Below are 56360 nucleotides of genomic sequence, written 5' to 3' on the forward strand. Positions count from 1 at the left end.
CCTCGGAACGGCGCGGAATCGGTCGGCCACGGAAGTGACGGCGTTGACGCGCCAACCGCTGCGGGCGGACACCCCCCGACCCGCCCCCTTCCCGCCGTACCCGGCTCTCCCGCCGTAGCTGCCTGGCTGCGGACAGCCCGTGCCGCGTAGCGCGTAGCTGCGGGCAGTCGTGCCTCCCCCAGTGCCTGAACGGCCTGGGAGGTACCCCAGGGCGGCACGGGTGGGCGGTGGGGGTCCCCCCGCTCGAGCGAAGCCGAGAGTGGGGGAGAAGCCGAGAGTGGGGGAGGCACCCCGTAGCGCCGGGCCACGCGACCCACCCCCCGCAGCCCACGCCCACCTCGCGCGCGCCGGGCTGCGCAACGCACCCACTCCGCAGCCCACGCCCACCTCACCGGCGCCGGACCGCGCAACCCCGTGCACCGCCGGTCCACCCCGTCGCCGCCCGTAGAATCGCCGGGTGAACGCCCCCGCCGACCCCACCGACACCCTGCGCGCAGCCCTCGCCGACCTTCTCGACGGCCTCCCGCCCCGGCAGGCCGCCCAGGCCGTGGAGCGGCTGATCGCCAACTACCGCGGGGACACCCCGACCGACGCCCCGATCCTGCGCGACCGCGCGGACGTCGTCGCCTACGCCGCCTACCGCATGCCCGCGACCTTCGCGGCGGTGCGGTCGGCGCTGGCCGCGTTCGCGGAGGCCGTGCCCGGATGGGCCCCGGGGAGCCACGTCGACGTGGGCGGCGGGACCGGCGCCGCGACCTGGGCCGTCAGTGCCACCTGGGACGGCGGCCGTCCGGTGACCGTGCTGGACTGGGCCGAACCGGCGCTCACCCTGGGCCGGGAGATCGCCGCCGCCAACCCGGCCCTGCGCGACGTCCGCTGGCAGCGCTCCCGGATCGGCGCGGCGCTCACCGTCGAGAGCACCGACCTCGTCACCGTCTCCTACGTCCTCAACGAGCTGACCGGCCCCGACCGCGCCGCCCTCGTCGACGCCGCCGCAGCCGCCGCGCAGGCCGTCGTGATCGTCGAGGCCGGCACCCCCGACGGCTACGCCCGTGTCATCGAGGCCCGGCAGCGGCTGATCGCCGCCGGGTTCCAGGTCGCCGCCCCCTGTCCGCACAGCGCCGCCTGCCCCATCGTGCCCGGCACGGACTGGTGCCACTTCGCGGCCCGGGTCAGCCGCTCGTCCCTGCACCGGCAGGTCAAGAGCGGGTCCCTCGCCTACGAGGACGAGAAGTTCAGCTACGTCGCAGCCGCCCGCTTCCCGGTCGCTCCGGCCCCCTCCCGGGTGGTCCGGCGACCGCAGATCCGCAAGGGTCAGGTCCTGCTCGACCTGTGCGAGCCGGACGAGCAGCTCCGCCGCCGGACGGTCACCAAGCGCCACGGCGACCTGTACAAGGAGGCCCGCGACGCGGCCTGGGGCGACCCGTGGCCCTCCCCGGAGGCGTGACGGACACCGCCCGCCCCCGCGTACGTCGAGCAGTCCTCACGACTCCTCGTCGTCGGCGTTCGCCTTTCGCTGCTGTTCCTGCTGTTCCTGCTGTTCCTGCAGTTTGCGCAGCAGCTCGCGCTTCTGGGCCTGTGGGTCCAGTCCGCCGCCGACCCGGCCGTTCCGGCCGCCGCCGCGCAGGGCGTTGCGGCCGAGATTCCGGCGCGTGCCGCCGACGCCCAGCATGTTTCCGGCTCCGCCTCGGGACATGAGGTCCTCCCCTCCAGGTACGAGACGTTCCGTCTCGGTTCGGTCGTGCTCCCCACTGTCCGGCGAGACGTACCGTCTTGTCAACCTGATAAATTCGGACCATGGCCGCCCAGAAATCCGCCCACGCCCAGCCGCCCGCCTCCGAGAGGCCGCACCCCGACACCAGCCGTCGCAACCAGCGGTCCCGCCGGGCCATCTACGACGCCGCCCTCGCGCTCGTCGCGGAGGTCGGCTACCCCAAGACCACCATCGAGGGCATCGCCGCCCGCGCCGGCGTCGGCAAGCAGACGATCTACCGCTGGTGGTCCTCGAAGGCGGACGTCCTGCTGGAGGCCTTCCTCGACCTGGGAGCCCAGGCCGCGCAGGCCGCCGGGCAGGAGACGTACGCCATCCCGGACACCGGCGACCTCGCCGCCGACCTCAAGGCGGTGCTGCGCGCCACCGTCGACGAACTGCGCGACCCGACGTTCGAGGCCCCCTCCCGCGCCCTGGCCGCGGAGGGCATCGTCGACGAACAGTTCGGCCGGGAGTTCGTCGCCACACTCCTGGAGCCCTCGCTCCAGCTCTACGTCGACCGGCTGCGCGCCGCGCAGGACGCCGGCCAGGTGCGAGCGGAGGTCGACCCGCGCATCGCGCTGGAGCTCTTCGTCTCCCCGCTCGCCCAGCGCTGGCTGCAGCACACGGCCCCGATCTCCCACGCCTACACCGACACGCTCGTCGACTACGCGCTCCACGGGCTCGCTCCGCGGTGACCGGACAGGCCGGGGAAGTTTGTCCCTTCCCGACCCCGAAGCGCGGAATGGTGCGACCATAGGGCATGCTGGTGCGCACGATGGCGAGGCGAGGGGATAGATGAGCGCGGAGTTCGGCGGTCGGAGCGGTCTGCAGGGCAAACTCTCCTCGTGGCTGCGCGGACGCCGCCCCAAGGAGGCCGCCGGTGACGGTGGCCGGGAGGATCTGCTGCTCGCCGCCGCCGGTGCGGGACTGCCGCTCGCGCCCGCCGCGCACCCGGCCGGATACCGCTGCTCCTGCGACCGCGTAGGCTGCCCCACCCCCGCCCGGCACCCGGTGTCGTTCGCCTGGCAGACGCAGTCCACCACCGACCGCGCGCAGATCGAGCGCTGGGCCCGGCACCAGCCCGAGGCCAACTTCATCACCGCGACCGGCATGGTGCACGACGTCCTCGACGTCCCCCTCCAGGCCGGTCGCGAGGCGCTTCAGCGGCTGCTCGACTCCGGCATCGAGGTCGGCCCGGTCGCCGAGAGCGACGACGGCCGCATGCTGCTGTTCACCCTCACCCGCGGCACGCCCGAGGACGAGGACGAGTGGTGGCCCTGCGAGCTGGACTGCCATCCCGAGACGATGGACGAGCATCCGGGCCTGCGCTGGCACTGCCGAGGCTCCTACGTCCTCGTACCGCCCGCCCGGCTGCCCGGCGAGCACCGGACGGTGCACTGGGTACGCGGCCCCGAGCACCCGCTGCCGGACCCGCTGACCCTGCTGGAGACCCTCACCGACGCCTGCGCCCGGCACACCGGCGAGGAGACCGACCCCGCCGGCACCGCCTGGCCCCTGCGCCGCTGACCGCAGGCCACGGCGCCACGCCCGGGCCCCCGCCTACTCGCCCTTGCCCGACGTCAGACCCTGGACCCGCCCCAGCACCGACACCTGCCCGTCCGCCGGGTCGAGAGCGACCTGGTTGGAGATGAACTCCATCGTCAGCGACTGCTTGATCTCGCCGTCCGTCAGCGCCAGCACGGCCTTGTTCGGCGTCGGCACCGACGCGCCCTGCGCGGCCGTCTGCTTCTCGTAGTGCCGCGAGGTGAAGAACACCAGCGCCCCGCCGTCCTTCGTGCGCAGCGCCAGCGGCGCGTAGTCGCCGTTGTTCAGCGGCTCGTCGATGTACTGGGTGACCAGCCCGGGACGGACCGCGCGCTCCTCGCGCAACTGCCGCCAGGCACTGGTGTGGGCGCCGTCCGCGAAGGTCTTGCCGCCGCCCTTGAGATACGCCGTGTAGTCCTTGCTCAGGTCGGCCGGCGGGACGGCCGGATCGGTGGAGTTCGCGGGCACGGCCTCGGCCCAGCCGTCACCGTCGGTCTTGAACTCGGGCACCTTGCCGGGGGCGACCAGCGTCAGGTACGCCGCCTGCCAGGTCTCCTCCAGGCCGTGGCGGGTGAACACCAGCAACCAGCGTGTCTCGCCGCCCTTGTTGGCCTTGGCGTCCGCGACGAACCAGCGCGGCCAGCCCGCCTTCTTCGGGATCGTGAACTTCGCGTCCGTCAGCTTCAGCGGCGTGTGCGCCGGGTTGCCGTCCGGGCTGTTGGTGCGGCCCGCCTTCAGCCGCGCCGAGTCGATGGCGGCGAGGGCGCCGGTGGTGTGCTCGGCGTCCAGGGAGGCGTCGTACGCCTTGTCCGCCGCGTTGTACGCGGAGGTGAACTGCTGGAGTGCCTTCGCGGCCTCGGCCCGGGTGGTCGCCGGGAGCACCTCGCGCTCGCCGTGCACCACCACGCATCCGCTCGCCGTCAACGACACGACGGTCGCCGAGGCGGTTATGAGCGCGCACTTGCCAAGCCTGCGGGGCCTACGAGGGCCGCGATCCCTGCTCATCAGGTTCCTTCACCTTCCCCTTCCCGGAGGCGAACCCTACCGGCGCCAGGTGGCGTTCGAGCGCCGGGACCGGGTACAGCGGCCACACCGTGACCTCCGGCCGAGGCGGCCTCGCCGCCCGAGCGGTGCTTGAATGCCCCGGTGACTGACTACGACGTACTGCGTGTCTTCTGCGCGCCGAACGGCGGATACGGCAACGAACTCGGCGTCGTCCGGGACGGCTCCGTGCTGCCGGACCCGGCGGGGCGGCAGGAGCTCGCCGCGAAACTCGGCTTCAGCGAGACCGTGTTCGTCGACGACCCCGAGCGCGGCGTCGTCGACATCTACACGCCCACCCTGCGCCTGCCCTTCGCCGGCCACCCCTGCGTCGGCACGGCCTGGCTGCTCGACGTGCCCGAACTCGTCACCCCGGCCGGGGTGGTGGGCGCCCGGCTGGACGGTGAGTTCACCTGGATCGAGGCCCGCCCCGAGTGGGCGCCGCCGCGCACCCTGCGCCAGTACGCCACCGTGGCCGAGGTCGACGACCTGCCGGTGCCGCCGCCGGGGGAGTGGATCTACGCCTGGGCGTGGGAGGACGAGGCGGCGGGCCGGGTGCGGGCCCGCGCCTTCCCCGGCCGCGACGACGGGATCGACGAGGACGAGGCGACCGGGGCCGCGGCACTGCTGCTGACCGAGCGGCTGGGCCGGGCCCTCAACATCACGCAGGGCGTCGGCTCGCAGATCCTCACGGCCCCGCAGCCCGGGGGCTGGGTCGAGATCGGAGGGCGGGTGTGCCTGGAGCGGTGACGGCGCCCGCCACCGCTACGGAAGGGTCAGGATCTCCGCCCCCGCGTCGGTCACCACCAGCGTGTGCTCGAACTGGGCGGTCCGCTTGCGGTCCTTGGTGACGACCGTCCAGCCGTCGTCCCACATGTCGTACTCGTGCGTGCCGAGCGTGAGCATCGGCTCGATGGTGAAGGTCATCCCGGGCTGCATGACGGTCGTCGCGTGCGGGCTGTCGTAGTGCGGGACGATGAGCCCCGAGTGGAACGACGAGTTGATCCCGTGGCCGGTGAAGTCCCGCACCACCCCGTACCCGAACCGCTTCGCGTACGACTCGATGACCCGGCCGATGACGTTGATCTGCCGGCCCGGCCTGACCGCCTTGATCGCGCGGGCCAGGGCCTCCCGGGTGCGCTCGACCAGCAGCCGGCTCTCCTCGTCCACGTCGCCGACCAGGTAGGTCGCGTTGTTGTCGCCGTGCACGCCGCCGATGTACGCCGTCACGTCGAGGTTGACGATGTCACCGTCGCGCAGCACCGTGGAGTCGGGGATGCCGTGGCAGATGACCTCGTTGACCGAGCTGCACAGCGACTTGGGGAAACCCCGGTAACCGAGCGTCGAGGGGTAGGCGCCGTGGTCGCACATGTACGCGTGCGCCACCCGGTCCAGCTCGTCCGTCGTCACGCCGGGCGCGATGAGCTTGGCGGCCTCCTCCATCGCCCGCGCCGCGATCCGCCCGGCCACGCGCATCGCCTCGATCGTCTCGGGCGTCTGCACCTCCGGCCCGGTGTACGGCGCCGGCGCGGGTTTGCCGACGTACTCGGGCCGGCGGATGTTTCCGGGTACGGAACGGGTGGGAGACAGCTCCCCTGGTACGAGCAGCGACTGGCCAGACATGCCAGCGAGTCTAACCAGCGGGCATAGGAGACCATGTCCCTGGCGAAAGGAGCCGCTCATGGCCCTGTTCAAGAAGCGCACGGTCGGAAAGCCGGGCGAGTGGTACTACTGCCTGGAGCACAGGAAGGTCGAGGAGGGCCCGGAGTGCCCGGCCAAGAACCGCTTCGGGCCGTACGCCTCCCGCACGGAGGCCGAGCACGCGATGCAGACGGCCCGCGAGCGGAACCTCGAGTGGGAGAACGACCCCCGGTGGCACGACGCCTCCTCCGCCGGGCGCCCGGACGAGGACTGACCGGTCGCTCCTGCACCGTCGCCGCTGCGGCTGTGCGCTTCTCGCGCAGCCGCACCGGGTGCTCGTCGGTCCGCGCGTCGTACGTCGTCATCGTCGGCAGGCACAGCGCCGGCAACCCCACGGCGCCCGCGCACGGCGGGCCGCCCGACCACACCGACGCCCGCACCCCGGCGAGCGCGGCCGTCCCGCCCGCCCGGACCTGACCGGGCTGCGGGCCCACCGGGTGCGACAGCAGTTCGGCCCCGGCGAGCCGGCCGCACAGCTCGTTCTTCCGGCGCCCGTCACCAGTGCGGCGGGGGTGGCGGGGCCGTCAGGCGGTCGGCCAGGCGGGACAGGCGGTCGCGGAAGCGGTGGCGGCGCCGCGGCGGCACCGCGTTCTCCCCGGCCGCCGCGCTGACCAGGTGCTGCACGGTGTCCAGGTCCAGCTCGGCCCCGTCCGGCACGGTCAGCGTCTCGTGCGCCATCGCCGTCAGCTCCCGCTCGCCGGTGCCCAGCGCCAGCACCGTCGCGCCGGCCTGGCGGGCGTCGTGCACCCGTTCCAGGAGCGGGGCGCCCGGGGCGTCGGGCGTCACCACGAGCAGGGTCTCCCCGCGCCGGGCCGCCGCCAGCCGCCCCAGCCCCACCGCCAGATGCGCGGGGTCCGACGGGCGTGCGTCGTGCCGGACCAGGGTGGGCGCCAGCTCCGGCGTTCCCGACCAGGCGGCCTCGTCCACCAGGTGAGCCGCCAGGTGCCACGGCTCGTGCCCGGCGGTGCCCACCAGCAGCAGCCCGCCCCCGTGCGGCACGACCGACCCCCGCAGCGCGCCCGCGAACCGCCGGGTGGCCCCCAGCCACTCGGTCCCGGCGAGCACGTCCCGCAGCAGCGCGACCCGTACGGCGTCCATGCGCCCGCATCCTGCCGCAACCGGCGACGCGCGGCCCGGCGTTCGCCCCCGATTCGCCCGACCTGGGTACGGCGTCCGGCCCCGACACCCCGACCGGTGGGGCGGCCCGGACGGACGTAGGGTCGGCCCATGACCTCTACCGACAGTGCTGCACAGAAGGCCCCCGCCAAGGACCCCTGGGACCTGCCCGACGTCTCCGGGCTCGTCGTCGGCGTGCTCGGCGGCACCGGCCCCCAGGGCAAGGGCCTGGCGTACCGCCTCGCCAAGGCCGGCCAGAAGGTGATCGTCGGCTCGCGCGCCGCCGAGCGCGCCCGGGCCGCCGCCGAGGAGCTCGGGCACGGCGTCGAGGGCGCCGACAACGCCGAGACCGCCCGCCGCAGCGACGTCGTGATCGTCGCCGTGCCGTGGGAGGGCCACGGCAAGACCCTTCAGTCCCTGCGCGAGGAGCTGGCCGGCAAGCTCGTCGTCGACTGCGTCAACCCGCTCGGCTTCGACAAGAAGGGCGCCTACGCGCTCAAGCCCGAGGAGGGCAGCGCCGCCGAGCAGGCCGCCGCCCTGCTGCCGGACAGCCGGGTCACCGCCGCTTTCCACCACCTCTCGGCGGTCCTCCTCCAGGACCCGGAGATCGACGAGATCGACACCGACGTCATGGTGCTCGGCGAGGTACGCGCCGACGTGGAGATCGTGCAGGCCCTCGCGGGCCGCATCCCCGGCATGCGCGGCGTCTTCGCCGGACGGCTCCGCAATGCCCACCAGGTCGAGTCGCTGGTCGCCAACCTGATCTCCGTCAACCGCCGCTACAAGGCACACGCCGGGCTCCGCGTCACGGACGTATGAGGCGATGGGGGACACTGGTGGGTGCCGGAAAAACCCGCGGTGCCCTCAGCAGCGGCACCCGCACGTGTCCCCCGACAGGAGCCCGCCCCATGCCCCGCCTCGCCCTCTACGCCCTGATCGTCTGCGTACTCGCCGTGGCCGCCGCCGTCGTCTCCTTCGTGCAGGGCAGCGTGCTGATCGGCGTCGTGTGGGTGCTGCTGTCGGGGCTGTCGTCCAACATGTGCTGGTACTACGTCAAGCGTGGCCGGGACGCCCGGCGCGAGACCGTCACCGGCTGAGGGGCGTCAGGAGCCGACCGAGCAGAACTCGTCGGTCTGCCAGAACCGGAACAGCTCGAAGCCGCAGTACGTGTCCAGGTCGCTGATCCCCAGCCCGCGCAGGATCGCGTCGATCACGTCGAAGAACACACCGTTGACCGACGGGATCCACAGCAGCGCGAACACGATCAGCAGCCCGAACGGCGCGAGCGGCTCCACCTGCCGACGCACGTTGTACGACAGCCACGGCTCGATCACCCCGTAGCCGTCCAGTCCCGGCACCGGCAGGAAGTTCAGGATCGCCGCCGTGACCTGGAGCAGCGCGAGGAAGGCCAGCGCGAGCCGGAAGTCGCGCGGCACGCCGTCCAGCGCGTCCAGCCAGAACGGCGCCGTGCACACCGCGGCGAACAGGACGTTCGTCAGCGGGCCCGCGGCCGAGATCAGACTGTGCCGCCAGCGGCCCCGGATGCGCCCCCGCTCGATGAACACCGCACCGCCCGGCAGACCGATGCCACCCATGATCACGAACACCACCGGGAGCACGATGCTCAGCAGGGCGTGCGTGTACTTCAGCGGGTTCAGCGTGAGGTAGCCCTTCGCGCCGACCGAGATGTCGCCGCTGTGCAGCGCGGTGCGCGCGTGCGCGTACTCGTGCAGGCACAGCGACACGATCCACGCGGCCGTCACGAACAGGAACACGGCCACGCCCGGCTGCTCGGCGAAGCCGGTCCAGGTGGCCCAGCCCGTGACCGCGGTGACGGCGGCGATCCCCACGAACACGGGACTGATCCGCCGGTCACTGGGGCGGGCGGTGGCGGTGGTCATGGGACTCCCTGGCTCTCGACACACGGCGGGGCACCGGGGGGACGGCCCGACCGACGGGGGACTGCCCGACCGTACCGGTCTGTGACCCAAACGTCTCGTCACCGGTCGCCGGTTCCCCGGCCCCGGTGCCGCACCGAACAATCCCCGTGACCGGTCCCGGCGGCACCAGGGACAATGGGCCCGTGCGCTATCGCATCCTCGGCACCACACAGGCACTCCGCTCCGACGGCACCGTCGTCCCGGTCGGCGGGGCGCGGCTGCGCGCGCTGCTGACCGTGCTCGCCCTCAGGCCCGGCCGCACCGTGCCCGCCGGGCTGCTGGTGGAGGAGGTGTGGGACGGCGACCCGCCCGCCGACGCACCGGGCGCGCTGCAGGCGCTGATCGGACGGCTGCGCCGGGCGCTCGGCGCGGACGCGGTCGCCTCGGCCGACGGCGGCTACCGGCTCACGGCCGCACCCGACGACGTCGACCTGCACCGCTTCGACCGGCTGGCCGGCGAGGGCACCCGCGCCCTCGCCGACGGCGACCCCGCCAAGGCCGCCGTCGTGCTCGACGACGCCCTCGCCCTGTGGCGTGGCCCCGCCCTCGCCGACCTGCCCGACCGCACCGCCGAGGCGGCCCGCTGGGAGACCCGGCACCTGGACGTCCTGCGCGCCCGCCACACCGCCGCCCTCGACCTCGGGCAGGCCGAGCAGTCCCTGCCCGAGCTGACCGCCCTGTGCGACGCCCACCCCCTGGACGAGCCCCTCCAGGTGCTGCGGCTGCGCGCCCTGCGCGACACCGGCCGCCCCGCCGAGGCGCTGGCCGCCTACGACGCCGTACGACGGCTGCTCGCCGACCGGCTCGGCGTCGATCCGGGGCCGGAACTGCGGGAACTGCACGGGCGGTTGCTCGATCCCGGGCCGCCGACGACTCCCGCGACGCCCGCGCCGACGCCCGTGACGCCCACCGCAGCCGGCGCCCCGGCGGAGCCCGTGACCCCCGCGACGTCCGAGACTCCCGCCGCCGCGGCCTCCCGCCGCCGTGGCAACCTCCGGGCCCGGCTCACCTCCTTCGTCGGCCGCGACGACGACCTGGAGACCCTCCGCGCCGACCTGGCGACCGCACGTCTCGTCACCCTGCTCGGGCCCGGCGGAGCCGGCAAGACCCGGCTGTCGCAGGAGGCCGCCGAGGGCGCCGGCGACACGGCACGGGACGGGGTGTGGCTGGCCGAGCTCGCCCCCGTCGACGACCCCGACGCCGTACCGGAGGCCGTACTGACCGCCGTCGGCGCCCGCGAGACCGTGCTGTACGGCGCCGGCGCCGAGGAGATGCGGGCCGTGTCGGACCGGCAGGCCACCGCCGTCGAGCGCCTCGTCGAACACTGCGGCCGGCGCCGCATGCTGATCGTCCTCGACAACTGCGAGCACGTCGTCGACGCCGCCGCCCGCCTCGCCGAGGAACTCCTCGCCCGCTGCCCCCACCTGACCGTCCTCGCCACCAGTCGCGAACCCCTCGGCGTACCGGGGGAGTCGCTGCGCCCGGTGGAGCCGCTGCCCGAGCCGGCCGCGCTCCGGCTCCTCGCCGACCGGGGCGCCGCCGCCCGCCCCGGCTTCCGCCCCGACGCCGACGGGGCGACCGCGGCCGCCTGCGCCGAGATCTGCCGCCGCCTCGACGGCCTGCCCCTCGCCATCGAACTGGCCGCCGCCCGGCTCCGCATGCTCACCCCGCGCCAGATCGCCGACCGCCTCGACGACCGCTTCCGCCTCCTCACCTCCGGCAGCCGCACCGTCCTGCCCCGCCAGCAGACGCTGCGCGCGGTCGTCGACTGGTCCTGGGACCTGCTCGACGACGACGAGCGGGACGTCCTGCGCCGTCTGTCGGTCTTCGCCGGCGGCTGCGACCTCGCCGCCGCAGAGGCGGTCTGCGGGCCGGCCGCGCTGGAGGTGCTCGGCTCGCTGGTCGACAAGTCCCTGGTCGTCGCCGCCCCGGCGGGCGACGGGGAGATGCGCTACCGGCTCCTGGAGACCGTCGCCGAGTACGCCGCCGAGCGGCTCGACGAGGTGGGCGGGCGCGCCGACGCCGAGCGCGCGCACCTCACGTACTACCGGGAACTCGCCCGCACCACCGACCCGTTGCTGCGCGGCTCGCGGCAGCTCGCCGCCGTCGAGCGGCTGGAACGCGAGTACGAGAACCTGCGTACCGCCGTGCGCCACGCCATCAACGAACGGGACGAGCAGGAGGCCCTGAGCCTGTCGCTGTCGCTGGTCTGGTACTGGCAGATGCGCGACCTGCGGGTGGAGGCCCGGAACTGGCTGAGCGAGGTCATGGCCCTCGGCCCGGACCCCTTCACCGAGCCCGTCCGCCGTGCCGAGCCGGTGTGGGAGCGGTGCACGTCCGTGCCGCCCCCGTTGACCGGCGAGCTCCTCGCCGAGGCCCGGCGCGGCGTCCACCTGGCCCATCTGGCCTGCATGGACACCGAACTGGACGCCTGGCAGGAGCCCCAGGCCCAACGCAAGCTGCGGGTCATCGCCGACACCTACGAGCCCGGTATGCCGCAGACCTGCGTCAGCCCCGGCCTGCTCTGGTTCTTCGCGGTGATGCTGACCGGCGACGTGGGCCGGCTGCGCGAGATCATGGACGCCGCCGTGCGCACCTGCCGTGCGACCCCGGGGTACGAGTGGGAGCTCGCCGGCAGCCTCCAGATGCGTGCCAACGTGCTGGCCAACCGCCCGAAGTGGGCGGGCGACGCGGCCCGCGACGCCGACGAGGCGCTGGAGATCTACCAGCGCCTCGGCGATGCCTGGGGCGTGGCCGAGGCCCTGTCCGCCCGCGCCGAGGCCCGCGAGCGCAAGGGTGAGTTCCGCCTGGCCGCCGCCGACTACGAGACGGCGGCGGAGCACGCCGAACGGCTCGGCGCACACGCTCAGCTGGACATCCTGGACGCCCGCAGGGGCAGCGCGCTGCTGGAGGCCGGTGAGGGCGAGCGCGGTGAGCGCATCCTGCGCGAGGTGGTCGAGCGGACCGAGGGGACGTCCCACAACGGCGCGATGCCCGCCGCCCGGCTCTTCCTGGCCGGCTGGCTCGGGATGACCGACCGGACCGCCGAGGCCGGCGAGCAGTTGCGGCGGCTGCGCGAGGAGTTCAGCCTCGCCCACTTCGTCGTCTTCGACGCCTTCATCCTCGGCGTGGAGGCCTGGATCGACACACTGGAGGGCCGGCACGAGGAGGGCCTGACCAAGGCGCGGCAGGCACTGGAACGGGCCGACGCCCCGCTGTCCGACGCGGTCGCCCCGCACATGCGCCCCTCGTACCTGGTCATCGCCGCGATGGCGCTGGCCCGGGTGGACGGCGGACGCCGGGCCCGGGACGCCGCCCGGTGCATCGGCGCCGCCGACGCGTTGCTGGCGCCGGAGCACGTCCCGAGCGGCCCGGAGCGGGCCGCGCGGGCCCGGGCCGTCGAGCGGGCCCGGCAGGCGCTGGGCGACGAGGCGTACGAGGCCGCGTACGCCGAGGGCGGCGGCCTCTCCGGAGAGGAGGCCACCGCCCTGGTGTGAAGGTGTCCCGGCCGACGGGCTCTTCGCCCGGTCAGGCCTTCGTACGGAACTTGTGGATCGCCACCGGGGCCATCACCGCCGTCAGGGCGACCGACCAGCCGAGGGTCAGCCACAGGTCGTGCGCGACGGGGCCGCCCACCATCAGGCCGCGCGCGGCGTCGGCGAGGCTCGACAGCGGGTTGTAGTCGGTGAAGGCCTGCAGCCAGCCCGGCATGGACCCGGGCGGCGCGAAGATCGACGATCCGAACTGGAGCGGCATCAGCACCAGGAAGCCCATCGCCTGCACGGACTGGGCGTTCTTCATCATCACGCCGAGGGTGAGGAAGATCCACATCAGGGCCGAGCCGAACAGCACCGACAGCCCCACGGCGGCCAGCAGACCACCCCAGTTGGTGATGTCGAAGCCCACGAGGACGCCGACGATCAGCAGGACCGCCGTCGCGAACAGCATCCTCAGCAGCTCCACGGCGATCTTCGCGAACAGCACCGAGCCCCGGCCGATCGGCAGGGACCGGAAGCGGTCCATGACACCGGAGTTGAAGTCCTGGTTGAAGCCGGTGCCGACCCCCTGGGCCATGTTCATGCCCATCATGGCCATCAGGCCGGGGACGACGTACTGCACGTACGCCTGCTGACCGCCGCCCAGCGACTGCCCGATGGAGCCGCCGAAGACGTACACGAACAGCAGGGTGAAGACGACCGGGAAGAGGATGGCGTCGAACATCGACTCCGGGTCCTGTCTGATCCACAGCAGGTTGCGGCGGACCAGCGCGCCGGTGTGCCGCAGATGGGCGCGCGGGGTGATGCGGGCGTCGGGAGTATAGGTGGTGGCGCTCATACGGCGACCTCCTCGCGGGCGTCGGGGGCGGGCGCGGGGTCCTGCGGGGCACTGGCGCGGTGGCCGGTGAGTGACAGGAAGACCTCGTCCAGGCTGGGCAGTTCGGTGGATATGGAGGCGATCGTGATGCCGCGCGCGGTGACCGCGCCGACCACGGCGGTCAGCTGCTCGTCACTGAGGATCGGCACCAGGACGGCGTCCCGCTGGGTGTCCACCGTGGCACTGGCCAGCCCGGTGATGCCCAGCTCGTCCAGGAAGGCGGCGAGCGGGCGCAGTTGCAGCGGGTCGGCGGGGCGGACGCGCAGGGTGCGCCCGCCGACCTTCGCCTTCAGCTCCTCGATCCCGCCGTTCGCGATGACCTTGCCGCGGTCGACGACGGTCAGCTCGGAGGCGAGCTGCTCGGCCTCCTCCATGTACTGGGTGGTGAGCAGCACGGTGACGCCGTCGCCGACCATGCGCTTGACCTCGTCCCACACCTCGTTGCGGGTGCGCGGGTCCAGGCCGGTGGTGGGCTCGTCCAGGTAGAGGACGGCCGGGCGACCGATCATGGAGGCGGCCAGGTCGAGGCGGCGCCGCATGCCGCCGGAGTAGGTGCCCGCGGGCCGCTTGCCGGCCTCGGTGAGCGAGAACCGCTCCAGCAGTTCGTCGGCCCGGTGGCGGGCCTCCTTGCGGGGCAGGTCGAGCAGCCGGCCGATCAGGTAGAGGTTCTCCCAGCCGGGGAGCTTCTCGTCCACGGACGCGTACTGTCCGGTGAGCCCGATCACCCGCCGCAACTGCCGGGGCTGCCGTACGACGTCGTAGCCGGCGACGTGGGCGTGCCCGGCGTCGGGCGTGATGAGGGTGGACAGGATCCGCACCAGGGTGGTCTTGCCGGCGCCGTTGGGCCCGAGCACACCCATCACGGTGCCCTCGCGTACGTCCAGGTCGACGCCGTCCAGCGCCTTGGTCTCGCCGTAGTGCTTGACCAGCCCCCGCACGGTGACCGCGCTGCCCGCGGCCGGGGGGTTGTCGTCGATTCGCTTCATGCCGACGACAGTGTCAGGAACCACCGACAAACCACCGACAGCCCACCGACAGCGCCCCCGGAGCACCGACACCCCCCCCGACAAGCACCGCAACCACCCATTGAGCAACCACGACGGCGAGCAACCAGGTCCGCGAGAGCGGCGCCGGCTCAGGCGCAAAAGGGAGACGAGCAACCAGGTCCGCGAGAGCGGCGCCGGCTCAGGCGCAAAGGGGGGCCCCGCCGACGGGGGACGATCGGCGGGGCCCGGTGGTGCCGTGGTGGCTAGTGGACGGAGTGCTCCTCCTGCGGGAACGTTCCGCCGACGACGTCGTCGGCGAACGCCTTCGCCGCGTCGCCGATGACCTGACGCAGGTCGGCGTACTGCTTGACGAACTTCGGCATCCGGCCGCCGGTCAGCCCGAGCATGTCGGTCCACACCAGTACCTGGGCGTCCGTGTCCGGTCCGGCCCCGATGCCGACCGTCGGGATGTGCAGCGTCCGGGTCACCTCGGCGGCCAGCTCGGCCGGCACCAGCTCCAGGACGACCGCGAAGGCGCCCGCGTCCTGCACGGCCTTGGCGTCGCGCAGCAGCTGCTGGGCCGCCTCCTCGCCCCGGCCCTGCACGCGATAGCCCATGGCGTTGACGGACTGCGGGGTGAGGCCGATGTGCGCCATCACGGGGATGCCGGACTCCACCAGCAGCTCGATCTGCCGGTGCGAGCGCTCGCCGCCCTCCAGCTTGACCGCCCCGACGCCCGCCTCCTTGACCAGCCGGGTCGCCGAGCGCAGCGCCTGCACCGGACCCTCCTGGTACGAGCCGAAGGGCAGGTCGGCGACGATCAGGGCGCGGCGGGTGCCCCGTACGACCGCGGCCGAGAGCATGGTCATCTCGTCCAGCGTGACGGGCACGGTGGTGTCGTAGCCGAGGTGGCAGTTGCCCGCGGAGTCGCCGACGAGCATGACCGGGATGCCGGCCTCGTCGAAGACGGACGCGGTCATCGCGTCGTACGCGGTGAGCATGGGCCACTTCTCGCCGCGCTCCTTGGCGGCGGTGATGTCCCGGACGGTGATGCGACGGTTGCTCTTGCCCCCGTACAGCGCCTTGCTCCCGTCGGAGGGCTTGCGCTGAGGCGTCTGGGCAGCCGAGAGCTGCGTCATGGCAACGGCTCCTTCATGTCATCTCGAGGCACCCTGACGGCGTCCCCGGATCCCTCCCATGGTGGCACCTCGCGCCTGCCGACGGCTAGGGGACCCTCGTCATGAGCCGCCGCACCCGTGGGGGCGCCCGTGCCCCGCACCCAGGGGGCGCGCCCATGAAGAGAATGTGCCCGTTTTGTCACAGAGTGGCGTGCACGGGTGGTGAGCGGAACTCTGCACTCCGAATCGTTCGTCCTCGTGCCCGTACGGCCGTCATGGGACGGCGGGATCGGAACCGATCATCCCCTATGGTGCTGAGTCACGGGGGGCGACGGTATGCACGGCAGGCAGTGAGGCAACGGTATGGCGCAGCAGGCGTACGCGACGGAGACGGACGGCGGCGGCTCGGATCCCGAGCGCCGGGAGACCCGGATTCGGCGCCTGCTCGACCGTGTGGTCACCGGCTGGCGCGGCGACCGGGGGATCTGGCGCCGGGGCGTGATCACCGCCGCGGTAGCCGTCCTCCTGGCCGTGGTCATGGCAGCCCACTCGCGCATCCCGAACGCCGTCGGCAACCTCGGCAGCCTCACGGAGACGTTCCTGCCCTGGTTCGGCCTGCTGATCCCGGTCCTGCTGGTGATCGCGGTCGTCCGCAAGTCGGCGACGGCGCTGATCGCGCTGGTGCTGCCGGTGAGCGTGTGGCTCAACCTCTTCGGCGGCCTGCTCTTCGACAAGACCGGCACCGGCGGCGACCTCACGGTGGTCACGCACAACGTCAACGCGGCCAACGCCGACCCCGCCGGCACCGCCCGTGCCGTGGCCGCGTCCGGCGCGGACGTGCTGGCCCTGGAGGAGCTGAAGGCGGCCGCGGTACCGACGTACGAGAAGGTGCTGGCGGCGAAGTACCCCCATCACGCGGTCGTCGGCACCGTCGGGCTGTGGAGCACGTACCCGATCAGCGACGTGAGGGCCGTCGACATCCGGCTGGGCTGGAAGCGCGCGATGCGCGCCACCGTCGCCACCCCGTCCGGACCGCTCGCGGTCTACGTCGCCCACCTGCCCTCCGTTCGGGTGAAGATGGAGGCCGGGTTCACCGCCCGGCAGCGGGACAAGAGCGCCGACGCCCTCGGCGAGGCGATCGCCGACGAGGAACTGCCCCGCACGATCCTGCTCGGCGACCTCAACGGCACCATGAACGACCGCGCGCTCACCGCCGTCACCTCCCAGATGCGCTCCCCGCAGGGCGCCGTGGGGAGCGGCTTCGGCTTCAGCTGGCCGGCGTCGTTCCCGATGGCCCGCATCGACCAGATCCTGGTCAGGGGCGTCGAACCGATGACCAGCTGGACCCTCCCGGCGACGGGCAGCGACCATCTGCCGATCGCCGCGCGTGTGAGGGTCGACACAACGACCGACTGAGATTCGTCGGCGGAATACTCGCCCTGAGAGGCTTTGTTCCGTACGGGAACATACAGACGCTCCTCCCGTACGCACCCCCGCTCTCGAAAGGCGAGACCCCTTCATGCCCCTGGCCCTGCTCGCCCTTGCCGTGGGCGCCTTCGGCATCGGTACCACCGAGTTCGTGATGATGGGCCTGCTGCCCGACGTCGCGGACGACCTGGACATCTCCATCCCCACCGCCGGCCACCTGGTCTCGGCGTACGCGCTGGGCGTCGTCATCGGCGCCCCGCTGCTCGCGGCGGCGACGGCACGGATGTCCCGCCGCACGGTCCTGATCACCCTGATGGCGTTGTTCGTGGTCGGCAACGCCCTCTCGGCCGTCGCCCCCGGCGAGGCCTCCCTCCTGGCCGCCCGCTTCGTCAGCGGTCTGCCGCACGGCGCCTTCTTCGGCGTCGGCGCGGTGGTCGCCACCGGCATGGTGGCGCCGGAACGCAAGGCCCGCTCCGTCTCCCTGATGTTCCTGGGCCTCACCGTCGCCAACATCGTCGGCGTGCCCGCGGCGACGGCCATGGGCCAGCAACTGGGCTGGCGGGCGACGTTCCTCGGCGTGAGCGCGATCGGCGTCGCGGCGATAGCGGCGCTGGCGGTGCTGATCCCCCGCGACCACGCCCCCGCCCCCGCCACGGGCCTGCGCGGCGAGCTGGCCGCCCTGCGCTCCGTCCCCGTCTGGCTGGCGCTCGGCACGACGGTCGCCGGCTTCGGCGCGCTCTTCGCCGCGTACAGCTACATCACGCCGATGCTCACGGACGCCGCCGGGTTCGCCGAGGCCAGCGTGACACTGCTGCTCGCCCTGTTCGGCGTCGGCGCCACCGCGGGCAACCTGCTGGGCGGGCGGCTGGCCGACCACTCCCTGCGGGGCACCCTCTTCGGCGGGCTCACCTCCCTGGTCGTGGTCCTCGCCCTCTTCCCGCTCCTGATGCGCACGGAGGTCACGGCGGCGGTGGCGGTGGCGCTGCTCGGCATGGCGGCCTTCATCACCGGCTCCCCGCTCCAGCTCATGGTCATGGAGAAGGCCTCCGCGGCCCCCTCCCTGGCCTCTTCGGCCAATCAGGCCGCCTTCAACCTCGCCAACGCCGGCGGCGCCTGGATCGGGGGCCTCGCCCTGGCGGCGGGCTTCGGCGTGACGTCCCCGGCGACGGCGGGCGCGGGGCTGGCCGTCCTCGGCCTGGCGGTCGCGGTCGCGGCGTACGCGGTGGACCGCCGCCGGGCCGCCGCCGCTCCGGCGACCGGGCGGGAACGCGTGGTCGCGGCGCACGTGCCGGAGGCCTCGCAGCCGGCGCGACGGTGACGGCGGCGGGGGCCTGCGGCGCTTCGACCGTCGGGCCCTGGTCCCCGGCCCCGGTCCCTGGTCCCGGCCCTGGCCCCGGTTCAGCCGTTGCCCTGGGCATGAGGGGAGCGGATGTCCCGGCGAAACACCGCGTACGCGGCGTGTCGCCGGGACATCCGCTCCCATCCGTCGTGCCGCCGGACTCGCCGGCACGTTCCCCGGCCCGCCCGGCGGCAGCGCAGAATGCGGCAGCGGAAAATTCCGTGCGCGGCCGACGGCCCGGCCGCCAGGATGCGGTGCATGACCATCCTCGTGTCCGACCCGCTCCGCCTAGGTGAGACCCGCCTGCCGGACGGGCGCCTGCTCGGCTGGGCCGAGTGGGGGCCGCCGGACGGGGTGCCCGTCCTGCTGTGCCCCGGCGCGGCCACGAGCCGTCGGCTCGGCTTCGGCGCGGGCGTCGTGGACCGGCTCGGCGTACGCCTGGTCTCGGTCGACCGCCCGGGACTCGGTGCCTCGACCCCGGCCCCCGGCCGGACCCTCGCCGACTTCGCGGCCGACGTCCGCCGTCTGTGCGCGCGGCGGGGCCTGGGGCGCCCGGCCGTGGTGGGCAACTCGCAGGGCGCGCCCTTCGCCCTCGCCTGCGCCGAGGCGGGCCCGGCCGCCGCGCTGGCGCTGGTGTCCGCGGCCGACGAGATCGCCGCGCCCGAGTTCGCCGACGTCCTGCCGCCGGAACTGCGCGCCCTGACCGACCGGGCCGTGCGCGACCCGGCCGCCGCCGAGGAGTTCTTCGCGGGCTTCGACGCGGACGCGATGGGGGAGCTGGTCATGGGAGGCAGCCCCGACTGCGACCTCGCCGTCTACCGGGACCCGGACTTCTCGGCCGCGTACCGCCGCGCCCTGGCCGAGGGCTTCGCGCAGGGCGCCGCCGCCGGATACGCCCGTGACACGGTCCTGGCCATGGGCCGCTGGCCCTTCGCGCTCGACCGCGTCACCGTCCCGGTCGACATCTGGTACGGCGAGCAGGACACCAGCCACTCACCCGACCACGGCGTCCTCCTCGCCACCCGCCTCCCCGGCGCCCGCCGCCACGTCGTCCCCGGCATCGGCGGCGCCCTGCTGTGGACCCATGCGGAGCAGATCCTGACGACACTGCTCGCACGTCACCCGTAGGCATGCCCGGAATCCCGTTCCCGTCCCCGGGTGCGACCCACCCGCCTACCGTGAGGCACCTCGCGATACGACGCGTACGACGGAGGGGTGCGGATGTCGGTGGACGGCGGGGCGGACGAGGCGGGTTGGGAAGTCGACCCGGATGACGAGTGGGGCGTGGCCGTCATCGCCACGGTGGGACGGCAGCTGAAGCTGCGCCGCGAGGCGGTGGGCATGAGGGCCGCCGACTTCGGGTTGGCGGTCGGGTACGGGGAGGACCTGGTCTACAAGGTCGAGGGCGGCAAGCGGATTCCCCGCCGGGAGTACCTGGAGAAGGCGGACCAGGTGCTGGACGCGGGCGGGCTCCTCGCGGCCACCTGGGAGGACGTGAAGAAGGTCCGGTACCCCAAGCAGGTGCGGGACTTGGCGAAGCTGGAGTCGCGGGCCGTCGAGTCGCTTTCCTACGGCAGCTACAGCCTGCACGGGCTTCTCCAGACGGAGGAGTATGCGCGCGCACTTCTTCGTACGCGTCGGCCGGCTCTCTCGGAGGACGAGGTCGAGAGTGCGCTCGCCGCGCGTATGGGGCGCAAAGCGATCTTCGAGCGTGCCCCGGCCCCGGAACTCAGCTTCGTCCAGGAAGAGGCGACTCTCAGAAGGCCTGTGGGAGGCACGATGGTCCTGCGCGGGCAGCTGGAGCACCTGCTGGAGGTCGCGCAATTGCGGCACGTGGAGATCCAGGTGATGCCGACGTCTCGCGGTGACCATCCGGGAGGAGGTCGGATGCAGGTCCTCAAGTTCGACGACGGCACGGCGGTCGGCCGGGCCGACGACTTGTTCGGCGGTCGGCCCGTCACGGATCCCCGGCAACTGCGCATCCTCGAACTGCGCTATGGCAGTATCCGGGCCGAGGCCCTGCCCGCCCGGGAATCAGTGGCCTTCATCGAACAACTGCTGGGGGAGACATGAGTCGTAAGGGCCCATCCGGACATTTCGCCGACCTGGCCTGGTTCAAGAGCAGCTACAGCGACACCAGCGAGCCCAGTGACTGCGTCGAGGTGGCGGTAACTTCGGCTGCCATCCACGTCCGCGACTCCAAGCACCCCCACGGCCCCCGCCTCGCCGTCACTCGGGCGGCGTGGGCGGGGTTCGTCGCCGGTGCGGGTGGGGGCTGACCCCCCACCCGCACCCGGCGGAGCGCTACAGCAAGTGGCCTCCGGTGGACGCCGTACATGCAGCGTCGACCCAACGGTCGGGTGGTCGGTGTTGGTCGTTCAGCGGACACCGTGGGCCGTCCTCCGGCGGTCCACGGACGGCCCCGCCTTCCGTACTCACATCGGCCAGATGGACGCCTTTGATGCGTGGGCGCCCTGGCACGACTGGCTTGCTCGTGGCCCCGACCTCGTCGACACGCCTGTCACGACTCAAGCATCATCAGGTAACGGGAGAGATGGCCGGATGGTTCGACATGGCTGTTGCTCTCGCGAACCAATTGCACAAACCCCCTGAGGTTAATCAGCGAATGACTGTCGTGAGGGAAGCAGTAGACCGCCGGATCGCGATCAATGAAATGAACGACAGTGAGGTGTGCGATGTCTTTGCCGGTAGAGGCATGCCGATGGCTGAATCCCGTCTGCCGGCCGTCTCAATCCACATGAAGGACTCCAGCAATTCGGACAACTCCCCGATTCGGACGGGCGGAGCAGTTGAATCCCCTAGAGGGTTCAAGTAGCGTGTCTGGCGTGAAAAAGAACCGCCCCGTCAGGGCTAAGGTATTATTCAAGAAGATTGCCGTCACGGCGGCAGTCGCTGCCGGATTTACGGTCGCAATTCCGGCGACACCTGCCGCTGCAGTAAGCTCCGTTGATTGCCGATGGCCCTCGACGATCAACGAGTACGCACGAGTGGAATCGTACGGCTTGCCGACGTGTTTCGCCAATGCCGGTGCGATGAACGTGAATGTTCACGGGGTCTCAATGTTCCATTCGGGCAACAACAAGGTCACGTTCTTCTACACCATAGAAGGCGGAACTTATCAGAACGCCATCACCTTGGAAAAATGGCAGGAGCGCGGCCTGGCGTTCAATGCCACCGCCCACTTGACGTCGCTGGTGATCTGGTGACCTCGTTGCCGTAGAGACTCCGATACCGCCTTTCGGTGAGTGCGCCAAGTCCCCCGTGTCAGCGTCAGCGGGGGACTTGTGACGTTGGTGCGCCTACTCATCATCGGCCCGGCCGCCGGGATATGCCCGTCAGGCCCTTGACCGACAGCAAGGAGCTTTTCTTCCGATGACCGCACAGCCCGTACGCCCTGAGCGCAGTGGTCCCAGGACCGCCTCGGTCATGGATGCCTCGCTGTTCAAGCCCTCTCTCGTCAAAGCGGTGTTCAGGGACGTGACCCCGATGCACGTCTCTCGGTCGGCCGCGTGGGCCGCCGCGTCGGTGACGCGGACAGTGCTGACGGAGATCATCGACGGCGCGAGGAGAGCGGCGGCGGAGGAGGCCCGGAAGAAGCTGGTTCCCGGGGACCTGCTCTCGGCGATCGACCGGAACGTCGAGCTCGAGGTGGGGACCAAGTGGTACGACCACAGCCCGACGTTTCAAGGCCTGACCGGTGCTCTGTACGACGCCGACGGTGTCCTCGTGCCTTCCCGTAAGCGCAGCGGGTCGCGCAAACCGAGTGCTGTGGTCGGCGCCCACAGGTTCGAGGCCGGGGTCAGGAAGCTGCTGCGGAGCCGGGGGGCGACGGCCGTCCCGGCGATGGTCCGCGACCTGGACGGAATCGCGAGCGCGTTCCTGACGGACCTCGCCCGGGACGCGGCCATGGTCGTCCGCGAGGGCGGGGTCAAACGTTTCGGTTCGGTCACCCTGGTGATGTCGGGCGAACCGGCCCCACCCCCGTTCCCCAAGGATTCCGTCGGGGCCCTGTCCGTCCGGAGGGGGGACGGTCGAACCATCGGCAGGGATGACATCCTGGCCGCCACCGCGGTGCAGTTGTTCGGCGGCAACCTCAGGCAGCGAGCCCTCACCGAAGCACGCGAGACGGTACAGAACACGTCGGCCGGAAGACGGCCCGCAGACGGCCCGAGCGGGACCGCCTGACTCCGGGGCCGGAGACCTTTGTCTCCGGCCCCGGGGCACGTCAGGTTGGAAACCTGATCCGACCTGCGCCTAAAGCACCGGCAGCGACTTCCGCAGCTCGAACGCCGTGACCTGCGACCGGTACTCCTCCCACTCCTGCCGCTTGTTGCGCAGGAAGAAGTCGAAGACGTGCTCGCCCAGGGTCTCCGCGACCAGGTCGCTGTGTTCCATCAGGGCGAGGGCCTCGCCGAGGTTCTGGGGGAGCGGCTCGATGCCCAGGGCGCGGCGTTCGGCGTTGGACAGGGCCCAGACGTCGTCCTCGGCACCCGGCGGGAGTTCGTAGCCCTCCTCGATGCCCTTCAGCCCGGCGGCCAGCAGGACGGCGTAGGTCAGGTACGGGTTGGCGCCGGAGTCGATGGAGCGGACCTCGACGCGGGCCGAGCCGGTCTTGCCGGGCTTGTACATCGGCACGCGGACCAGCGCCGAGCGGTTGTTGTGGCCCCAGCAGATGTACGACGGGGCCTCGCCGCCCGCGCCGGCCGTGCGCTCGGAGCCGCCCCAGATGCGCTTGTAGGAGTTCACCCACTGGTTGGTGACCGCGGAGATCTCCGCCGCGTGCCGCAGCAGGCCCGCGATGAAGGACCGGCCGACCTTGGAGAGCTGGTACTCCGCACCGGACTCGTAGAACGCGTTGCGGTCGCCCTCGAAGAGCGAGAGGTGCGAGTGCATGCCCGAGCCGGGGTACTCCGAGAACGGCTTCGGCATGAAGGTGGCCTGCAGGCCCTGCTCCAGCGCGACCTGCTTCATCACCAGGCGGAACGTCATGATGTTGTCGGCCGTGGAGAGCGCGTCCGCGTAGCGCAGGTCGATCTCCTGCTGGCCGGGGGCGCCCTCGTGGTGGGAGAACTCCACCGAGATGCCCATCGACTCCAGCATGGTGATGGCCTGGCGGCGGAAGTCCATGCCGATGTTCTGCGGGGTGTGGTCGAAGTACCCGGAGTTGTCGGCGGGCGTCGGGACCGAGCCGTCGACCGGCTTGTCCTTCAGCAGGAAGAACTCGATCTCCGGGTGGGTGTAGAAGGTGAACCCCAGGTCGGAGGTGCGGGCCAGGGCGCGCTTGAGGACGAAGCGCGGGTCGGCGAAGGAGGGGGAGCCGTCCGGCATCAGGATGTCGCAGAACATCCGCGCCGTGCCGGGGGCCTCCGCGCGCCACGGCAGGACCTGGAAGGTCGACGGGTCCGGCTTGGCGATCATGTCGGACTCGTAGACCCGGGCGAAGCCCTCGATCGCGGAGCCGTCGAAGCCGATGCCCTCGTCGAAGGCCTGCTCGAGCTCGGCCGGGGCCACGGCGACGGACTTGAGGAAGCCCAGAACGTCCGTGAACCACAGGCGTACGAACCGGATGTCGCGCTCCTCCAGCGTCCGGATCACGAACTCCTGCTGCTTGTCCATCTTCCGCTTCCCCATCCTTGCTGGTCAGGCCGCCTGTCTCCGGTACGGCGGGAGGCGGTCGGGCACTCGAGCATCACACCACAGCACGGTTTCGTGTGCGTTGCGGACCTCGATCGGCAGACCGATCCCCGCCTGAACGTCTCACGTACGTCGGGTGCACCGCTCTCCCCGCAGAGTAGAGGCCACGTGTTCGATCGGGCCATTCCTGGGATCCCACCGGACAGATCCGGCGGCGGATCCTGTGACCTCCCTACGAAGGACCACCCCTCCACCATTACGATCAGCGGACTCACCGCCCCCTCTTTCTTTTTCTTTCTTTCCCAGAAGGGCACACCTCATGGGTTCCGCCAAGAAGAGCAGCAACACGGCGCGACAGGCACGCATAGCCGAGATGCGGCGCGCCGAGGAGGCCCGCGAGCGCCGGAACCGGATCCTCACGATCGCGGTCAGCACCGTGATCGTCGCCGGTCTCGTCGTCGGCGGGGTCGTCCTCGTCCGGTCGCAGTCCGGCGACTCCGACGACGCCACGGCGTCCGACGACAAGAGCACCGGCAAGTTCGTCGCCGGGCAGGACGGGGTGCAGACCTGGGAGGGGAACCTGTCCCGCAACCACGTCGCCAAGAAGGTGACGTACCCCGTCGATCCCCCGGTCGGCGGCGACCACAACCAGGTCTGGATGAACTGCGACGGCGACGTCTACACCAAGCCGCTCAACAAGGAGAACGCCGTGCACTCGCTGGAGCACGGCGCCGTCTGGGTCACGTACACCGACAAGGCCCCGAAGGCCGACGTGCAGAAACTGGCGGCGAAGGTGGAGAAGACGCCGTACTCCCTGATGAGCCCGAACAGCGCGCAGAAGGACCCGATCATGCTCACCGCCTGGGGCCACCAGCGCACGGTGACGGGCGCCGACGACCCGAACGTGGACAAGTTCTTCGAGAAGTTCGTCCAGGGCGAGCAGACCCCCGAGCCGGGAGCCGCCTGCACCAACGGACTGTCGGAGTGAGACCGTGAAACCGAAGCAGGCCGGCTGGATCGTGGCGGCCGCCGCGGCGGCGCTCGTCGCGGCCGGTGCGATCACCTACGCGGTCGCCGGGGACGACGGCGCCGACCGCGTCCCGGCGGCCGACTCCGCGGACGCCGGCTTCGCGCGGGACATGGCGGTGCACCACCAGCAGGCCGTCGAGATGTCGTACATCGTGCGCGACCGCACCGAGGACGAGGAGGTGCGGCGGCTCGCGTACGACATCGCGCAGACGCAGGCCAACCAGCGCGGCATGATGATCGGCTGGCTCGACCTGTGGGGGCTGCCCAAGGTGTCCTCCGACCCGCCGATGACCTGGATGGGCATGGGCGACATGCCCTCCGCCGGGAAGGGCTCGCTGATGCCGGGGATGGCCACCGACGCCGAGATGGAGCGGCTCGGGACCCTGAACGGCAGGCAGGCGGAGGTCTTCTACCTCCAGCTGATGACCGAGCACCACAAGGGCGGCGTCCACATGGCCGAGGGGTGCGTGGAGAAGTGCACGGTCGGGGTGGAGAGGCGGCTGGCCCGGGGGATGGTGGAGTCGCAGGAGTCGGAGATCCGGCTGATGGCGGACCTGCTGGCCGAGCGGGGCGCGAAGCCGCGGGCCTGAGGCCGGGCCCGGCGGCGCGCCACCCCATCGCGTCGTTCTGACGATTAGACTGGGTGCGTGCCTCAACTACGACTCGCCCTGAACCAGATCGACTCCACCGTCGGCGACATCGCCGAGAACGCGGAGTCGGTCGTCCGCTGGACCCGGCACTCGGCCGAGCAGGGAGCGCACCTGGTGGCGTTCCCGGAGATGATGCTGACCGGGTATCCCGTCGAGGACCTGGCTCTCAGGCCGTCCTTCGTGGAGGCCTCCCGCGCCGCCCTGCGCTCCCTCGCGGCGCGGCTCGCGGACGAGGGCCTCGGCGGGCTGCCCGTGGTCGTGGGCTACCTCGACCGCTCGGCGACGGCCCGGCCGAAGTACGGCCAGCCGGCGGGCGCCCCGCAGAACGCGGCGGCGGTGCTGCACGGCGGCGAGGTGGTGCTGACCTTCGCCAAGCACCACCTGCCGAACTACGGCGTCTTCGACGAGTTCCGCTACTTCGTGCCCGGCGACACCATGCCGGTGGTGCGGGTGCGCGGCGTCGACGTGGCCCTGGCCATCTGCGAGGACCTGTGGCAGGACGGCGGCCGGGTGCCGGCCGCGCGCTCGGCGGGGGCCGGACTGCTGCTCTCCGTCAACGCCTCGCCCTACGAGCGGGACAAGGACGACACCCGGCTGGAGCTGGTGCGCAAGCGGGCCCAGGAGGCCGGGTGCACCACGGCGTACCTCGCGATGATCGGCGGGCAGGACGAACTCGTCTTCGACGGCGACTCGATCGTGGTCGACCGGGACGGCCAGGTCGTGGCGCGGGCCCCGCAGTTCTCCGAGGTCTGCATGGTGCTGGACCTCGACCTGCCGGCCGCGGACGCCGACGCCCCGGCCGGCGTGGTCGACGACGGGCTGCGCATCGACCGGGTGGTGCTGTCCGAGGAGCCGGTGCCCGCCTACGACCCCGGGCTGTCCGGCGGACACGCCGAGCGGCTGGACGACGACGAGGAGGTCTACTCGGCGCTGGTCGTCGGGCTGCGCGCCTACGTCGCGAAGAACGGCTTCCGCTCGGTGCTGATCGGGCTGTCCGGCGGCATCGACTCCTCCCTCGTCGCGGCGATCGCCTGCGACGCGCTGGGCGCGGAGAACGTGTACGGGGTGTCGATGCCGTCCAAGTACTCCTCGGGGCACTCCAAGGACGACGCGGCGGAGATGGCGCGCCGGACCGGGCTCAACTACCGCACCGTGGCGATCGAGCCGATGTTCGACGCGTACATGGGCTCGCTGGGCCTGAGCGGGCTCGCCGAGGAGAACCTCCAGTCACGCCTGCGCGGCACCCTGCTGATGGCGATCTCCAACCAGGAGGGCCACATCGTCCTGGCGCCGGGCAACAAGTCGGAGCTGGCGGTCGGGTACTCGACGCTGTACGGCGACTCCGTGGGCGCCTACGGGCCCATCAAGGACGTCTACAAGACGTCGGTCTTCCGCCTGGCCGAGTGGCGCAACCGGGCCGCCGAGGCCCGCGGGCAGACCCCGCCGATCCCCGAGAACTCGATCACCAAGCCCCCGAGCGCCGAGCTGCGCCCCGGCCAGGTCGACACCGACTCCCTGCCCGACTACCCGGTGCTGGACGCCATCCTCGAGCTGTACGTCGACCGGGACCGGGGCGCGGACGAGATCGTGGCGGCCGGGTACGACCGGGAGCTGGTGACGAAGACGCTGCGGATGGTCGACACCGCGGAGTACAAGCGGCGGCAGTACCCGCCGGGCACCAAGATCTCGGCGAAGGGCTTCGGCAAGGACCGCCGCCTGCCGATCACCAACCGGTGGCGGGAGACCGGCTGACGCGGCCCCGGGCCGACTCCGCCGTCCGGAGCCGGCCCGCGGACCCCGCGGACGCCGTACCGCCGCCGTCGCTGCTGCCACCGGCAGCCGGAGCTACCGCCGGCGCCGGCGGCTAGCGCTGCCGCTTCAGCTCCGCCAGCACCTGGTACAGGGGCTCCGTCTCCCGGCGCCGGTACTCCTGGATCGCCCAGCCGTTGCCGTCCGGGTCCTTGAAGTACATGAAGGTGGCCCCGTCGTCCGGTGCGTACTGCACCGGCTCGGAGACGTCCAGACCACGTCCCACCAGCTCCTTGTGGGCCGCCTTGATGTCGGCGACGCACAGCTGCAGGCCCTGGTACGAACCGGGGGCGGGGCGGCTCTGTCCCTGGGCCATCTCCCAGATGGCGTCGCCGAGGGCGATCGAGCAGCCGGAGCCCGGAGGCGTGAGCTGGACGATCCGCATCCCCGGCATGACCTCCTGGTCGATGTCGACGTGGAAGCCGACCTTGTCCCGGTAGAAGTCCCGGGAGCGGTCGATGTCGGTGACGGGCAGGGGAATGACTTCGAGGGTGAAGTCCATGGCGTGACTCCTTCGACTTCGTTGTCGAACACGGGTAAGTCAGCACAGTGATCGGTCGAACACAATGATCGGTCGAACGCAGTGGCAGTAGGGGTACCGCGTCAGTAGTGGTACCGCGCCTGGACGATGATCAGCGCGTCGTTGGTCGGCTTGTACACGAGACGGTGTGTGTCGTCGATGCGTCGTGACCAGTAGCCCGACAGGTCGCCCTTCAGCGGCTCCGGCTTGCCGATGCCCTTGAACGGGTCACGTGTGATGTCGGTGATCAGTTTGTTGATCCGCTTGGTCACCTTCCGGTCGCTCTCGGCCCAGTGGACGTAGTCCTCCCAGCCGTGCGACGTGAAAGTGATCTTCACGCGCTCTCCGCGTCCGGATCGATCAGCTCACGCTGCCGGGCGCCGCCGGACTCGGCCTCGGCGATGGAGTCGAGCAGACGACGGGCGTTCTTGGGAGAACGCAGGAGGTGCACCGTTTCCGTCCAGGCCGTGAAGTCCTCCTCGGACATGAGGACGGCGTTTCCCTTGCGGGAAGTGATGTGCACCGGGGCATGGTCCTCGTTGACCTGCTCTATCAGGGGGAAGAGGTTCTGACGGGCTTCGCTGGCGGTGATGGACATACCGGTGCCTCCCTTCGCGGCTTGTACAAGATATCGTACGAGTGTGGAGTGGTCCACCCGAGGCCGGGATCCACGGCGCGGACCGCTCCCCCCGGCATGCCCGGCGCCTTGGCGCGGCACCCCGGTTACGCTCAAGGCCGGACGACCTTGATCCGACGGGTCCCATCCCACCGGCCCGTCCGTCCCGCAGGTCCGACAGGAGGCCGAGATGACGTCGCCGGGGCGCCGGAGCAGTACCTTCACACGGCTGCTGCGGCACGGCTTCACCGATCCCTCGGCCGCCGAGCGGCTGCTGGACGGCGCGGAGCTGGAGCCGGTCCGCGCCGACCCGGTCCTGCTGGAGGCGCTGGGCGCCACCGCCGACCCGGACCTCGCCCTGCACGGCCTGGCCCGGCTGCTGGAGGCACAGCCCGACCCGACCGCCCGCCGGGAGCTGCTGGACACCCTGATAGCGGCCAAACCGCTGCGCGACCGCCTCCTCGGCGTGCTCGGCGCCTCCGAGGCGCTCGCCGACCACCTCGCCCGGCACGCCGGCGACTGGCAGGCCCTCGTCACCTACGAGCCGCGCGACCTGCACCGGGGTGTCGAGGAGTTCGAGCGCGGCCTCGCCGAGGCGACCGACCCCGTCTCCCTGCGCGTCGCCTACCGGCGCTGCCTGCTGTCCATCGCCGCCCGCGACGTGTGCGGGACCATCGACGTCGCCGAGACCGCCGCCGAGCTGGCCGACCTCGCCACCGCCACCCTGCGCGCCGCGCTGGCCCTCGCCGAGGCGGACGCGCCCGAGGACGCCGCCCTGTGCCGGCTCGCGGTGATCGCGATGGGCAAGTGCGGCGGCCACGAGCTGAACTACGTCTCCGACGTCGACGTCATCTTCGTGGGGGAGGCGGTGGACGGGGCCGACGAGGCCAGGGCGCTCAGGGCCGCGACCTCGCTCGCCTCGCACATGATGCGGATCTGCTCCGAGACGACCGTCGAGGGCTCCATCTGGCCCGTCGACGCCAATCTCCGCCCCGAGGGCCGCAACGGCCCGCTGGTGCGCACCCTGAGCAGCCACCTCGCCTACTACCAGCGCTGGGCCAAGACCTGGGAGTTCCAGGCGCTGCTCAAGGCCCGCCCGGTGGCCGGCGACCCCGACCTCGGCGCGGAGTACGTCGCAGCCCTGCAACCCCTGGTGTGGCAGGCCGCCGACCGCGAGAACTTCGTCCCCGACGTGCAGAAGATGCGCCGCCGGGTGGTGGAGAACATCCCCGTCGCCGAGGTCGACCGGCAGCTCAAGCTGGGCCCCGGCGGCCTCAGGGACGTCGAGTTCGCCGTGCAGCTCCTCCAACTGGTGCACGGGCGGGCGGACGCCTCCCTGCACAGCGGTACGACGCTGGACGCGCTGGACGCGCTGGCCGCGGGCGGCTACGTCGGCCGGGTCGACGCCGCCCAGCTCGACGAGGCGTACCGCTTCCTGCGCTCCATGGAGCACCGCATCCAGCTCCACCGGCTGCGGCGCACCCACCTCGTGCCCGAGGACGAGGCCGACCTGCGCCGCCTCGGCCGCTCCCTCGGGCTGCGCACCGACCCGGTCGCCGGGCTGCTGCGCGCGTGGAAGCGGCACGCCTCCGTCGTACGCCGGCTGCACGAGAAGCTGTTCTACCGGCCGCTGCTCGACGCCGTCGCCCAGCTGGCGCCCGGCGAGGCCCGGCTGAGCGCCGAGGCCGCGCGGGAGCGCCTGGTCGCCCTCGGATACGCCGACCCGGCCGCCGCCCTCAGGCACCTGGAGGCGCTGGCGTCCGGCGTGACCCGCAAGGCGGCCATCCAGCGGACCCTGCTGCCCGTGCTGCTCGGCTGGTTCGCCGACTCCGCCGACCCGGACACCGGCCTCCTCAACTTCCGCAAGGTCTCCGACGCGCTCGGCAACACGCCCTGGTACCTGCGGCTGCTGCGGGACGAGGGCGCGGCGGCCGAGAACCTCGCCCGTGTGCTCTCCGCCGGGCGGCTCGCCCCCGACCTGCTGATGCGGGCGCCCGAGGCCGTCGCGCTGCTCGGGGACGGCGACGCCGGGGGACTGACGCCGCGCGGACGGGCCCAGCTGGAGCAGGAGACACTCGCCGCGGTCCGCCGCGCCGACGGCGCCGTCCAGGCGGTCACGGCCGCGCGCGGCATGCGGCGCCGCGAGCTGTTCCGTACGGCCGCCGCGGACATCGTCGGCTCCTACGGCACCGACGCGCAGCCCGTCGAGGCCGACCAGGGCGCCCTGGTGGACCGGGTCGGCGCCGCCGTGTCGGACCTGACGGCGGCGACGCTGGCGGGGACGCTCAGGGCGGTCGTGAGGGAGGGCTGGGGCGACACCCTGCCGACCCGGTTCGCGGTCATCGGCATGGGCCGGTTCGGCGGGCACGAGCTGGGCTACGGCTCCGACGCGGACGTGCTGTTCGTGCACGAGCCCCGCGACGGGGTGGACGAGCGGGAGGCGTCCGACGCGGCGAACAAGGTCGTCTCCGAGATGCGGCGCCTCCTCCAGGTGCCCAGCGCCGACCCGCCCCTGATCATCGACGCCGGCCTGCGCCCCGAGGGCAAGTCCGGCCCGCTGGTGCGGACGCTGAAGTCGTACGAGGCCTACTACCGGCGCTGGTCACTGGTGTGGGAGTCGCACGCCCTGCTGCGGGCCGAGTTCGTGGCCGGCGACGAGGATCTGGGGCGGCGGTTCATCGAGTTGGTCGATCCGCTGCGGTACCCGGCCGGCGGGCTCGGGGAGGACGCCGTACGGGAGATCCGGCGGCTCAAGGCCCGGATGGAGTCCGAGCGGCTGCCGCGCGGCGCGGACCCCAAGCTGCACGCCAAACTGGGGCCGGGCGGGCTGTCCGACGTGGAGTGGACCGTGCAGCTGTTCCAGTTGCGGTACGGCCACCGGGAGGCGGGGCTGCGGACCACCCGGACGCGTCAGGCCCTGGCCGCCGCGGCCGACGCCGGGCTCGTCTCGGCGGAGAACGCCGGGACACTCGACGAGGCGTGGGTGCTGGCGACGCGCGTGCGCAACGCGGTGATGCTGGTGCGCGGGCGGGCCGGTGACACCTTCCCGACCGACCCCCGCGAGCTGGCGGCGGTGGGCCGCTACCTGGGCCACGGCCCCGGCCACGCGGGCGACATGCTGGACGAGTACCGCCGCACGGCCCGCCGGGCCCGGACAGCGGTGGAGGAACTCTTCTACACCTAGCCCAGCCACCGCCCAGCCTCAGCGCCGGGCACGTCTATGCCCGCGTAGGCATCCAAGACCCCCACCGGTCATCAACCCCCGGCACCCACCGCGGCAGCGCGTGCGGCAGCGCGCCGTACCACACCGCCGTCACCCCGTACCCGAACCCCAGACACAGCACGCCCCCCACCGCGTCCAGCCAGAAGTGGTTGGCGGTGGCGACGATCACCACCAGCGTGAGCACCGGATACACCAGCCCCAGCACCCGCACCCAGGGCACCGACGCCAGCGCGAAGATCGTCACTCCGCACCACACCGACCACCCGATGTGCATCGACGGCATCGCCGCGTACTGGTTGGACATGTTCTTCAGGTCCCCGGACGCCATCGACCCCCACGTCTCATGGACCATCACGGTGTCGATGAAACGCCCCCCGTTCATCAGACGGGGCGGGGCGAGCGGATACAGGTAGTAGCCGACCAGGGCGATGCTCGTCGTCGCGAAGAGAACGAGCCGGGTCGCGGCGTAGCGCCCGGGGTGGCTGCGGTACAACCACACCAGCACACCCAGGGTCATCACGAAGTGCAGCGTGGCGTAGTAGTAGTTCATGCCGACGACCAGCCAAGTCACCGAGTTCACGGCGTGGTTGACCCACTCCTCGACCGCGATGCCGAGTTGCCGCTCGACCCGCCAGATCCAGTCGGCGTTGCGCAGCGCCTGTGCCCGCTGCTCCGGTACGGCGTTGCGGACGAGCGAGTACGTCCAGTAACTGAGCGCGATCAGCAGGATCTCGAACCACAGGCGGGGCCGACGGGGCGCGCGGAGCCGGTGCATGAGGCTCCCGCCCTGCCCCGTCTCCTCCGTGACGGGGCGCGGAACGGCCTCTTCCAGGCGTTCCGGAGTCCTCACGGTCACGTCACCCATAGGTATGAAGTCTGCCAGAAAAGCCTTCCGCCACCGATCATCCCCCTGCCGGGTGCGGCCCGCACCCGTGGCCCCGGAGGAGGGGTCAGGACCGGTTGCGCTCGCCCGGCGCCGACGCCGTCGAGCCGCGGACCACCAGCTCCGGCATGAACACGAACTCGCTGTGCGGCGCGGGAGTTCCGCCGATCTCCTCCAGCAGCGTGCGCACCGCCGCCTGTCCCATCGCGGGGACCGGCTTGCGGACGGTCGTCAGCGGCGGGTCGGTGAAGGCGATCAGCGGCGAGTCGTCGAAGCCGACGACCGAGATGTCCTTGGGTACGTCCAGGCCCTGCTGCCGGGCCGCCCGTATCGCGCCCAGCGCCATCATGTCGCTGGCGCACACCACCGCCGTGCAGTTGCGCTCGATGAGCGCGGTGGCCGCCGCCTGGCCGCCCTCCAGGGTGTAGAGGGAGTGCTGGACGAACTCCTTCTCCACGGTCTCGGGACTCACGTCCAGTTGGTCCTGGACGGTGCGGACGAAGCCCTCGATCTTGCGCTGCACGGGCACGAACCGCTTTGGACCGAGGGCCAGCCCGATGCGGGTGTGGCCGAGCGAGACGAGGTGCGTGACCGCGAGGCTCATCGCGGCGCGGTCGTCGGGGGAGATGAACGGCGCCTGCACCTTCGAGGAGAAGCCGTCGACGAGGACGAACGGCACGCCCTGCGCGCGCAGCCGCTCGTAGCGCTGCATGTCGGCGTTGGTGTCGGCGTGCAGACCGGAGACGTAGATGATGCCGGCGACCCCTCGGTCGACCAGCATCTCCGTCAGCTCGTCCTCCGTGGAGCCGCCCGGGGTCTGGGTGGCGAGCACCGGCGTGTAGCCCTGGCGGGTCAGCGCCTGCCCGATGACCTGGGCCAGCGCCGGGAAGATGGGGTTCTCCAGCTCCGGGGTGATCAGGCCCACCAGGCCCTCGCTGCGCTGCCGCAGCCGCACGGGGCGCTCGTAGCCCAGTACGTCGAGGGCGGCGAGTACGGACTGTCGGGTGGTGGCGGCGACGCCCGGCTTCCCGTTGAGGACGCGGCTGACCGTCGCTTCGCTCACCCCCGCCTGGGCGGCGATGTCGGCAAGCCGTGTGGTCACAGGGGTGGACTGTACCTGTCGGACGGCGCCTTGCCCACCGATCGGGCGCCGTGGGCGGCCCGTTGGACGGCTCGGCGCGGGCTGCTGCGACATCGCGGCTCCCTGGAGAAAGTGGCGGCAAGAGCTTGCAGAGTCTTGCACAACCAGCCGGATACCGCTCGCTCCCCGTAAACAAGCGTCTCATGACGGTCGCCAGGAGGTCACGCGCGGATAACTTCGAGGCTTTCTTGCACTTTTTTGCTGCAAGACCTTTCGTCCGCGCTTACATCGCTGTTACGTTCACGTCGCCCGACGGCGGCAATGACGCGGTCGGTGTCGGCAGGAGCGGCGGACGGGCCCGCACCCTGCACCACACGGGCTTTCACCCTCAAGGAGAACTCATGCGGCGTGGCATAGCGGCCACCGCGCTGGTGGCGTCCCTCGCCCTCGCGGCGACGGCGTGCGGCGGGGACGGCGACAGCGACAGCGAGTCGGGCGGACCGGTCACCATCACTTACTGGGACACCTCCAACGCGACCAACGAGGCGCCGACCTACAAGGCCCTGGTCAAGGAGTTCGAGGCCGCCAACAAGGGCATCAAGGTCAACTTCGTCAACGTCCCCTTCGACCAGGCGCAGAACAAGTTCGACACCGCCGCCGGCGCCCAGGGCGCCCCGGACGTGCTGCGCGCCGAGGTCGGCTGGACCCCCGCATTCGCCAAGAAGGGCTTCTTCCTGCCGCTGGACGGCACCGAGGCCCTCGCCGACCAGGCCAAGTTCCAGCCCAACCTGATCGAGCAGGCCAAGTACGAGGGCAAGACGTACGGCGTGCCGCTGGTCACCGACACCCTCGCCTTCGTATACAACAAGGAACTCTTCGCGAAGGCCGGCGTCGGGGCCCCCAAGACCTGGGACGACCTGAAGAAGGCCGCCGCCACCATCAAGGACAAGACGGGCGTCGACGGCTTCTGGGGCTCGACCGCGGGCTACTACGCCCAGCCGTTCCTGTACGGCGAGGGCACCGACACGGTCGACGCCGAGGCCAAGAAGGTCACCGTCAAGTCGCCCGCGGCCGAGAAGGCCTACGGCACCTGGCTGAGCCTGTTCGACGGCAAGGGCCTGCACAAGGCCGACACCACCGCCGACGCCTACGCGCACATCCAGGACGCGTTCGTCAACGGCAAGGTCGCCTCGACGATCCAGGGCCCGTGGGAGATCACCAACTTCTACAAGGGCGCCGCGTTCAAGGACAGGAAGAACCTCGGCATCGCCACCGTCCCGGCCGGTTCCACCGGCAAGGCGGGCGCCCCGACCGGCGGCCACAACCTGTCGGTGTACGCCGGCTCGGACAAGGCGCACCAGGAGGCGGCGCTGAAGTTCGTGAAGTTCATGACCTCGGCGAAGTCCCAGGAGACCGTCGCCCTGAAGAACTCCACGCTGCCGACCCGCGACGACGCCTACACGGACACGGTCAAGGCCGACCCGGGCATCGCCGGCTACCAGACGGTCCTGCCGGCCGCCCAGCCGCGCCCGGCCCTGCCCGAGTACAGCTCCCTGTGGGCCCCGCTGGACGACGAGCTGCCGCAGATCGCCGGCGGCAAGGAGTCCCTGGACAAGGGCCTGAGCGACGCCGAGACCGCGATCGCCAAGCTGGTGCCGGACTTCGGCAAGTGAGTCCGTGTGGCTGCCGGGTCCCCCTCCCCCGGGGCGGGGGACCCGGCGGCCACCGGCCCGCGCGTCGTCCCCCCCCCCTGTTCCGCTGACGCTCCAGTCGATCCTCCTGATGCTCCCGAAGGTGTCGAACCATGACAGTCGCCATCGACCGCGCGACCGGCAAGCGCCGCGGTGACCGCACCCCGCGGCCCGGCCTCGGCCGGCGTCTGAAAGACGGATACCAGAAGCACTGGTACGCCTACGCGATGATCGCGCCGGTGGCCGTCGTGCTCGGCGTCCTCGTGCTGTACCCGCTGGGGTACGGCCTCTACCTCACGCTCACCGACGCCAACAGCCTCAACTCCGCGCGCACCATCGGCGTCAACGAGATCGCGGCCACCTACAAGTTCGTCGGCCTGGACAACTACGCCGACATCCTGTGGGGACCGACGGCGTACGACCGCTTCTGGTCGCACTTCATCTGGACGATCGTGTGGACCGCGCTCTGCGTCGGCCTGCACTACTTCATCGGCCTGGGCCTCGCCCTGCTGCTCAACCAGAAGCTGCGCGGGCGCACCTTCTACCGGCTGATCCTGGTCCTGCCGTGGGCCGTGCCCACCTTCGTCACCGTCTTCGGCTGGCGGTTCATGCTCGCCGACAGCGGCATCATCAACTCCGGGCTCGAAGCGCTGCACCTGCCGACCCCGCTGTGGCTGGAGGACGTCTTCTGGCAGCGGTTCGCCGCGATCATGGTCAACACCTGGTGCGGTGTGCCGTTCATGATGGTCTCGCTCCTCGGCGGTCTGCAGTCCATCGACGCCAGCCTCTACGAGGCCGCCGAGATGGACGGCGCGAACGCCTGGCAGCGGTTCCGCCACGTCACCCTGCCCGGGCTCAGGTCGGTCAGCTCCACCGTCGTCCTGCTCGGCATCATCTGGACCTTCAACCAGTTCGCCGTGATCTTCCTGCTGTTCGGCAACACCGCCCCCGAGGCGCAGATCCTCGTCACCTGGGCGTACCAGCTCGGCTTCGGACAGCAGCCGCGCGACTTCGCGCAGTCCGCCGCCTACGGCATCCTGCTGCTGGCCATCCTGATCGTCTTCACCTCCTTCTACCGCCGCTGGCTGAACCGCAATGAGCAGCAGCTCGCGAACTGAGGCAGGAGCCCCCATGAGTACAAGCACCGTGCCGACCGAGGCTCCCGCGGAGCAGGCCACCGCGTCCACCACGCGGCCGCGCCCGGCGCGCGGGCGCGCCGAGCGCAGCCGCGCCGCGTCCCTCGCCTCCCACGGCATCCTGACCGTCGCGAGCCTCGTCGCGATCTTCCCGATCGCCTGGCTGGTCTACCTGTCCCTCGGCCCGGACAAGGACGACTATCTGCACCCCGGGCGCATCTGGTCGAAGATGACCTTCGACAACTACGCGTTCGTGCTCCAGGACACGAACTTCTTCGAATGGCTGAAGAGTTCGCTGATCGTCTCGCTGGGCACCACGGTCATCGGCGTGATGGTCGCCGCCACCACCGGCTACGCGGTCTCCCGGATGCGCTTCCCGGGCTACAAGAAGCTCATGTGGGTCCTCCTGGTCACCCAGATGTTCCCCATCGCGGTCCTGATCGTGCCGATGTACCAGATCCTGTCCGACCTGCGGCTCATCGACAACTACCTCGGCCTGATCCTCGTCTACTGCTCGACCGCGGTGCCGTACTGCGCCTGGCTGCTCAAGGGCTACTTCGACACCATCCCGTTCGAGATCGACGAGGCCGGCCGCGTCGACGGACTGAGCCCCTTCGGCACCTTCTTCCGGCTGATCCTGCCGCTCGCGAAGCCGGGCCTCGCGGTCGCCGGCTTCTACAGCTTCATCACCGCCTTCGGCGAGGTCGCCTTCGCCTCGACGTTCATGCTGAGCGACACGAAGTACACCTTCGCCGTCGGACTGCAGAGCTTCGTCAGCGAGCACGACGCGCAGCGCAACCTGATGGCGGCGACCGCCGTGCTCGTCGCGATACCCGTCTCCGCCTTCTTCTACCTCGTGCAGAAGAACCTGGTGACCGGCCTCACCGCCGGCGGCACGAAGGGCTGACGCCCACCGACCCCCGCGCCCCAGCGCGCGGGTGGCGGCCGCGGTGCCCATCCGACCCCGCCGGCACCGCGGCCGCCTCGTCACCCGTCGCTACTCGTCGCCACTCGTCGACACCCGCCGTCACTCGCCGACCCCCGTCGACACCCGCCGTCGTACCACCACGACCGCGACTCCATGACCCGAACCTCCTCGTCACGTATCAAGGACGCCATGAGCCAGCAGCACTCCGCCGCACCGGCCCCCACCTCCGCCACCGCCACTGCCACGAGGCGCCGCGACTGGTGGCGCGACGCGGTCATCTACCAGGTGTACCCGCGCAGCTTCGCCGACAGCAACGGCGACGGCATGGGCGACCTGGAGGGTGTCCGCGCCCGCCTGCCGTACCTGCGCGACCTGGGCGTGGACGCCGTGTGGCTCAGCCCCTTCTACGCCTCCCCGCAGGCCGACGCCGGCTACGACGTCGCCGACTACCGGGCCGTCGACCCCATGTTCGGCACCCTGCTGGACGCCGACGCGCTGATCCGCGACGCCCACGGGCTGGGACTGCGCATCATCGTCGACCTGGTCCCCAACCACTCCTCCGACCAGCACGAGTGGTTCAAGCGCGCCCTCGCCGAGGGCCCCGGCTCCCCGTCGCGGGACCGGTACCACTTCCGTCCCGGCAAGGGCGAGAACGGCGAACTGCCGCCCAACGACTGGGAGTCCATCTTCGGCGGCCCCGCCTGGACCCGGGTCACCGAGCCCGACGGCACGCCGGGGGAGTGGTACCTGCACCTGTTCGCGCCCGAGCAGCCCGACTTCAACTGGGAACACCCGGCCGTCGGCGACGAGTTCCGGTCCATCCTGCGCTTCTGGCTGGACATGGGCGTCGACGGGTTCCGCATCGACGTCGCCCACGGCATGGTGAAGGCCGAGGGCCTGCCGGACCTGGGGGACCACGAGCAGCTCAAGCTGCTGGGCAACGATGTCATGCCGTTCTTCGACCAGGACGGCGTCCACGACATCTACCGCCAGTGGCGGCTCATCCTCGACGAGTACTCGGGCGAGCGCATCTTCGTCGCCGAGGCGTGGACCCCGACCGTCGAGCGCACCGCGAACTACGTCCGCCCCGACGAACTGCACCAGGCGTTCAACTTCCAGTACCTGGGCACCCACTGGGACGCCGAGGAGCTGCGCACGGTCATCGACCGCACGCTGGACGCCATGCGCCCGGTCGGAGCCCCCGCCACCTGGGTCCTCTCCAACCACGACGTCACCCGGCACGCCACCCGCTTCGCCAACCCGGCGGGCCTCGGCACCCAGATCCGCCTGGCCGGCGACCGCGAGCTGGGCCTGCGCCGGGCCCGCGCGGCCACCCTCCTCATGCTGGCCCTGCCCGGCTCGGCCTACGTCTACCAGGGCGAGGAACTGGGCCTGCCGGACGTCGTCGACCTCCCGGACGAGGTGCGCCAGGACCCGGCGTACTTCCGGGGCGCCGGCCAGGACGGCTTCCGCGACGGCTGCCGGGTGCCGATCCCGTGGACGCGCACGGGATCGTCGTACGGCTTCGGCGACGGCGGCAGCTGGCTGCCGCAGCCGGCGGGCTGGGGCGAGCTGAGCATCGAGGCGCAGACCGGCGACCCCGGCTCGACCCTGGAGCTGTACCGCGCCGCGCTGTCGGCGCGCCGGGAGCAGGCCGACCTGGGCGCCGGCGACGCCGTGGAGTGGCTGCGCGCGCCCGAGGGTGTCCTCGCCTTCCGGCGCGGGGAGTTCGTGTGCGTCGCCAACACCACCGGCGAGTCGGTGACGGTGCCCGCGTACGGGCGGGTGCTGCTGGCCAGCGGCGAGGTGACCGAGGCGAACGGCGAGGCGCAGGTGCCGGCGGACACCACGGTGTGGTGGACCCGGGCCTGACGGTCCCCTTCCGGACCCCCGAAGGGCCCGCCACTTCCGCTGGGGAGCGGCGGGCCCTTCGGGGTGCTCATGGCCGGTTCGTACTCCGCCGGTTCCCCTCGCGCACCCGGGCGTTCAGCTCGCCGGAACGGCCACCTTCCCGCAGCGCCGCCGCCAGTTGCCGGGCCGTGCCCGGGTTGCAGCGTCCGAGGTCCACCAGCGGTGGCAGGTAGTCGCCGGCGAGCGAGACGCTGTCCAGCCCCAACGACGGCAGGCGTACGCCCACCTCGTCCAGGGCGAGGCGGAGTTCGTCCCGGGCGGCGCCGGCGTCCTGGATCGCGGCCGCCCGCCTTCTGCGTTCCTGTGGTGGCATCGTGAGTGCCCTTCCTGCGTGACGATCCCGACTCTCCCCACGATCATCGGTACGTGACGCTATGCTCACCAGGGGTAATGGTTTGCGTTGCGCTCGATCGAAAACGGGGGACAGTCGATGCCCGCGCCGAAGGAACTCGACCCGTCCGCGTCCCTGCCCGCGCTCTACGGCGTGAAGCTGCGCAAGCTCCGCGTCCGCGCCGTCGCGATGGAGGAGTTCAGCCGATGCGCCCCGCAGGAACCGACCTGAACGGCGCCAGATGGCGCAAGAGTACTTACAGCAATGGGCAGGGCGGTGACTGCCTGGAACTCGCCGGCAACCTTGCCGGCACCGTCCCCGTCCGTGACAGCAAGAACCCCACCGGCCCCGCGCTGCTGTTCCCGGCCTCCGCCTGGACCGCCTTCGTCGCCGGTATACGGCGAGCCGGGCGACTCCGTACCGCCGTAAGCGACCACCCTGCCCAAAAAGCCTGAGCACCTACCGGGCAACTGTCACCCGAGCGGCACGAGGACAACACCCGCCCGAGTGCTCACGCTGCGCGGCGGACACCGTGCCGCTTGCCCGGCAGTCACCTGGGCAAGGGGCGTGAAAATTCTTGCCGTTGCTTTCATTGCTCTTGCCGCAACTCTTGCGGCAGCGCTACGGTCTCGCCGGGGTCGGACCCGATCGAGCCGTCAGCACAAGGAGTTCACGACCGTGATACCGAGATGGCCGGTGCCTGTCGCGCGCCGTACCGCACGAGTGAGACGGGTCGCGGCCGTCACCGTGGCCGCGCTCGCCGCCGCCCTGCTTCCCCCGCTCGCCGCGCGGGCCGACGCCCCGCCCGCGCCCCCGTCCGACGCGAAGCTGGCGAAGACCGCCGCACGCCACGACCTGACCCGTGAGCAGTTCTACTTCGTCCTGCCGGACCGTTTCGCCAACGGGGACGCCAAGAACGACCGCGGCGGCCTGACCGGCACCCGGCTCAGCACCGGCTACGACCCCGCCGACAAGGGCTTCTACCAGGGCGGCGACCTCAAGGGCCTCACCGAGAAGCTCGACTACATCAAGGGCCTGGGCACCACCTCCCTCTGGATGGCGCCCCTCTTCAAGAACCAGCCCGTCCAGGGCACCGGCAAGGACGCCTCCGCCGGTTACCACGGCTACTGGATCACCGACTTCACCCAGGTCGACCCGCACTTCGGCACCAACCAGGACCTCAAGAACCTCATCTCCAAGGCCCACGCCAAGGGCATGAGGGTCTTCTTCGACGTCATCACCAACCACACCGCCGACGTCGTCGACTACGAGGAGAAGTCCTACGACTACCTCTCCAAGGGCGCCTTCCCGTACCTGACCAAGGACGGCGAGCCCTTCGACGACGCCGACTACGCGGACGGCTCCGGCAGGTTCCCCCGCGTCGACACCGGATCCTTCCCCCGCACGCCGGTCGTCCCGTCCGCCAAGAAGGACCTCAAGGTCCCGTCCTGGCTCAACGACCCGGCGATGTACCACAACCGGGGCGACTCCACCTGGGCCGGCGAATCGGCCACCTACGGCGACTTCAACGGTCTCGACGACCTGTGGACCGAACGGCCCGAGGTCGTCGACGGCATGGAGAAGATCTACGAGCGGTGGGTGAAGGACTTCGCCGTCGACGGCTTCCGGATCGACACCGTGAAGCACGTCAACACGGAGTTCTGGACCCAGTGGGCCACCGCGCTGGACGCCTACGCGGCGAAGCGGGGCCGCGACGACTTCTTCATGTTCGGCGAGGTCTACTCCGCCGACACCTCCGTCACCGCCCCGTACGTCACCCAGGGCCGCCTGGACTCCACCCTGGACTTCCCCTTCCAGGACGCGGCCCGCGCGTACGCCTCCCAGGGCGGCAGCGCGAAGAAGCTCGCCTCCGTCTTCGGTGACGACTGGAAGTACACGACCGACAAGGCCAACGCCTACGAGCAGGTCACCTTCCTCGGCAACCACGACATGGGACGCTTCGGCACCTTCCTCAAGCAGGACAACCCGAAGGCCACCGACGCCGAACTGCTGAAGAAGGACCGGCTGGCCAACGAGCTGATGTTCCTCAGCCGCGGCAACCCGGTGATCTACTACGGCGACGAGCAGGGCTTCACCGGCGCCGGCGGCGACAAGGACGCCCGCCAGCCGATGTTCGCCTCCCGTACCGCGGACTACCTCGACGACGACCAGCTCGGCACCGACCGCACCCACGCCGAGGCCGCCTACGACACGGGCGCACCGCTCTACCGGCAGATCAGCGCTCTCGCCAAGCTGCGCAAGGCCAACCCGGCCCTCGCCGACGGCGTCCAGACCGAGCGCCACGCCGCCGACGGCCCCGGCGTCTACGCCTTCTCCCGCACCGACGCGAAGACCGGCACCGAGTACGTCGTCGCCTTCAACAACGCCGACACCGCGAAGACCGCCACCTTCGCGACCGGCTCGGCGCACATGACCTTCCGCGGCCTCTACGGCACCGAAGCCACCGTGAAGTCGGGCGCCGACACCAAGGTCACCGTCACGGTCCCCGCCGGATCGGCCGTCGTCCTCAAGGCCGCGGGCAGCCTCGCCCGGCCCGCCGCCGAGCCGACGATCACCCTCCGCGCCCCGGACCCCGGCGCCACCGGCACCGTCGAGCTCGGTGCCGACGTCGCGGGCGGACAGCTCAACCGCGTCGTCTTCGCCGCCCAGACCGGCGACGGCACCTGGCGCACCCTCGGCACCGCCGACCACGCCCCCTACAGGGTCACCCACACCATCGGCGAGGACACACCGGCCGGCACCGCCCTGCGCTACAAGGCGGTCGTCGTGGACTCGGCGGGCCGCACCGCGAGCGCCACGGCCGCGTCCACCACCGGGACCCCGCCCGCCGAGGAGATCCCCACCGCCGCCTCCCGGGACCACGCGATCGTCCACTACGAACGCGAGGACGGGAACTACGACGACTGGGGCCTGTACGCCTGGGGCGACCTCGCCGACGGCGAGGCGACCACCTGGCCCGACAGCCACCCCTTCACCGGCCGAGACGCCTACGGCGCCTTCGCCCACGTCAAGCTCAAGCCCGGCGCGTCCGACGTCTCCTTCCTGGTGATCGACAAGGACGGCAACAAGGACGTCGCCACCGACCGCACCATCGACGTCACGCGGACCGGCGAGGTGTGGATCGAGCAGGGCAAGGAGCAGGTCGCCACGGAGCGGCCCGAGTACCCGGCCCAGGACACCGCCAAGGCCGTCCTGCACTACCACCGCGCCGACGGGAACTACGACGGCTGGGGCCTGCACGTCTGGGGCGACGCCGCGAACCCGACCGACTGGGCGAAGCCCCTCCAGCCGGTCGGGACCGACCCGTACGGCGCGGTCTTCGAGGTGCCCCTCACCGACGGCGCGAGCAGTCTGAGCTACATCGTGCACAAGGGCGACGAGAAGGACCTGCCCACCGACCAGGCCCTCGACCTCAAGGCCGACGGCCACGAGGTGTGGCTGCTGAGCGGCCGGCAGGAGTACCTGCTGCCGCAGCCCGCGGGCTCGGCGGCGGCCGTCGACCTCACCACCTCCAAGGCGGTCTGGATCGACCGGAACACCGTCGCCTGGAACGGCTCCGAGGGCGCCGCCTCCACCCAGTTGCTCGCCTCCCGCACCGGGTCGATCACCGCCGCGGACGGCACGCTCACCGGCGACGACCAGCGGTGGCTGCGCCTGACGAAGACGGCCCTCACCGACGCGCAGAAGGCGAAGTTCCCGCACCTGAAGGAGTACACCGCCTGGTCGGTCGACCCGCGCGACCGCGACCGGGTCCGCGAGACCCTGCGCGGCCAGGTCGTCGCCTCCCAGCGCGCGGCCAACGGCGCCGTCCTGGCGGCGACGGGTGTGCAGACCGCCGGCGTCCTGGACGACCTCTACGCGGCCGACGCCACCGAGGCCGACCTGGGCCCGGTCTTCCGCCACGGCCGACCCACCCTCTCCCTGTGGGCACCGACCGCACAGGACGTGAAGCTGGAGCTCGGCGACCGCACCGTCCCCATGCGGCGCGACGACGCCACCGGCGTCTGGTCCGTCACCGGCCCGAAGTCCTGGAAGGGCAAGGCCTACCGGTACGCCGTCAAGGTCTGGGCGCCCACCGCGGGCAAGGTCGTCACCAACAAGGTCACCGACCCGTACTCGCTCGCCCTGACCACCGACTCCGAGCGCAGCCTCGTCGTCGACCTGGCCGACCGGTCCCTCGCCCCGCGCGGCTGGGACGGCTACGACAAGCCCGAGGCGGTGCCGCTCAGGGACGCCCAGATCCAGGAGCTGCACATCCGGGACTTCTCCCTCGCGGACCCGACGGCGGACGCGGGCCACCGGGGCACCTACCTCGCCTTCACCGACAAGAAGAGCGAGGGCTCGAAGCACCTGCGGGAGCTGGCCGAGGCCGGTACCTCCTACGTGCACCTGCTGCCCGCCTTCGACATCGCCACCATCCCCGAGAGGAAGTCCGACCAGACCACGCCCGACTGCGACCTCGCCTCCCACCCGGCCGACTCCGACCAGCAGCAGGAGTGCGTGGCGAAGGCCGCCGCCAAGGACGCCTACAACTGGGGCTACGACCCGTACCACTACACGGTCCCCGAGGGCTCCTACGCCACCGACCCGGACGGCACCGAGCGCACCGTCGAGTTCCGGAAGATGGTCAAGGCGCTGAACGAGGACGGCCTGCGCGTCGTCATGGACGTCGTCTACAACCACACGGCCGCGAGCGGCCAGGCGGGAACGAGCGTCCTCGACCGGATCGTGCCCGGCTACTACCAGCGGCTGCTCGCCGACGGCTCGGTGGCGAACAGCACCTGCTGCGCGGGCACCGCCACCGAGAACGCCATGATGGGCAAGCTGGTCGTCGACTCGGTCGTCACCTGGGCCAAGGAGTACAAGGTCGACGGCTTCCGCTTCGACCTCATGGGCCACCACCCGAAGGCCAACATCCTCGCCGTGCGCGAGGCCCTCGACGCGCTGACCCTCGAGAAGGACGGCGTCGACGGCAAGAAGATCATCCTGTACGGCGAGGGCTGGAACTTCGGCGAGGTCGCCGACGACGCCCGCTTCGTCCAGGCCACCCAGAAGAACATGGCCGGCACCGGCATCGCCACCTTCTCCGACCGGGCCCGCGACGCCGTGCGCGGCGGCAGCCCCTTCGACGCCGACCCCGGCGTCCAGGGCTTCGCCTCCGGCCTGTACACCGACCCCAACTCCTCGAAGGAGAACGGCACCGAGGCCCAGCAGAAGGCCCGCCTGCTGCACTACCAGGACCTGGTCAAGGTCGGTCTCTCCGGCAGTCTCGCCGGTTACCGCTTCACGGACACCAGCGGCAAGGAGGTCAAGGGCTCCGAGGTCGACTACAACGGCGCCGCCGCCGGATACGCCGAGGCCCCGGGCGACGCCCTCGCCTACGCCGACGCCCACGACAACGAGTCCCTGTTCGACACGCTCGCCTTCAAGCTGCCCGGGGACACGTCCGCCGACGACCGGGCCCGCATGCAGGTCCTCGCCATGGCGACCGCCACCCTCTCGCAGGGCCCGGCGCTCTCCCAGGCCGGCACCGACCTGCTGCGCTCCAAGTCGCTGGACCGCAACTCCTTCGACAGCGGCGACTGGTTCAACGCCATCCACTGGAACTGCGCCGACGGCAACGGCTTCGGCCGCGGGCTGCCCCCGGCGGTCGACAACAAGGACAAGTGGCCCTACGCCAAGCCCCTGCTGGGCACGGTGAAGGTCGGCTGCCCGCAGATCACGGACGCCTCGGCGGCGTACCGGGACCTGCTGAGGATCCGTGCGAGCGAGCAGGACTTCTCCCTGGCCACGGCCGGGCAGGTGCAGTCCCGGCTCTCCTTCCCGCTCTCCGGGAAGGGGGAGACCCCCGGCGTGATCACCATGCGCCTCGGTGACCTCGTCGTCGTCTTCAACGCCACGCCCGAGCGGCAGGAACAGCGGATCGGGGCGGCGGCCGGAACCGGCTACCGGCTGCATCCGGTCCAGGCGGCGGGCGCGGACCCGGTGGTGAAGGAGTCCTCGTACGCGGAGAGGACCGGCACGTTCGCCGTGCCGGGCCGTACGGTCGCCGTGTTCGAACGGGCCGGCTGACGGACGCGGCACTGCGGTTAGGGTGAGCCCTGCTGTTCACGCAACGGGAGGGCTCATGCCGCAGATCACCGTCGACTACTCCGCACAGCTCGCGGACGACTTCGACCGGCCCGCGTTCGCGCGGGCCCTGCACACCACCGTCGTCGAGATCGCCGCCGCCAAGCCGCCGGCGTGCAAGACGCAGTTCCGCCGGACCGAGGACACCACGGTCGGCGCGGACACCGACGGGCACGCCGTCGTCCACGTCACCCTGGGGCTGCTCGCGGGCCGCACCGACGAGACCAAGGTCCGCCTCACCGAGGCGGTCCTGGAACTGCTGCGGCAGTACGTCAAGCCGGGTGACGGGCTCGCCCTGCACGCATCCGCCGAGGTCCGCGACCTGGATCCGTCCTACCGCAAGTTCGAGGGCTGAGGCCTGTCTTAGCGCGCGAACGCGCCGAGCCGGCCGGTCAGGTCCCCGAAGGGACCGTCGGCCGGCTCGTCACCGAGGACGCGGCGCAGCAGGGCGCCCATCCCCTCGTCGTGGATGGCGCTCACCGCCGTCAGCGCGGCGAAGTCCTGCACGAGCTGGACCTCCAGCTCGGCGCGCGGGACGCGGCGCCCGTCCAGCCAGATCAGGGCCGTCGACTCGGCCAGTGAGATCCAGGAGCGGACGACCAGCTCCAGCCGTGCGGGCGGATCGGTGACCTCCAGGTGCGCGAGGATCTGGACGTACGCGGCCTGCCGCACGGAGTCGACGAGCGCGTTCGTCGTGGAGGACGTGCTCATGGAGCAGGATCCGCCCGCGGTGACGGCCGGGCCGCCGCGCATCAGGGCCGAGAAACCGGGGCCGTGCTCCTCGACGAAGTCGAAGTAGCGGCCCATCACCCGCAGCAGCCGCGCGCCCAGCGGCCCCTCCTCCGGCTCCGCGAACCGGGCCGCGAGATCGTCCGACGCCCGTTTCAACGCGGCCTCGTACAGGCTGAGTTTGCCGGGGAAGTAGTGGTACACCAGCGGGCGCGAGATGCCCGCCGCCGACGCTATCTCGTCGACGGAGACCTCGTCGGGCGAGCGGTGGCTGAACAGTTCGAGGGCGACACCGATCAACTGCTGCCGCCGCTCCTCGACACCCATTCTGCGGCGCGCCCCGGTAGTCATACGAACACCTTACCGATCGAATCCGGCCTCCGAAGGGGCCGGACCGGTCGTCGGTGTCCACCCGTCGGTCGTCAGCCCAGCCCGCTGATCTTCCGACCGTCCTCCAGGGTTGCCTTCAGCTCCGCCCGCGCGCCCTGTTCGGCCTTCACCGTCAGCAGGTTCTTGTCGGCCGAGCCGGTGATACCGCCCGTCGCGCTGATCGACTCGGTGTCACTGCCGCCGGCGGCGAGCAGGTACCAGTGCCCGCCCTCCGACTTCCACAGCACCCCGGCCAGCACCTGCGGGTCGCGCTTGCCGCACGCCGGAACGTCCTGCGCCTTCGCCGCCACCACGCCCCGGTCCCCGCCCGGCGTCCGGAACTGGGCCAGCACCCTCGCCCCGTCGCCCCGCCAGGTCTCGGCCCGGGTGCACACCCAGGCGGCCGAACCGCTCGCGTCGGGCAGCGGCTGCGTCGCGAACTCCCAGGCGTTCACCGACCGCACGCCCTGCCCCCGCACCGAGCCCAGCGAGCAGGCGTACGGCGCCCAGGTGCGCAGCGCCTCCGCACCGGCGGCGTCCTTCACCGAGCCGGGGCGCCCGGTGGTCACACGGGCCGGGACCAACTCGCCGAGGTCGGTCATCAGGCGGGTGTGCGAGCCGTCGGTCAGCTGCAGCACGTTCCAGGACGCGCACGTACCGGACCGCTCCTGCCCGGGCCCGGCCAGCGGCGAGGTCACGCCGTCGGTCAGCGTCAGGTCCGTCGTGCCGGCGCCCGGATCGGCCAGGTCCCGGGCGGCGGCCTTCGTCACCCAGGGCGCCGTCAGATAGCGGATGTTGCCGTCGGCCCGGCCCAGGACCACCGCGTTCGCCTCCGCCCGGCGGGCGCCGTCGGTCCGGGTGAAGTCCAGCGCGGCACCGGCCGTGCCGTCCTTCGGCTCGGCGTACCTGACCAGGCGCAGACCGTCGTGGAGGATCACCACCCGCGCGTGGTCGACGGTACCGGCGTACAGCAGCCGGGGCGGGCCGGACGGGCCGCCGGTCGGGGTGCCCGGCGTCGCCGAGACGCTCACGGCCTTCCCGGGCCGGGCCCAGACGGCGAGGGCGCGGCGCAGCAGCGCCCTGTCGCCGGTGCGGTCACCGCGCGCCGGCCACACCGAGAAGTCGGTGCGCGCGGAGGTCTTCCACGCGGCCGGGCCGGCCTTGGTCAGCCGGCCGGGGTCGAGGGCGGCCTGCGCCGCCGGGTTCTGCGCGTAGGGCGGGGCGGCGGCACCGTCCGGCCCCAGGCCGTCGCCGGGCAGGCCCAGCAGCGCCCCGCACACCACCAGGGCCGCCCCGGCGACCAGCGCGGCCCGCGCGTGCCGCCGACGGCGCAACAGATCGGTCGGCCGGGCCTGCAGCGAGCAGGGGTCGAACGCGACGGAACCGAGCAGCGCGTACTGGCCGGGCACCTCGTCGGCCTCGCGCAGCGCGGCGTCCGCGTCGGCGGCCCCGGCGGCGTGGAGCAACCGCCGGACCTCGTCGTCGGGAAGCTTCTCCAGGCCCCGCAGCACGTACGCCGCCCGGCCCGCCGCGGAGAGGGCGGACAACCGCTGGTCCAGGGCGAGCTCGTCGGCGCCCCCGGAGCGCGGGTAGAGCTGGAGTCCGCGCACCTGGGGCAGCAGCGGCGGAAGCTGGGACCATGTGGGCCACGCCCGGCGCCGCAGCGGCAGGCACGCCTCCAGGGCCGTACGGACGACCCGCAGGCGGACCAGGGCGTAGCCGGGGTCGACGGCACCGCCGGTCGACTGGGCCGGGATCACGGGTGCCGGCGTCCGGTTGCGGGGCAGCGCGCGCTGGGCGAGGGCGTGCGAGGTCAGAACGCGCCGGCTCCGGCCGAGGCCCGGTGGCAGCACCAGGTAGGCGAGCCGGACCAGGCGCGGGTAGTGCTCGACGAGCGCGGCCTCGGCCTGCTCGACGTCGACGACCGGGTCGGCCGGGGAGGCGGAGGCCGGTGCTGGGCTCGGGGCGACATCCTGTGGCTGCACGTTCGGCAGAACGAACGAGTCGGCCGTTGGTCACTGCCGAAACGGGTTACCCCTCGGGCTCCACCAGCAGCCGTGCGTAGGCGGCCATCGATCGTCGGTACCGCGGCAGATGGGGTGCGAGGGCGCCGAGCACCAGGGACAGGCCCTCGCGGTCGCGGCCCAGGCTCGACAGGCAGAGCGCGAGCGTGGCCCGTACCGCGTCGTCCAACTCGTCCGACGGCGCGTCCAGTTCGGGCGTCAGCAGCCTGACGCCCTCCTCCGGCTGCCCGGTGTTGCGCAGGGAGCTGGAGAGCTGGATCTTCGCCCGTCGGCCCTTGTAGCCGCTGACCTCGCCCAGCCCGCGTGCCAGGGCCTCGCGGTAAAGGGGCACGGCCTTGTCGGAGTGGCCCGTGGAGTCCCAGGCACAGGCCCGCTCGAACAGGCCGAGGGGGCTGTCCGGGGGCAACTCGTCGGCGAGGGCGTCGATCACCGCGCGGAAGGCGGCGGCGTCGTCTTCGGGGTGGTCGTCGAACGTCGCCCATGCGGCGGTCACACGGTCTTCCCAGTCCTGGTTCACGGCGTCACTCTCGCACGGACGCGCACGGGGGACACCGGCATTTCCGGGTCCCGCGTTCGGTGAGTACTCCGCGCCCCGTGCCCGTATCGATGACCGTGAGCCCCTCACCGGACGGGTGCGGATCCGGGGGGGGGGGGGGGCACGGCGAGGCGGCCGTGCCCGGGACGGCGACGGGCAGCCTGAAACACCCGGGAGGGCGCACCAGGGGCGTTCACCGGTCTCGGAGATCGCCGGGTTCCGCGGGAGCGGTACGGCTCAGCGGCCGTGGTCGAGATAGGCCAGAACCGCCAGCACACGCCGGTTGTCGTCGTCCGAGACCTCGAGGCTCAGCTTGGCGAAGATGTTCGCCGTGTGCTTCGCGATCGCCCGCTCCGTGACGACGAGCTTGCCGGCGATCGCCGCGTTGGTCCGCCCCTGGGCCATCAGCTCCAGCACCTCCAACTCCCGCGGCGTCAGCCGCTCCAGCGGCCGGTCCTCCGCCGCACGCCGGCTGAGCAGCTGCTGGATGACCTGCGGATCCATCGCCGTACCGCCCGCCGCCACCCGCCGTACGGCGTCCACGAACTGCTCCGCGTCGAACACCCGGTCCTTGAGCAGGTACCCCACCCCGCCGCTGCCGTCGGCCAGCAGCTCACGCGCGTACAGCTGCTCCACGTGCTGGGACAGGACCAGGACCGGCAGCCCCGGCCGGTTGCGGCGGGCCTCGAGCGCGCACTGCAGGCCCTCGTCGGTGAGCGTGGGCGGCAGGCGCACGTCGACCACGGCGACGTCCGGTTCCAGTTCGGCCAGCGCCCGGGACAGCTCCGGGCCGGTCTCGACGGCCGCGGCGATCTCGAAGTCGTGGGCCTCGAGGAGCCGGACCAGCCCGTCGCGCAGCAGGAACAGGTCTTCGGCTAGGACAACGCGCAAGGGATCTCCATGGTGACCATGGTGGGGCCGCCGGCGGGCGAGCTGACGGCCAGGACGCCGTCGAATGTACCGAGTCGGCGCTCCACCCCGGCAAGGCCCGACCCCGCTCCGATCACGGCACCGCCGCTGCCGTTGTCGGTGACGGAGACACGCAGCCGGCCCTCGGCGTGGTGCACGTCGACCCAGATCCGGTCGGCGCCGGAGTGCTTCACCGCGTTGGTGAGGATCTCACTGACCGCGAAGTACGCGGCCGACTCCACGGGCGCCTCCGCGCGGCCGGGCAGGTCCACGTCGACCTCGACGGTGACGGGCAGCCGCAGCGCCAGCGCCCGTACGGCGTCGCCCAGGCCGCGCTCGGCGAGCACCGGCGGGTGGATGCCGCGCACGAGTTCGCGCAGCTCGGTCAGGGCGTCGGCGGAGGACCGGCGGGCCTGCGCGAGCAGTTCCCGGGCCTTCGCCGGGTCCTTCTCCAGCAGGGCCTCGATGGTCCCCAGGTCCATGCCCATGGCGACCAGCCGGGCCTGCGCCCCGTCGTGCAGGTCCCGCTCGATGCGGCGCAGCTCGGCGGCGGAGGTGTCGACGGCGTCGCGGCGGGTCTCGGTCAGCACCCGCACCCGCTCGGCGAGCTCCCCCTGGTCGGAGCCGAGGAGCGCGCCGGTGAGCCGGAAGTGGGCGTGCAGCAGGCGCGGGCTGAGCCAGACGGCGGCGAGGAGGACCACGGCGCCCAGGCCGGCGGCGTAGAGGGCCGAGGTCTGGTCGGTGACCTTGATGAAGCCGTACCAGTACCCGCCGGCCACGGCCCGCCACAGCCCGGCCGCTATCACGAAGCCCTCCAGCGCGTAGAGCGGCAGCGCGAAGGCGAGCAGCGCGGTGACGAAGCCCGCCGTCATGTCGACCGGCAGCCAGAGGAAGTCCCGCCAGGTCGCCGGGTCGCCGAGCATCCCGAAGGTGCGCGCCCACGGATTGGCGTCCTTGGGCAGCGGTCGGTACGCCCGCGGGATCCGCACCCCGCACCATTCGGCGGCGAGCAGCCGCCGCCAGTCCGCGAACGCCCGCACGCCGGTCAGCACATACGGCGTGGTGACGATGCCGACCCCGATCGGGACGAGGGCGATGGACACGGCGGTCAGGCAGAAGCCCAGCACCGCGCCGGGCAGGGAGATGAACGTCAGTGCCAGTCCCCGGACGGCCGACAGTGCCACGCCTCGCGTCCGCGTCGTCCGTGTCGCGCTCTTCGTCTCGATGCTCATGACGCCAGTCTCGCGGAGGCGGCGGCGCGAAGCACTGGGCCGGGCCCCCCGGTCAGGGGGTGGTGCCAGGCACACCCCCGCCGGACCCGTCCCCGCCGGGTCCGTGCCCGCGGGGTCCGTGCCCGTCCGGCCCTTCCCCGTCGGTGGCCAGGACCTTCGCCTCCGTCTCCGGGTCCAGCCCGACCGGCGGCCGGTCCGGGCGCCGGGGCGCCGTGCCGCCGATGCCCCGCAGCCAGGTCCAGGTGTCGTGGACGGTGTCGCCGACCGGCCGGCAGCTCAGTCCCGTCGCCAGGGCCCGGGAGACGTCCGCGCGGTGCAGGGCGTCGTGCAGGTCACTGCCCGGCGGCACCCACACCGGCAGCTGCGTCCAGGGCTCGATGCCGGCGCCGAGAACGGTGCCGGGGGCCGTCCAGCGCAGCTCCGCCGCGCCGCCGGTGGTGTGCGCGCAGGCCTCGAGCAGGGCGCCCATGGTGGTGTGCCCCGCGGGAGCGACCAGGTTGTACGGGCCGCCCAGCTCCTGTTCCACCGCCCCGAGGACCCACTCGGCGAGGTCGCGGACGTCGACGTACTGCAGGGGCAGGTCCCGTGGGCCCGGCGCGAGCACCGGGCCGCCGCGTGCCATCCGGGTCAGCCACCACGGCAGCCGCCCGATGTTCTCGTACGGGCCGAGGATCAGCCCGGCCCGTACGAGCACCGAGCGGTCCGCGCCGAAGGCGTCCAGGACGGCCAGCTCGGCGCCCCGCTTGTCCCGGGCGTAGTCGGTCTGCCCGGCGTCCGCCGCGGCGCCCTCGACGAGCGGGGCGTCCTCGGTGTAACCGGCGGGCGGGGCCCAGGCGTACACCGAGCAGCTCGACACGTACACGTACCGGCCGGCGCGGCCCCGCAGCAGCCGCGCCGCGTCCCGTACCGCGCGGGGCGCCGCCGACCAGGTGTCGACGACGGCGTCCCACGTCCCCTCGGCCAGGGCGGTGAGCCCGTCCGGCGCGGTGCGGTCGCCGTGCAGCGACCGGACCCCGGGCGGTGGCGCGTGCCGGCCGCGGTGGAAGACGGTCACCTCCCAGCCGCGCCCGAGCGCCGCCTCCACCACGGCCCGCCCCACGAACTCCGTACCGCCCAGCACCAGTAGCCTCATGCGGGTCACTGTGCCCGGTGCGGCGGCCGGCGGGAACGCCCGTCTGCCGACAGCAGAGGCTCAGCGGCCCCCGGGCGGCGTGTACTTGTAGCCGACGCGCCGTACGGTCTGGATGGTCTGCCGGTGCTCAGTGCCCAGCTTGCGGCGCAGCCGGGCCACGTGCACGTCGACGGTGCGGCCGTCGCCCACGTGGCCGTAGCCCCACACGGTGGTGACCAGCTGGTCGCGGGTGTGCACCCGGTGCGGATGCCGGACGAGGTGGGCGAGCAGCTCGAACTCCAGGTAGGTCAGGTCGAGTTCGCGGCCGTCCACCGCGGCGGTGCGCCGCGCGGCGTCGATCCGGACGAGCGGGGCGCCCGGGCCGTCGGCGCCGTCCACCGCGTCCTGCTCCGCGGGCTCGGGCACGGCCACGGGTGGGAACGGCGACTGCTGGTCGGCAGGGACGAGCACCAGGTAGCCGACCATCGGCGGCCGGCCCGGCAGCGAGGGCAGGGTGTGCGGGGGAGCGGGCAGCCAGGTGGCGCCCGGCGGCAGGAGGTCCGCGACGCCCACCACCTCGTCCCGGTCGACGGCACGCAGCCGGTGCCGGGGACCGCCGGAGGAGGGGAGGCCGGGGTGGCCGGGGTGGCCCGGGAGTTGGGCCGGGGCGGGGGAGTCGAGGGTGACGGTGGACAGGGAGCGGGTGGTCGCCATGAGACGTCAGCTCTTTCGCGCGAGAGGTTCGTCGGGAGGGGCGACGGGCGCGAGTCGGTGGTCGGGCGCGTCGCGGGACGTACGTCGTGCGCGCCGGGCGAAGGCCTGGGTGGTGTACGGCTTTCTAGCGGGCCGGCGCGGTCGTCGCGCGGCAACACACCCGGTCGAAGTCGTCGTGCTGACGGGACGGCCAGAAGGGCTCGAGGTCATGGCGACCCGTCGCTGCGTACTTCCGGAAGCTGGCCATGGCCCCATTGAAGCAGACACCGGCCCGCGGCAGCAGCCTCCTCTCACTGCGTGGACGCCACTGTGGCGTGAAGTGGACACCGTGCCGGTCCCCCGGCCGGCCGTGGACGACGCGCAGGGGCGCCCACCGCGGTGGTGGACGCCCCTGCGCTCGAGTCCGGGTCGGATCAGACCTGGCCGGCCTTCTCCAGCGCCGTGCAGCAGGTGTCGACGAGCAGTCGGGTCACCACGTACGGGTCGACGTTGGCGTTGGGGCGGCGGTCCTCGATGTAGCCCTTGCCGTCCTTCTCGACCTGCCACGGGATGCGGACCGAGGCACCGCGGTCGGAGACGCCGTAGGAGTACTCGTTCCACGGGGCGGTCTCGTGCAGGCCGGTCAGGCGGTCGTCGATGCCGGCGCCGTAGTTCTTGACGTGGTCGAGCGGCTTGGAGCCCTCACCGAGCGACTCGCACGCGGTGATGATCGCGTCGTAGCCCTCGCGCATCGCCTTGGTGGAGAAGTTGGTGTGCGCGCCCGCGCCGTTCCAGTCGCCCTTGACCGGCTTGGGGTCGAGGGTGGCCGAGATGTCGAAGTCCTCGGCGGTGCGGTAGAGCAGCCAGCGGGCCACCCACAGCTGGTCGGAGACCTCCAGCGGCGCCAGCGGGCCGACCTGGAACTCCCACTGGCCCGGCATGACCTCGGCGTTGATGCCGGAGATGCCGAGACCGGCCTTCAGGCAGTTCTCCAGGTGCGCCTCGACGACCTCGCGGCCGAAGATCTCGTCCGAGCCGACGCCGCAGTAGTAGCCGCCCTGCGCGGCCGGGAAGCCGCCCTCGGGGAAGCCGAGCGGGCGGGAGCCCTTGAAGAAGGTGTACTCCTGCTCGATGCCGAAGATCGGCTCCTGCGCGGCGAAGCGCTCGGAGAGCTCGGCCAGCGCGGCACGGGTGTTGGTCGGGTGCGGCGTCATGTCCGTGTCCAGGACCTCGCACAGCACCAGGATGTCGTCGCCGCCGCGGATCGGGTCGGGGCAGGAGAAGACCGGCTTGAGCACGCAGTCCGAGGAGCTGCCCTCGGCCTGGTTGGTGGAGGACCCGTCGAAGCCCCAGATCGGCAGGGCGTCGAGGCCGGCGGGGGCATCCGTGATGATCTTCGTCTTGGAACGGAGCTTGGCCGTCGGCTCGGTGCCGTCGATCCAGATGTACTCAGCCTTGAAGGTCACGGGGCCACATCCTTCGGGGTGGGTCTGGGCGCACTTGCGGGTGCTGCGGCGCTGCGGCACTGGGGCGCCGCTTCTACTGCCGTGCAGCGTGTCAACAGGCGGTTTCCCGGCCGTTGCCCGTATGTGAACCCCGTGTTACCTGGGTACGGTGTGGCGCGCCTCACGGGGCTGGGCGCGACTCGTGGGAGAGGGCGCCTCTCACGGGGCCGGGCGGGGTGCCCGGTGCCCGGTCCGGTCCTCCTCGGCCGTTTCCCGCACCCCGGTCAGGAAGTCCCTGATCGCCGCCAGTTCCCGCTCGTCGTACCCGCCCAGCAGCTCCACCGCCCGCCCGATCAGCGGGCCGAAGTGGGACCGGCCGAGGGCGACCGCCCGTTCGTCCACCTCCACGGTGACCCGGCGCCGGTCCCGCTCGTCGCGCACCCGCCGCACGTGGCCGGCCCGCTCCAGCCGGTCGACCAGCGCCGTCGTCCCCGCCGAGTTCAGCCCGAGCGCGGTGCCCAGCCGTCCGGCGGTCATCTCCTCACCCGCCCGCTCCGCGTCCATGAGCGCGATCAGCGCGCGGACGTCGGTGGGGTGCATGCCGTTGCGCTGCGCGAACCGCGCGCTGTGCGCGCCGAGTTCGACGACCACCGCGCGCAGCAGGTGGACGATCTCCATCTCCGGTCCCTGTTCCTGCATGGGCGTCGCCTCCGGTTATCATCTCGCTCAACAATTATCTCGCTGAGCGAGAGAATACCGGGGAACCGGAGAAACAGGGGGTCAGGGCTCATGAGCGCTCGCGGTGCGTACGACGCCGCCCGTTTCCACGACGCCTACGACAGGGTCATGGCCAAGTGGCCGGCGCGGCGGGAGGCGGTGACCGTGCCCACGCCCTTCGGCGAGACCCACGTCAACGTCGCCGGTCCGGCCGACGCCCCGCCGCTCGTGCTTCTGCCGGGCGGCGGGGAGGCGACCTCCGCCTCCTGGTACGCCCAGGCCGCCGACCTGGCCGGCACCCACCGCGTGTACGCCGTCGACCTGATCGGCGCGCCCGGCCGCAGCGCGCCGGCCGGCGACCGGCCCCTGCGTACGGTCGCCGACCTGAGCGGCTGGCTGGACGCGCTCCTCGACGGCCTCGGCGTCGGGGCGGCCTCCTTCGGCGGGCACTCCTACGGCGCCTGGATCGCCCTGCACCACGCCCTGCACGCACCCGACCGGGTGCGCCGCCTGTTCCTCCTGGACCCGACCCAGTGCTTCGCCGGGTTCAAGGCCGCCTACCTGCTGCGCGCGGTGCCGATGCTGCTGCGGCCCACGCCCCGCCGCGTCCGCGCCTTCCTGGAGTGGGAGACCGGGGCGGCC

General features: G+C 72.1%; 52 protein-coding genes and 2 pseudogenes (1 of these 54 running past the window's edge). 28 read left to right on the forward strand and 26 right to left on the reverse strand.

Features of this window, described 5'->3' with window-relative positions; genetic code table 11:
* Nucleotides 1-457 precede the first annotated feature (457 nt).
* A complete protein-coding gene (locus RM812_RS31795; protein WP_311580360.1) occupies nucleotides 458-1447 on the forward strand; it encodes a small ribosomal subunit Rsm22 family protein in 990 nt (329 codons plus the stop codon).
* 36 nt (nucleotides 1448-1483) lie between these two features.
* Here the strand turns inward: RM812_RS31795 and RM812_RS31800 are convergent, their stop codons facing one another.
* Nucleotides 1484-1696, reverse strand: coding sequence for a DUF6243 family protein (locus tag RM812_RS31800; protein WP_311580363.1), 213 nt, complete (start codon nucleotides 1694-1696; stop codon nucleotides 1484-1486).
* A gap of 101 nt (nucleotides 1697-1797) precedes the next feature.
* Here RM812_RS31800 and RM812_RS31805 point away from each other — a divergent pair, with 101 nt between their 5' ends.
* Nucleotides 1798-2448, forward strand: coding sequence for a TetR/AcrR family transcriptional regulator (locus tag RM812_RS31805; RefSeq protein ID WP_311580365.1), 651 nt, complete (start codon nucleotides 1798-1800; stop codon nucleotides 2446-2448).
* A 100-nt stretch (nucleotides 2449-2548) separates the two neighbouring features.
* Nucleotides 2549-3280, forward strand: a complete 732-nt coding sequence (locus RM812_RS31810; protein ID WP_311580368.1) for a bifunctional DNA primase/polymerase — start codon at nucleotides 2549-2551, stop codon at nucleotides 3278-3280.
* A gap of 33 nt (nucleotides 3281-3313) precedes the next feature.
* Here the strand turns inward: RM812_RS31810 and RM812_RS31815 are convergent, their stop codons facing one another.
* Nucleotides 3314-4303 carry a hypothetical protein gene (locus tag RM812_RS31815; RefSeq protein WP_311580371.1) on the reverse strand — a complete coding sequence of 330 codons (990 nt, stop codon included), beginning with the start codon at nucleotides 4301-4303 and terminating at the stop codon, nucleotides 3314-3316.
* Nucleotides 4278-4400 (reverse strand): annotated as a pseudogene (locus RM812_RS31820) (iron transporter); the annotation flags it as partial. The pseudogene RM812_RS31820 and the gene RM812_RS31815, both read right to left, overlap by 26 nt.
* A gap of 44 nt (nucleotides 4401-4444) precedes the next feature.
* On the opposite strand from RM812_RS31820, the gene RM812_RS31825 reads away from it, so the two are divergent.
* Nucleotides 4445-5089 (forward strand): PhzF family phenazine biosynthesis protein, encoded by a 645-nt coding sequence (locus tag RM812_RS31825; RefSeq protein WP_311580373.1) that lies wholly within the window; start codon nucleotides 4445-4447, stop codon nucleotides 5087-5089.
* A gap of 15 nt (nucleotides 5090-5104) precedes the next feature.
* Here the strand turns inward: RM812_RS31825 and map are convergent, their stop codons facing one another.
* Nucleotides 5105-5962 (reverse strand): type I methionyl aminopeptidase, encoded by an 858-nt coding sequence (gene map, locus RM812_RS31830; protein WP_311580375.1) that lies wholly within the window; start codon nucleotides 5960-5962, stop codon nucleotides 5105-5107.
* Nucleotides 5963-6020: 58 nt separating this feature from the next.
* On the opposite strand from map, the gene RM812_RS31835 reads away from it, so the two are divergent.
* Nucleotides 6021-6254 carry a hypothetical protein gene (locus RM812_RS31835; protein WP_311580377.1) on the forward strand — a complete coding sequence of 78 codons (234 nt, stop codon included), beginning with the start codon at nucleotides 6021-6023 and terminating at the stop codon, nucleotides 6252-6254.
* A gap of 16 nt (nucleotides 6255-6270) precedes the next feature.
* Here the strand turns inward: RM812_RS31835 and RM812_RS31840 are convergent.
* Together RM812_RS31840 and RM812_RS31845 are read right to left on the reverse strand one after the other, a co-directional pair.
* Nucleotides 6271-6522 (reverse strand): annotated as a pseudogene (locus tag RM812_RS31840) (MFS transporter); the annotation flags it as partial.
* A 13-nt stretch (nucleotides 6523-6535) separates the two neighbouring features.
* Nucleotides 6536-7138, reverse strand: a complete 603-nt coding sequence (locus tag RM812_RS31845; RefSeq protein WP_311580379.1) for a hypothetical protein — start codon at nucleotides 7136-7138, stop codon at nucleotides 6536-6538.
* A gap of 129 nt (nucleotides 7139-7267) precedes the next feature.
* Here RM812_RS31845 and npdG point away from each other — a divergent pair, with 129 nt between their 5' ends.
* Together npdG and RM812_RS31855 are read left to right on the forward strand one after the other, a co-directional pair.
* Nucleotides 7268-7975, forward strand: a complete 708-nt coding sequence (npdG, locus tag RM812_RS31850; protein ID WP_311580380.1) for an NADPH-dependent F420 reductase — start codon at nucleotides 7268-7270, stop codon at nucleotides 7973-7975.
* 89 nt (nucleotides 7976-8064) lie between these two features.
* Nucleotides 8065-8253 carry a hypothetical protein gene (locus tag RM812_RS31855; RefSeq protein WP_311580382.1) on the forward strand — a complete coding sequence of 63 codons (189 nt, stop codon included), beginning with the start codon at nucleotides 8065-8067 and terminating at the stop codon, nucleotides 8251-8253.
* Nucleotides 8254-8259: 6 nt separating this feature from the next.
* Here RM812_RS31855 and RM812_RS31860 read toward each other — a convergent pair whose 3' ends face one another.
* Complete coding sequence (locus RM812_RS31860) at nucleotides 8260-9057, reverse strand: site-2 protease family protein (RefSeq protein WP_311580384.1); 798 nt, start codon at nucleotides 9055-9057, stop codon at nucleotides 8260-8262.
* A 182-nt stretch (nucleotides 9058-9239) separates the two neighbouring features.
* On the opposite strand from RM812_RS31860, the gene RM812_RS31865 reads away from it, so the two are divergent.
* Nucleotides 9240-12593, forward strand: coding sequence for an AfsR/SARP family transcriptional regulator (locus tag RM812_RS31865; protein WP_311580387.1), 3354 nt, complete (start codon nucleotides 9240-9242; stop codon nucleotides 12591-12593).
* 31 nt (nucleotides 12594-12624) lie between these two features.
* Here the strand turns inward: RM812_RS31865 and RM812_RS31870 are convergent, their stop codons facing one another.
* The 3 genes from RM812_RS31870 to panB all read right to left on the reverse strand — a co-directional run bounded on the left by RM812_RS31870 (nucleotide 12625) and on the right by panB (nucleotide 15595).
* Nucleotides 12625-13431: an ABC transporter permease gene (locus tag RM812_RS31870; RefSeq protein WP_311580390.1), complete on the reverse strand. Its 807-nt coding sequence runs from the start codon at nucleotides 13429-13431 to the stop codon at nucleotides 12625-12627.
* Nucleotides 13428-14456 (reverse strand): ATP-binding cassette domain-containing protein, encoded by a 1029-nt coding sequence (locus RM812_RS31875; protein ID WP_311580392.1) that lies wholly within the window; start codon nucleotides 14454-14456, stop codon nucleotides 13428-13430. Before RM812_RS31875 ends, RM812_RS31870 begins: the two co-directional genes overlap by 4 nt.
* Before the next feature lie 263 nt (nucleotides 14457-14719).
* Nucleotides 14720-15595 (reverse strand): 3-methyl-2-oxobutanoate hydroxymethyltransferase, encoded by an 876-nt coding sequence (panB, locus tag RM812_RS31880; protein WP_311580395.1) that lies wholly within the window; start codon nucleotides 15593-15595, stop codon nucleotides 14720-14722.
* A gap of 342 nt (nucleotides 15596-15937) precedes the next feature.
* Between panB and RM812_RS31885 the strand changes: the two genes are divergently transcribed.
* The 7 genes from RM812_RS31885 (at nucleotide 15938) to RM812_RS31915 (ending at nucleotide 22547) form a co-directional block, all read left to right on the forward strand.
* A complete protein-coding gene (locus RM812_RS31885; protein ID WP_311580398.1) occupies nucleotides 15938-16990 on the forward strand; it encodes an endonuclease/exonuclease/phosphatase family protein in 1053 nt (350 codons plus the stop codon).
* A 103-nt stretch (nucleotides 16991-17093) separates the two neighbouring features.
* Nucleotides 17094-18320: an MFS transporter gene (locus RM812_RS31890; protein WP_311580401.1), complete on the forward strand. Its 1227-nt coding sequence runs from the start codon at nucleotides 17094-17096 to the stop codon at nucleotides 18318-18320.
* A gap of 279 nt (nucleotides 18321-18599) precedes the next feature.
* Entirely contained in the window at nucleotides 18600-19469 is an 870-nt protein-coding gene (locus RM812_RS31895) for an alpha/beta fold hydrolase (protein ID WP_311580405.1), read from the forward strand.
* A gap of 93 nt (nucleotides 19470-19562) precedes the next feature.
* Nucleotides 19563-20414 carry a helix-turn-helix domain-containing protein gene (locus RM812_RS31900; protein WP_311580408.1) on the forward strand — a complete coding sequence of 284 codons (852 nt, stop codon included), beginning with the start codon at nucleotides 19563-19565 and terminating at the stop codon, nucleotides 20412-20414.
* Complete coding sequence (locus RM812_RS31905; protein ID WP_311580412.1) at nucleotides 20411-20620, forward strand: DUF397 domain-containing protein; 210 nt, start codon at nucleotides 20411-20413, stop codon at nucleotides 20618-20620. The genes RM812_RS31900 and RM812_RS31905 overlap by 4 nt, the downstream gene beginning before the upstream one ends.
* 567 nt (nucleotides 20621-21187) lie before the next feature.
* Complete coding sequence (locus RM812_RS31910; protein ID WP_311580415.1) at nucleotides 21188-21568, forward strand: beta/gamma crystallin domain-containing protein; 381 nt, start codon at nucleotides 21188-21190, stop codon at nucleotides 21566-21568.
* A gap of 166 nt (nucleotides 21569-21734) precedes the next feature.
* Nucleotides 21735-22547: a hypothetical protein gene (locus tag RM812_RS31915; RefSeq protein WP_311580418.1), complete on the forward strand. Its 813-nt coding sequence runs from the start codon at nucleotides 21735-21737 to the stop codon at nucleotides 22545-22547.
* Between the two features lie 69 nt (nucleotides 22548-22616).
* Here the strand turns inward: RM812_RS31915 and glnA are convergent, their stop codons facing one another.
* Nucleotides 22617-23978 (reverse strand): type I glutamate--ammonia ligase, encoded by a 1362-nt coding sequence (glnA, locus tag RM812_RS31920; protein WP_311580421.1) that lies wholly within the window; start codon nucleotides 23976-23978, stop codon nucleotides 22617-22619.
* Nucleotides 23979-24315: 337 nt separating this feature from the next.
* On the opposite strand from glnA, the gene RM812_RS31925 reads away from it, so the two are divergent.
* From RM812_RS31925 to RM812_RS31935, 3 genes are read left to right on the forward strand one after another with little or no spacing between them, the layout of a single operon-like run.
* On the forward strand, nucleotides 24316-24984 hold the full coding sequence (locus RM812_RS31925; RefSeq protein WP_311580424.1) for a DUF3105 domain-containing protein: 669 nt from the start codon (nucleotides 24316-24318) through the stop codon (nucleotides 24982-24984).
* 4 nt (nucleotides 24985-24988) lie between these two features.
* On the forward strand, nucleotides 24989-25615 hold the full coding sequence (locus tag RM812_RS31930; RefSeq protein ID WP_311580428.1) for a DUF305 domain-containing protein: 627 nt from the start codon (nucleotides 24989-24991) through the stop codon (nucleotides 25613-25615).
* Between the two features lie 57 nt (nucleotides 25616-25672).
* Nucleotides 25673-27427 (forward strand): NAD+ synthase, encoded by a 1755-nt coding sequence (locus tag RM812_RS31935; protein ID WP_311580432.1) that lies wholly within the window; start codon nucleotides 25673-25675, stop codon nucleotides 27425-27427.
* 112 nt (nucleotides 27428-27539) lie between these two features.
* Here RM812_RS31935 and RM812_RS31940 read toward each other — a convergent pair whose 3' ends face one another.
* The 3 genes from RM812_RS31940 to RM812_RS31950 all read right to left on the reverse strand — a co-directional run bounded on the left by RM812_RS31940 (nucleotide 27540) and on the right by RM812_RS31950 (nucleotide 28602).
* Nucleotides 27540-27986, reverse strand: a complete 447-nt coding sequence (locus RM812_RS31940) for a VOC family protein (protein WP_311580435.1) — start codon at nucleotides 27984-27986, stop codon at nucleotides 27540-27542.
* A 101-nt stretch (nucleotides 27987-28087) separates the two neighbouring features.
* Nucleotides 28088-28342, reverse strand: a complete 255-nt coding sequence (locus RM812_RS31945) for a Txe/YoeB family addiction module toxin (RefSeq protein ID WP_311580439.1) — start codon at nucleotides 28340-28342, stop codon at nucleotides 28088-28090.
* Nucleotides 28339-28602 carry a type II toxin-antitoxin system Phd/YefM family antitoxin gene (locus RM812_RS31950; RefSeq protein ID WP_311580442.1) on the reverse strand — a complete coding sequence of 88 codons (264 nt, stop codon included), beginning with the start codon at nucleotides 28600-28602 and terminating at the stop codon, nucleotides 28339-28341. Before RM812_RS31950 ends, RM812_RS31945 begins: the two co-directional genes overlap by 4 nt.
* 208 nt (nucleotides 28603-28810) lie before the next feature.
* Between RM812_RS31950 and RM812_RS31955 the strand changes: the two genes are divergently transcribed.
* Nucleotides 28811-31804: a bifunctional [glutamine synthetase] adenylyltransferase/[glutamine synthetase]-adenylyl-L-tyrosine phosphorylase gene (locus tag RM812_RS31955; protein WP_311580445.1), complete on the forward strand. Its 2994-nt coding sequence runs from the start codon at nucleotides 28811-28813 to the stop codon at nucleotides 31802-31804.
* 34 nt (nucleotides 31805-31838) lie between these two features.
* Here RM812_RS31955 and RM812_RS31960 read toward each other — a convergent pair whose 3' ends face one another.
* Complete coding sequence (locus RM812_RS31960) at nucleotides 31839-32708, reverse strand: phosphatase PAP2 family protein (protein ID WP_311580448.1); 870 nt, start codon at nucleotides 32706-32708, stop codon at nucleotides 31839-31841.
* Between the two features lie 85 nt (nucleotides 32709-32793).
* The gene (locus tag RM812_RS31965) at nucleotides 32794-33828 is read right to left on the reverse strand and encodes a LacI family DNA-binding transcriptional regulator (protein ID WP_311580452.1); all 1035 of its coding nucleotides are present in this window, start codon (nucleotides 33826-33828) and stop codon (nucleotides 32794-32796) included.
* Between the two features lie 380 nt (nucleotides 33829-34208).
* Here RM812_RS31965 and RM812_RS31970 point away from each other — a divergent pair, with 380 nt between their 5' ends.
* The 4 genes from RM812_RS31970 (at nucleotide 34209) to RM812_RS31985 (ending at nucleotide 39434) form a co-directional block, all read left to right on the forward strand.
* On the forward strand, nucleotides 34209-35480 hold the full coding sequence (locus tag RM812_RS31970) for an extracellular solute-binding protein (protein ID WP_311580457.1): 1272 nt from the start codon (nucleotides 34209-34211) through the stop codon (nucleotides 35478-35480).
* A gap of 131 nt (nucleotides 35481-35611) precedes the next feature.
* Nucleotides 35612-36616 (forward strand): carbohydrate ABC transporter permease, encoded by a 1005-nt coding sequence (locus RM812_RS31975; RefSeq protein WP_311580460.1) that lies wholly within the window; start codon nucleotides 35612-35614, stop codon nucleotides 36614-36616.
* 13 nt (nucleotides 36617-36629) lie between these two features.
* Entirely contained in the window at nucleotides 36630-37541 is a 912-nt protein-coding gene (locus RM812_RS31980) for a sugar ABC transporter permease (protein WP_311580463.1), read from the forward strand.
* Nucleotides 37542-37751: 210 nt separating this feature from the next.
* Nucleotides 37752-39434 (forward strand): glycoside hydrolase family 13 protein, encoded by a 1683-nt coding sequence (locus RM812_RS31985; protein ID WP_311580466.1) that lies wholly within the window; start codon nucleotides 37752-37754, stop codon nucleotides 39432-39434.
* 67 nt (nucleotides 39435-39501) lie between these two features.
* On the opposite strand, the gene RM812_RS31990 is transcribed toward RM812_RS31985, so the two are convergent.
* Nucleotides 39502-39786: a hypothetical protein gene (locus RM812_RS31990; protein WP_311580469.1), complete on the reverse strand. Its 285-nt coding sequence runs from the start codon at nucleotides 39784-39786 to the stop codon at nucleotides 39502-39504.
* A gap of 117 nt (nucleotides 39787-39903) precedes the next feature.
* Here RM812_RS31990 and RM812_RS31995 point away from each other — a divergent pair, with 117 nt between their 5' ends.
* The 4 genes from RM812_RS31995 (at nucleotide 39904) to RM812_RS32010 (ending at nucleotide 46309) form a co-directional block, all read left to right on the forward strand.
* Complete coding sequence (locus tag RM812_RS31995) at nucleotides 39904-40035, forward strand: hypothetical protein (RefSeq protein ID WP_311580471.1); 132 nt, start codon at nucleotides 39904-39906, stop codon at nucleotides 40033-40035.
* Nucleotides 40011-40259 (forward strand): DUF397 domain-containing protein, encoded by a 249-nt coding sequence (locus tag RM812_RS32000; RefSeq protein WP_311580475.1) that lies wholly within the window; start codon nucleotides 40011-40013, stop codon nucleotides 40257-40259. The genes RM812_RS31995 and RM812_RS32000 overlap by 25 nt, the downstream gene beginning before the upstream one ends.
* Nucleotides 40260-40482: 223 nt before the next feature.
* On the forward strand, nucleotides 40483-45897 hold the full coding sequence (pulA, locus tag RM812_RS32005) for a pullulanase-type alpha-1,6-glucosidase (protein ID WP_311580478.1): 5415 nt from the start codon (nucleotides 40483-40485) through the stop codon (nucleotides 45895-45897).
* A gap of 55 nt (nucleotides 45898-45952) precedes the next feature.
* Nucleotides 45953-46309, forward strand: a complete 357-nt coding sequence (locus RM812_RS32010; protein ID WP_311580480.1) for a 5-carboxymethyl-2-hydroxymuconate Delta-isomerase — start codon at nucleotides 45953-45955, stop codon at nucleotides 46307-46309.
* Between the two features lie 8 nt (nucleotides 46310-46317).
* On the opposite strand, the gene RM812_RS32015 is transcribed toward RM812_RS32010, so the two are convergent.
* The 9 genes from RM812_RS32015 to RM812_RS32055 form a co-directional block, all read right to left on the reverse strand.
* Complete coding sequence (locus tag RM812_RS32015; RefSeq protein ID WP_311580483.1) at nucleotides 46318-47034, reverse strand: TetR/AcrR family transcriptional regulator; 717 nt, start codon at nucleotides 47032-47034, stop codon at nucleotides 46318-46320.
* A 71-nt stretch (nucleotides 47035-47105) separates the two neighbouring features.
* On the reverse strand, nucleotides 47106-49037 hold the full coding sequence (locus RM812_RS32020; RefSeq protein ID WP_311580486.1) for a hypothetical protein: 1932 nt from the start codon (nucleotides 49035-49037) through the stop codon (nucleotides 47106-47108).
* A gap of 46 nt (nucleotides 49038-49083) precedes the next feature.
* Nucleotides 49084-49593, reverse strand: coding sequence for a tetratricopeptide repeat protein (locus tag RM812_RS32025; protein ID WP_311580489.1), 510 nt, complete (start codon nucleotides 49591-49593; stop codon nucleotides 49084-49086).
* 255 nt (nucleotides 49594-49848) lie between these two features.
* Complete coding sequence (locus tag RM812_RS32030) at nucleotides 49849-50502, reverse strand: response regulator transcription factor (protein WP_311580493.1); 654 nt, start codon at nucleotides 50500-50502, stop codon at nucleotides 49849-49851.
* A complete protein-coding gene (locus RM812_RS32035) occupies nucleotides 50487-51752 on the reverse strand; it encodes a sensor histidine kinase (protein WP_311580496.1) in 1266 nt (421 codons plus the stop codon). The genes RM812_RS32030 and RM812_RS32035 overlap by 16 nt, the downstream gene beginning before the upstream one ends.
* A 52-nt stretch (nucleotides 51753-51804) precedes the next feature.
* The gene (locus RM812_RS32040; protein WP_311580499.1) at nucleotides 51805-52884 is read right to left on the reverse strand and encodes an SDR family oxidoreductase; all 1080 of its coding nucleotides are present in this window, start codon (nucleotides 52882-52884) and stop codon (nucleotides 51805-51807) included.
* A gap of 60 nt (nucleotides 52885-52944) precedes the next feature.
* Nucleotides 52945-53577 (reverse strand): winged helix-turn-helix domain-containing protein, encoded by a 633-nt coding sequence (locus RM812_RS32045; protein WP_311580503.1) that lies wholly within the window; start codon nucleotides 53575-53577, stop codon nucleotides 52945-52947.
* A 413-nt stretch (nucleotides 53578-53990) separates the two neighbouring features.
* Nucleotides 53991-55022: a glutamine synthetase gene (glnII, locus tag RM812_RS32050; RefSeq protein ID WP_311580506.1), complete on the reverse strand. Its 1032-nt coding sequence runs from the start codon at nucleotides 55020-55022 to the stop codon at nucleotides 53991-53993.
* A gap of 198 nt (nucleotides 55023-55220) precedes the next feature.
* A complete protein-coding gene (locus tag RM812_RS32055) occupies nucleotides 55221-55700 on the reverse strand; it encodes a MarR family transcriptional regulator (RefSeq protein WP_311580509.1) in 480 nt (159 codons plus the stop codon).
* Nucleotides 55701-55790: 90 nt separating this feature from the next.
* Between RM812_RS32055 and RM812_RS32060 the strand changes: the two genes are divergently transcribed.
* Nucleotides 55791-56360: the 5' portion of an alpha/beta fold hydrolase gene (locus tag RM812_RS32060; RefSeq protein ID WP_311580513.1), read on the forward strand. The gene runs 303 nt beyond the window's last position; the window shows 570 of its 873 coding nt (coding positions 1-570); the start codon lies at nucleotides 55791-55793; its stop codon lies beyond the right edge, outside the window.

This window comes from Streptomyces lancefieldiae (assembly GCF_031845825.1).
GTDB classification, from domain to species: Bacteria; Actinomycetota; Actinomycetes; order Streptomycetales; family Streptomycetaceae; genus Streptomyces; species Streptomyces lancefieldiae.

Bases quoted from the DNA above. Each gene is read 5' to 3' on its own strand.
- glnA (WP_311580421.1), bottom strand. From the start codon at position 23,978: ATGGACAAGCAGCAGGAGTTCGTGATCCGGACGCTGGAGGAGCGCGAC.
- RM812_RS31805 (WP_311580365.1), top strand. From the start codon at position 1,798: ATGGCCGCCCAGAAATCCGCCCACGCCCAGCCGCCCGCCTCCGAGAGG.
- RM812_RS31890 (WP_311580401.1), top strand. From the start codon at position 17,094: ATGCCCCTGGCCCTGCTCGCCCTTGCCGTGGGCGCCTTCGGCATCGGT.
- RM812_RS32040 (WP_311580499.1), bottom strand. From the start codon at position 52,884: ATGAGGCTACTGGTGCTGGGCGGTACGGAGTTCGTGGGGCGGGCCGTG.
- RM812_RS31940 (WP_311580435.1), bottom strand. From the start codon at position 27,986: ATGGACTTCACCCTCGAAGTCATTCCCCTGCCCGTCACCGACATCGAC.
- RM812_RS31985 (WP_311580466.1), top strand. From the start codon at position 37,752: ATGAGCCAGCAGCACTCCGCCGCACCGGCCCCCACCTCCGCCACCGCC.
- RM812_RS31980 (WP_311580463.1), top strand. From the start codon at position 36,630: ATGAGTACAAGCACCGTGCCGACCGAGGCTCCCGCGGAGCAGGCCACC.
- RM812_RS31835 (WP_311580377.1), top strand. From the start codon at position 6,021: ATGGCCCTGTTCAAGAAGCGCACGGTCGGAAAGCCGGGCGAGTGGTAC.
- RM812_RS31875 (WP_311580392.1), bottom strand. From the start codon at position 14,456: ATGAAGCGAATCGACGACAACCCCCCGGCCGCGGGCAGCGCGGTCACC.
- RM812_RS31815 (WP_311580371.1), bottom strand. From the start codon at position 4,303: ATGAGCAGGGATCGCGGCCCTCGTAGGCCCCGCAGGCTTGGCAAGTGC.
- RM812_RS32010 (WP_311580480.1), top strand. From the start codon at position 45,953: ATGCCGCAGATCACCGTCGACTACTCCGCACAGCTCGCGGACGACTTC.
- RM812_RS31990 (WP_311580469.1), bottom strand. From the start codon at position 39,786: ATGCCACCACAGGAACGCAGAAGGCGGGCGGCCGCGATCCAGGACGCC.
- RM812_RS31895 (WP_311580405.1), top strand. From the start codon at position 18,600: ATGACCATCCTCGTGTCCGACCCGCTCCGCCTAGGTGAGACCCGCCTG.
- RM812_RS32035 (WP_311580496.1), bottom strand. From the start codon at position 51,752: ATGAGCATCGAGACGAAGAGCGCGACACGGACGACGCGGACGCGAGGC.
- RM812_RS31950 (WP_311580442.1), bottom strand. From the start codon at position 28,602: ATGTCCATCACCGCCAGCGAAGCCCGTCAGAACCTCTTCCCCCTGATA.
- RM812_RS32015 (WP_311580483.1), bottom strand. From the start codon at position 47,034: ATGACTACCGGGGCGCGCCGCAGAATGGGTGTCGAGGAGCGGCGGCAG.
- panB (WP_311580395.1), bottom strand. From the start codon at position 15,595: ATGACGCAGCTCTCGGCTGCCCAGACGCCTCAGCGCAAGCCCTCCGAC.
- RM812_RS31905 (WP_311580412.1), top strand. From the start codon at position 20,411: ATGAGTCGTAAGGGCCCATCCGGACATTTCGCCGACCTGGCCTGGTTC.
- RM812_RS31915 (WP_311580418.1), top strand. From the start codon at position 21,735: ATGACCGCACAGCCCGTACGCCCTGAGCGCAGTGGTCCCAGGACCGCC.
- RM812_RS31845 (WP_311580379.1), bottom strand. From the start codon at position 7,138: ATGGACGCCGTACGGGTCGCGCTGCTGCGGGACGTGCTCGCCGGGACC.
- RM812_RS31810 (WP_311580368.1), top strand. From the start codon at position 2,549: ATGAGCGCGGAGTTCGGCGGTCGGAGCGGTCTGCAGGGCAAACTCTCC.
- RM812_RS31900 (WP_311580408.1), top strand. From the start codon at position 19,563: ATGTCGGTGGACGGCGGGGCGGACGAGGCGGGTTGGGAAGTCGACCCG.
- RM812_RS32045 (WP_311580503.1), bottom strand. From the start codon at position 53,577: ATGGCGACCACCCGCTCCCTGTCCACCGTCACCCTCGACTCCCCCGCC.
- RM812_RS31855 (WP_311580382.1), top strand. From the start codon at position 8,065: ATGCCCCGCCTCGCCCTCTACGCCCTGATCGTCTGCGTACTCGCCGTG.
- RM812_RS31995 (WP_311580471.1), top strand. From the start codon at position 39,904: ATGCCCGCGCCGAAGGAACTCGACCCGTCCGCGTCCCTGCCCGCGCTC.
- RM812_RS31885 (WP_311580398.1), top strand. From the start codon at position 15,938: ATGGCGCAGCAGGCGTACGCGACGGAGACGGACGGCGGCGGCTCGGAT.
- RM812_RS32000 (WP_311580475.1), top strand. From the start codon at position 40,011: ATGCGCCCCGCAGGAACCGACCTGAACGGCGCCAGATGGCGCAAGAGT.
- RM812_RS31970 (WP_311580457.1), top strand. From the start codon at position 34,209: ATGCGGCGTGGCATAGCGGCCACCGCGCTGGTGGCGTCCCTCGCCCTC.
- map (WP_311580375.1), bottom strand. From the start codon at position 5,962: ATGTCTGGCCAGTCGCTGCTCGTACCAGGGGAGCTGTCTCCCACCCGT.
- RM812_RS31925 (WP_311580424.1), top strand. From the start codon at position 24,316: ATGGGTTCCGCCAAGAAGAGCAGCAACACGGCGCGACAGGCACGCATA.
- RM812_RS31975 (WP_311580460.1), top strand. From the start codon at position 35,612: ATGACAGTCGCCATCGACCGCGCGACCGGCAAGCGCCGCGGTGACCGC.
- RM812_RS31800 (WP_311580363.1), bottom strand. From the start codon at position 1,696: ATGTCCCGAGGCGGAGCCGGAAACATGCTGGGCGTCGGCGGCACGCGC.
- RM812_RS32055 (WP_311580509.1), bottom strand. From the start codon at position 55,700: ATGCAGGAACAGGGACCGGAGATGGAGATCGTCCACCTGCTGCGCGCG.
- RM812_RS31955 (WP_311580445.1), top strand. From the start codon at position 28,811: ATGACGTCGCCGGGGCGCCGGAGCAGTACCTTCACACGGCTGCTGCGG.
- npdG (WP_311580380.1), top strand. From the start codon at position 7,268: ATGACCTCTACCGACAGTGCTGCACAGAAGGCCCCCGCCAAGGACCCC.
- RM812_RS31960 (WP_311580448.1), bottom strand. From the start codon at position 32,708: ATGGGTGACGTGACCGTGAGGACTCCGGAACGCCTGGAAGAGGCCGTT.
- RM812_RS31870 (WP_311580390.1), bottom strand. From the start codon at position 13,431: ATGAGCGCCACCACCTATACTCCCGACGCCCGCATCACCCCGCGCGCC.
- RM812_RS31860 (WP_311580384.1), bottom strand. From the start codon at position 9,057: ATGACCACCGCCACCGCCCGCCCCAGTGACCGGCGGATCAGTCCCGTG.